At 68.9% G+C, this 57,671-nt stretch carries 37 protein-coding genes and 1 riboswitch (2 of these 38 running past the window's edge); of the genes, 13 read left to right on the top strand and 24 right to left on the bottom strand.

Going from position 1 to position 57,671, the window contains the following annotated elements; translation table 11 throughout:
* Together ABD017_RS05325 and ABD017_RS05330 are read left to right on the top strand one after the other, a co-directional pair.
* On the top strand, nt 1-547 hold the final stretch of the coding sequence (locus ABD017_RS05325; RefSeq protein WP_343880937.1) for a TonB-dependent receptor. 2,630 nt of this gene lie to the left of the window's left edge; the window shows 547 of its 3,177 coding nt (coding positions 2,631-3,177); its start codon lies off the left edge, out of view; the stop codon is at nt 545-547.
* A gap of 224 nt (nt 548-771) precedes the next feature.
* Nucleotides 772-1,128 carry a cysteine dioxygenase gene (locus ABD017_RS05330; RefSeq protein WP_343880939.1) on the top strand — a complete coding sequence of 119 codons (357 nt, stop codon included), beginning with the start codon at nt 772-774 and terminating at the stop codon, nt 1,126-1,128.
* A 397-nt stretch (nt 1,129-1,525) separates the two neighbouring features.
* On the opposite strand, the gene ABD017_RS05335 is transcribed toward ABD017_RS05330, so the two are convergent.
* From ABD017_RS05335 to ABD017_RS05385, 11 genes are all read right to left on the bottom strand, one after another.
* The gene (locus ABD017_RS05335; RefSeq protein WP_343880941.1) at nt 1,526-2,839 is read right to left on the bottom strand and encodes a gluconate:H+ symporter; all 1,314 of its coding nucleotides are present in this window, start codon (nt 2,837-2,839) and stop codon (nt 1,526-1,528) included.
* Nucleotides 2,840-2,938: 99 nt separating this feature from the next.
* Complete coding sequence (locus ABD017_RS05340) at nt 2,939-4,963, bottom strand: YjhG/YagF family D-xylonate dehydratase (protein WP_343880943.1); 2,025 nt, start codon at nt 4,961-4,963, stop codon at nt 2,939-2,941.
* Nucleotides 4,963-6,543 (bottom strand): aldehyde dehydrogenase family protein, encoded by a 1,581-nt coding sequence (locus ABD017_RS05345; RefSeq protein WP_425543668.1) that lies wholly within the window; start codon nt 6,541-6,543, stop codon nt 4,963-4,965. Before ABD017_RS05345 ends, ABD017_RS05340 begins: the two co-directional genes overlap by 1 nt.
* Before the next feature lie 14 nt (nt 6,544-6,557).
* On the bottom strand, nt 6,558-7,376 hold the full coding sequence (locus tag ABD017_RS05350; RefSeq protein WP_343880947.1) for a fumarylacetoacetate hydrolase family protein: 819 nt from the start codon (nt 7,374-7,376) through the stop codon (nt 6,558-6,560).
* A gap of 195 nt (nt 7,377-7,571) precedes the next feature.
* A complete protein-coding gene (locus ABD017_RS05355) occupies nt 7,572-9,020 on the bottom strand; it encodes a mannitol dehydrogenase family protein (protein WP_343880949.1) in 1,449 nt (482 codons plus the stop codon).
* Nucleotides 9,020-10,066 (bottom strand): PfkB family carbohydrate kinase, encoded by a 1,047-nt coding sequence (locus ABD017_RS05360; RefSeq protein ID WP_343880951.1) that lies wholly within the window; start codon nt 10,064-10,066, stop codon nt 9,020-9,022. The genes ABD017_RS05355 and ABD017_RS05360 overlap by 1 nt, the downstream gene beginning before the upstream one ends.
* Before the next feature lie 12 nt (nt 10,067-10,078).
* Nucleotides 10,079-12,724 carry a glycoside hydrolase family 3 C-terminal domain-containing protein gene (locus ABD017_RS05365; protein WP_343882172.1) on the bottom strand — a complete coding sequence of 882 codons (2,646 nt, stop codon included), beginning with the start codon at nt 12,722-12,724 and terminating at the stop codon, nt 10,079-10,081.
* Nucleotides 12,725-12,807: 83 nt separating this feature from the next.
* Nucleotides 12,808-14,481, bottom strand: a complete 1,674-nt coding sequence (locus ABD017_RS05370; protein WP_343880953.1) for a glycoside hydrolase family 43 protein — start codon at nt 14,479-14,481, stop codon at nt 12,808-12,810.
* A 5-nt stretch (nt 14,482-14,486) separates the two neighbouring features.
* Nucleotides 14,487-15,737 (bottom strand): D-mannonate dehydratase ManD, encoded by a 1,251-nt coding sequence (manD, locus tag ABD017_RS05375; protein ID WP_343880955.1) that lies wholly within the window; start codon nt 15,735-15,737, stop codon nt 14,487-14,489.
* A gap of 22 nt (nt 15,738-15,759) precedes the next feature.
* Complete coding sequence (locus ABD017_RS05380; RefSeq protein ID WP_343880957.1) at nt 15,760-17,721, bottom strand: sialate O-acetylesterase; 1,962 nt, start codon at nt 17,719-17,721, stop codon at nt 15,760-15,762.
* 53 nt (nt 17,722-17,774) lie between these two features.
* The gene (locus tag ABD017_RS05385; protein WP_343882174.1) at nt 17,775-19,898 is read right to left on the bottom strand and encodes an alpha-glucuronidase family glycosyl hydrolase; all 2,124 of its coding nucleotides are present in this window, start codon (nt 19,896-19,898) and stop codon (nt 17,775-17,777) included.
* Nucleotides 19,899-20,116: 218 nt separating this feature from the next.
* On the opposite strand from ABD017_RS05385, the gene ABD017_RS05390 reads away from it, so the two are divergent.
* Entirely contained in the window at nt 20,117-21,193 is a 1,077-nt protein-coding gene (locus ABD017_RS05390) for a LacI family DNA-binding transcriptional regulator (RefSeq protein WP_343880959.1), read from the top strand.
* A gap of 281 nt (nt 21,194-21,474) precedes the next feature.
* Here the strand turns inward: ABD017_RS05390 and xylA are convergent, their stop codons facing one another.
* Complete coding sequence (xylA, locus tag ABD017_RS05395) at nt 21,475-22,815, bottom strand: xylose isomerase (protein ID WP_343880962.1); 1,341 nt, start codon at nt 22,813-22,815, stop codon at nt 21,475-21,477.
* A 51-nt stretch (nt 22,816-22,866) separates the two neighbouring features.
* The gene (gene xylB / locus ABD017_RS05400) at nt 22,867-24,381 is read right to left on the bottom strand and encodes a xylulokinase (RefSeq protein WP_343880964.1); all 1,515 of its coding nucleotides are present in this window, start codon (nt 24,379-24,381) and stop codon (nt 22,867-22,869) included.
* 823 nt (nt 24,382-25,204) lie between these two features.
* Between xylB and ABD017_RS05405 the strand changes: the two genes are divergently transcribed.
* Entirely contained in the window at nt 25,205-25,402 is a 198-nt protein-coding gene (locus ABD017_RS05405; protein WP_343880966.1) for a CsbD family protein, read from the top strand.
* Nucleotides 25,403-25,480: 78 nt separating this feature from the next.
* Here ABD017_RS05405 and ABD017_RS05410 read toward each other — a convergent pair whose 3' ends face one another.
* The gene (locus ABD017_RS05410; protein WP_343880968.1) at nt 25,481-26,353 is read right to left on the bottom strand and encodes an alpha/beta hydrolase; all 873 of its coding nucleotides are present in this window, start codon (nt 26,351-26,353) and stop codon (nt 25,481-25,483) included.
* A gap of 135 nt (nt 26,354-26,488) precedes the next feature.
* Between ABD017_RS05410 and ABD017_RS05415 the strand changes: the two genes are divergently transcribed.
* Both ABD017_RS05415 and ABD017_RS05420 read left to right on the top strand, forming a co-directional pair.
* Nucleotides 26,489-31,246 carry a DEAD/DEAH box helicase gene (locus tag ABD017_RS05415; protein WP_425543669.1) on the top strand — a complete coding sequence of 1,586 codons (4,758 nt, stop codon included), beginning with the start codon at nt 26,489-26,491 and terminating at the stop codon, nt 31,244-31,246.
* Between the two features lies 1 nt (nt 31,247).
* Nucleotides 31,248-31,406: a hypothetical protein gene (locus ABD017_RS05420; protein ID WP_343880970.1), complete on the top strand. Its 159-nt coding sequence runs from the start codon at nt 31,248-31,250 to the stop codon at nt 31,404-31,406.
* A 28-nt stretch (nt 31,407-31,434) separates the two neighbouring features.
* On the opposite strand, the gene ABD017_RS05425 is transcribed toward ABD017_RS05420, so the two are convergent.
* The 4 genes from ABD017_RS05425 to glk all read right to left on the bottom strand — a co-directional run bounded on the left by ABD017_RS05425 (nt 31,435) and on the right by glk (nt 38,929).
* A complete protein-coding gene (locus ABD017_RS05425) occupies nt 31,435-32,499 on the bottom strand; it encodes an acyltransferase family protein (protein WP_343880972.1) in 1,065 nt (354 codons plus the stop codon).
* 67 nt (nt 32,500-32,566) lie between these two features.
* The gene (locus tag ABD017_RS05430) at nt 32,567-34,885 is read right to left on the bottom strand and encodes a beta-N-acetylhexosaminidase (protein ID WP_343880974.1); all 2,319 of its coding nucleotides are present in this window, start codon (nt 34,883-34,885) and stop codon (nt 32,567-32,569) included.
* A 131-nt stretch (nt 34,886-35,016) separates the two neighbouring features.
* The gene (locus ABD017_RS05435) at nt 35,017-37,758 is read right to left on the bottom strand and encodes a TonB-dependent receptor (RefSeq protein WP_343880976.1); all 2,742 of its coding nucleotides are present in this window, start codon (nt 37,756-37,758) and stop codon (nt 35,017-35,019) included.
* 112 nt (nt 37,759-37,870) lie between these two features.
* A complete protein-coding gene (glk, locus tag ABD017_RS05440; RefSeq protein WP_425543670.1) occupies nt 37,871-38,929 on the bottom strand; it encodes a glucokinase in 1,059 nt (352 codons plus the stop codon).
* A gap of 450 nt (nt 38,930-39,379) precedes the next feature.
* Here glk and ABD017_RS05445 point away from each other — a divergent pair, with 450 nt between their 5' ends.
* Nucleotides 39,380-40,657: a sugar MFS transporter gene (locus ABD017_RS05445; protein WP_343880978.1), complete on the top strand. Its 1,278-nt coding sequence runs from the start codon at nt 39,380-39,382 to the stop codon at nt 40,655-40,657.
* Nucleotides 40,658-40,754: 97 nt separating this feature from the next.
* Nucleotides 40,755-41,807 carry a LacI family DNA-binding transcriptional regulator gene (locus tag ABD017_RS05450; RefSeq protein WP_343882178.1) on the top strand — a complete coding sequence of 351 codons (1,053 nt, stop codon included), beginning with the start codon at nt 40,755-40,757 and terminating at the stop codon, nt 41,805-41,807.
* Between the two features lie 139 nt (nt 41,808-41,946).
* Here ABD017_RS05450 and ABD017_RS05455 read toward each other — a convergent pair whose 3' ends face one another.
* From ABD017_RS05455 to zwf, 6 genes are all read right to left on the bottom strand, one after another.
* Nucleotides 41,947-42,900, bottom strand: a complete 954-nt coding sequence (locus ABD017_RS05455; protein WP_343880980.1) for a ribokinase — start codon at nt 42,898-42,900, stop codon at nt 41,947-41,949.
* Nucleotides 42,901-42,957: 57 nt separating this feature from the next.
* Entirely contained in the window at nt 42,958-43,824 is an 867-nt protein-coding gene (locus ABD017_RS05460) for an EamA/RhaT family transporter (protein WP_343880982.1), read from the bottom strand.
* 49 nt (nt 43,825-43,873) lie between these two features.
* Nucleotides 43,874-44,518 (bottom strand): bifunctional 4-hydroxy-2-oxoglutarate aldolase/2-dehydro-3-deoxy-phosphogluconate aldolase, encoded by a 645-nt coding sequence (gene eda / locus ABD017_RS05465; RefSeq protein WP_343880984.1) that lies wholly within the window; start codon nt 44,516-44,518, stop codon nt 43,874-43,876.
* Nucleotides 44,519-44,571: 53 nt separating this feature from the next.
* A complete protein-coding gene (edd, locus tag ABD017_RS05470; protein ID WP_343880986.1) occupies nt 44,572-46,416 on the bottom strand; it encodes a phosphogluconate dehydratase in 1,845 nt (614 codons plus the stop codon).
* 85 nt (nt 46,417-46,501) lie between these two features.
* A complete protein-coding gene (pgl, locus tag ABD017_RS05475) occupies nt 46,502-47,215 on the bottom strand; it encodes a 6-phosphogluconolactonase (protein ID WP_343880988.1) in 714 nt (237 codons plus the stop codon).
* A 65-nt stretch (nt 47,216-47,280) separates the two neighbouring features.
* Nucleotides 47,281-48,750 carry a glucose-6-phosphate dehydrogenase gene (gene zwf / locus ABD017_RS05480; protein ID WP_425543672.1) on the bottom strand — a complete coding sequence of 490 codons (1,470 nt, stop codon included), beginning with the start codon at nt 48,748-48,750 and terminating at the stop codon, nt 47,281-47,283.
* Nucleotides 48,751-48,991: 241 nt separating this feature from the next.
* Here zwf and ABD017_RS05485 point away from each other — a divergent pair, with 241 nt between their 5' ends.
* The 5 genes from ABD017_RS05485 to ABD017_RS05505 form a co-directional block, all read left to right on the top strand.
* A complete protein-coding gene (locus ABD017_RS05485; RefSeq protein ID WP_343880990.1) occupies nt 48,992-49,744 on the top strand; it encodes a GntR family transcriptional regulator in 753 nt (250 codons plus the stop codon).
* A gap of 27 nt (nt 49,745-49,771) precedes the next feature.
* Nucleotides 49,772-50,803 carry an SIS domain-containing protein gene (locus tag ABD017_RS05490; RefSeq protein ID WP_343880992.1) on the top strand — a complete coding sequence of 344 codons (1,032 nt, stop codon included), beginning with the start codon at nt 49,772-49,774 and terminating at the stop codon, nt 50,801-50,803.
* Nucleotides 50,804-50,982: 179 nt separating this feature from the next.
* The gene (nagA, locus tag ABD017_RS05495) at nt 50,983-52,125 is read left to right on the top strand and encodes an N-acetylglucosamine-6-phosphate deacetylase (protein ID WP_343880994.1); all 1,143 of its coding nucleotides are present in this window, start codon (nt 50,983-50,985) and stop codon (nt 52,123-52,125) included.
* A 305-nt stretch (nt 52,126-52,430) separates the two neighbouring features.
* Nucleotides 52,431-52,657: riboswitch (cobalamin riboswitch) on the top strand.
* Between the two features lie 140 nt (nt 52,658-52,797).
* Nucleotides 52,798-54,660, top strand: a complete 1,863-nt coding sequence (locus ABD017_RS05500; protein WP_343880996.1) for a TonB-dependent receptor domain-containing protein — start codon at nt 52,798-52,800, stop codon at nt 54,658-54,660.
* Nucleotides 54,661-55,820: 1,160 nt separating this feature from the next.
* Nucleotides 55,821-57,671: the 5' portion of an efflux RND transporter permease subunit gene (locus tag ABD017_RS05505; protein ID WP_343880998.1), read on the top strand. The gene runs 1,308 nt beyond the window's last position; 1,851 of the gene's 3,159 nt are visible here — the first part of the coding sequence; it begins with the start codon at nt 55,821-55,823; the stop codon falls past the right edge of the window.

Here is a 57,671-nt window from a genome sequence, read left to right on the forward strand (position 1 = left end):
CTTCCTGCCCGGCGCCTGGAGCGGCCTGGGCGTGCAGGCGAACTACACCTACCTGAAGAGCTCACGCATCGCCGGCACCACGTCCTGCGACCCGAACCACAACAACGGCGGCTGCGATGCGGAGTTCATCGTCAGCAACCGGCCGCTGCCGATGCAGGGCTTGTCGCCGAAGAGCTACAACTTCACGGCGATGTACGAGCATGGCCCGTGGTCGGCACGCCTGGCCTGGTCGTGGCGTGATCGCTACCTGCTGGCCGAGCAGGACTCGGGCGACACCTACGTGCCGGTGTGGAGCGACCGCTTCGGCCAGCTGGACGGCTCGGTGTTCTTCAGCTTCAACAAGAACGTCAAGGTCGGCCTGCTGCTCAACAACCTGACCAACACCAAGACCCGGGTGCTGATGGGGCCGTCGACGTACGCCGACAGCGACGCCCGCATCAACAACCCCACGCTGGCGCCGTCCGGTTTCGTGGACCAGAACCTCTACCTGCGCAGCACGTTCGTCAACGACCGGCGTGCCGAAGTGGTGGTACGCGCCACGTTCTGACCACGCTGGCCCGATGATCCGCGCCGCCCGCGGCGCGGATCATACCCCTCCCGGCAGCGCACCCCGTGCGCTGCTTTTGTTTTTGCGAATCCCGAACCCCGAATCCCGTCCGGATTCCCGGTTCACCGTGGTGGGAGGGATGCCCCACGTCGGACGACGCGTCTTTTGGCGACGCCGACCGTCGTTTTCGGCGCGTCTCGCTGCGCGATGCCAACGATTGATCCGTGTTGTTGATCGCGTGGCCGCCCGGCCACGTGACACCCATCCATGACCATGACGGCTTGTGGGGCATCGAGCTGGTACTGGACGGCGTGTTGCAGGTCGAATCCTTCACGATGACGGTGACGCCGGCCCTGCATCTGGCGCCGCGTGACATCACCCTGCTGGGCGTCGGCGATCACACCACCTTTACCGAAGAGGATTACGCGCACCGCTGCCGCAACCTCTCCGCGCAACGGCCCGCACTGTCGCTGCACGTCTACGGTGGCGTGCTGGAGCGCTATCGCGCCTACGATCGCGATACCGAGGGACGCTGGGACAGCGCCCCGCAGCGCGCCGAGCTGGAACTCACGAACGACTGAGAGGTTGTGATTTTTTCAACCTCTCAGCCCAGCCATGGCGAGGGCATGGACGGCCCGAGTTGAGGCAACGCAGGAGCGGTTGCCCGATGGCCGGACGCGGATCGGTCACGCAAGTGATTGATTCGCGTGAGCGCGTCCGGGCATGTACCGGACGCGCGATAGAAGAAAACCACAGGAAGTGGTTTTCTTCACAGGCTCTGAGCCCAGCCGCGGGACAGGCCGGCGAGCCATCCGTGATGAACCGCCGGCAAGGCGTCCCCGCAACGCGGGAGCTTATAGGGCTGACATCGCAATCAGCGGGATGCGCCGCGCCCGCAGCGCCAAGCCATGATGGTGACGCTGGACCAGGTTTTCGCTTCCCCCGCTGCGCGGGGGAAGCGAAAACCATGCTTCGCGCTCAGCCCACCACCGTGCCCAGCAGCAGCACGCCGGCCAGGCCGATCAGCGAGATCGTCGTTTCCATCACCGTCCACGACAGGAAGGTCTGCTTCATGGAGAGGTTGAAGAACTCCTTGAACATCCAGAACGCCGAGTCGTTGACGTGCGAGCCGAACACGCTGCCGCAGCCCACCGCCAGCACCATCAGCTCCGGCGACGCGCCGGTGGTGGCGATCAGCGGGCCGACCACGCCGGCAGCGGTGAGCACGGCCACGGTGGACGAACCGATCATCACCCGCAGCAGCGCGGTGGCGATCCAGGCGAACAGCAGCGGCGTCATGTGCCAGGTGCGGCTGAGCGCGGCGATGGTGGCGCCCACGCCGCTGTCCACCAGCACCTGCTTGAACACGCCGCCGGCGGTGATGATCAGCAGGATCACCGAGATGCCGCTGATCGCGGCATTGAGCCAGCCGGTCTGGGTTTCCAGCGCGGCGCCGCGGCGATAGCCCAGCCAGTAGAACGCGGCCACCGTGGCCAGCAGCAGCGCGATGGTGGGGTTACCCAGGAACATCAGGGTTTCGCGCAGCACGCCCTTGGGCAACACGCCGTCGGCCAGCACCGAGAGGCCGATCAGCCAGATCGGCGACAGCGCGATCAAGAACGAGCTCCACGCGCCCGGCGGCGACTGGTGGCTGGTGGTCGGGCCGGCAAACAGCTCCAGCATCGGCGGATCGATCGCCTTCATCCGCCGCGCCAGCCACGGGCCGGCGATCACCACCGCGGGTATCGCCAGCAACGTGCCGTACATCAGGGTGTGGCCCATGTCGGCGCCGAACGCATTGACCAGGAACACTGGCCCCGGATGCGGCGGCAGGAAGCAGTGGGTGGTGCTGAGCGAGGCCACGGTGGGAATGGCCAGCTGCAGGATCGGCAGGCCGGTGCGCCGCGCCAGCGAGAAGATCAGCGGGATCAGGATGATGAAGCCGGCGTTGAAGTAGAGCGGGATGCCGACCATGAAGCCGGTCAGCAGCAGGGCCCACTGGATGTTGCGCAGGCCCAGTTTGGCGACCAGGGTGGTGGCGATCTTCTCGGCCGCGCCGCTCTCCTCCAGCACCTTGCCAAGCACCGCGCCCAGGATGATCACCAGCGCCAGCCCGGCCAGCGTGCTGCCCACGCCGTGGTCGATGGTCTTCAAGAGCTCCTGCGGCGACATGCCCAGCAGCAGGCCCATCGGGATCGCGGTCAGCAGCAGCGACAGGAACGGGCTGACCTTGCGTGCGGTGAGAAAGATCTGCACGGCAATCGCCGCGGCAATGATGAGAAACGTGACCATCCAGTACTCCCCTGGTGCGAACAGCGTCATGCATGGCCGCGACGGCCTGGGCCGGCGCTGCGTGTTGGTGCGCCGGCGCTGGGGCGCCGGCGTGCTCGATCAACCGGTGCCTTGCTCCGCGCGTTGCCGCGCCAGCGCCTCGCGTCCGGCGCGCAGTGTTTCCACGATGGCGTCCACGTCGTACACGCAGCCGCCCCAGGTGCCGCCGCTGGCTTCCTGCAGCGCGGCCCACAGGCGCGTGTCGTTGGGCAGCTTCGGGTGCGGCGCGATCGCCGGGTGGGTTTCGCGCGAGGCCAGCAACGCGGTCGCTTCGTCAGGCGACAGCGGTTGTGACGGATCGGTACCGATGAAATCGATCCGGCCCTGCAAGCTGTTGCGGTCGATCTCGATGCGCACCTGGTCGCCGTCGCGCAGCCGTCCGATCGGTCCGCCGGCCAGTGCCTCCGGCCCCACATGGCCGATGCAGGCGCCGGTGGAGACGCCGGAGAAACGCGCGTCGGTGAGCACCGGCACATGCTTGCCCCAGGGCAGGTACTTCAGCGCGGAGGTGAGCTGGTAGGTCTCCTCCATGCCGGTGCCGGCGGGGCCGCAGCCGGCCAGCACCACCACGTCGCCGGCCACCACCGCGCCCTCGCCCTTGCGCTTGATCGCGGCGATCGCCTCGTGCTCGCTGGCGAACACGCGCGCCGGGCCGGTGTGGCGGTAGACGTTGTCGTCGTCGACCACGGTCGGGTCGATCGAGGTGGCCTTGATCACCGAGCCGGCGGGGGCAAGGTTGCCGACCGGGAACACCAGCGCCGAGGTGAGCCCCGCAGCGCGCGCCGCGTCCGGACCCATGATCACGTTGGCCGGATCGATGCCGTCCAGTGCTTGCAGGCGTTCGCGGGCGATGCGGCGCGCGGCGCTGTGTTCCCACCAGTCCAGATTCTCGCCGAGGGTGCGGCCGCTGACGGTGGGCGCGTCCAGGTGCAGCAGGCCCATCTCGCGCAGGTGCAGCATCACCTCCGGCACGCCGCCGGCCATGAACACCTGCACCGTGGGATGGTGGCGCGGACCGTTGGGCAACGCGTCGACCAGGCGCGGCGTGGCGCGGTTGGCGGCGGTCCAGTCGGCCACGGTGGGTGGCGCCAGGCCGGCTGCGTGGGCGATGGCCGGCACGTGCAGCATCAGGTTGGTGGAGCCGCCGAACGCGGCGTGCACCACCAGTGCATTCTCCAGCGCCTGGCGGGTGAGGATGGCCGACATCGGCGTGCCCGCCTTGACCAGGCGCACCAGCGCCAGCGCCGAGCGTCGCGCCATGTCCAGCCACACCGGCTCGCCGGACGGCGCCAGCGCGGTGTGCGGCAGGGCGATGCCCAGCGCCTCGGCGATCACCTGCGAGGTGGCCGCGGTGCCCAAGAACTGGCAGCCGCCGCCGGGCGAACCGCAGGCGCGGCAGCCCATCGCGGCGGCGTGCTGCAGGTCGATCAATCCGTGCGCGTAGCGGGCGCCGATGGTCTGCACCTTGGCGGTGTCCTCGGCGCCGCGCGCGGGCAGCGTCACGCCGCCGGGCACGATCACGCCGGGCAGCTCGCGGCTGCCGGCCAGCGCCATCATCATCGCCGGCAGGCCCTTGTCGCAGGTGGCGATGCCGAGCAGGCCGCGGCGGTTGGGCAGGGAGCGCACCAGCCGGCGCATCGTCATCGCCGCGTCGTTGCGGTACGGCAGGCTGTCGAACATGCCGGTGGTGCCCTGGGTGCGCCCGTCGCAGGGGTCCGAGCACATCACCGAGAACGGCAAGCCGCCCTGTTCGGCCAGCGTCTCGGCCGCCGCGCGCACCAGCTTGTCGATCTCCCAGTGGCCGGTGTGCAGGCCCAGCGCCACCGGGCTGCCGTCGGCGGCGCGCAGGCCGCCCTGGGTGCTGAGGATCAGGTAGGGATCGCGCCCGATCTCGCTGGCGCGCCAGCCCATGCCGGCGTTCTGGGTCATGCCGAACAGGTGGCCGCTGGGCGCCTGGCGCAAGGTGGCATCGTCGACCGGCAGGCTGCCGGCCGGGCCTTCGCCACAGGTGCGGGTGGTGGTCAGCGCGGTGCCGTCACCCAGGATGGCATCGAGCAGGGCGTCGTCCCGTGGCTCGCCGGCCATCACAGGTCGGCCGTGGTCAGCTGCCCGTCGACCAGGCGTACCAGCGAGCCGGTGGGATTGGCGTCGCGCAGCGACGGCGGCAGCCGGTGCTGGCGCACGTGGTCATAGCTGTGCAGTGCGGCGAAGCGCAGCAGCGAGGCCGGGATGCCCACGGCGGTGAAGCCGGGATGGCCGGTGGACGGATACGGGCCGCCGTGGTTCTGCGCCGGCGACACCGCCACGCCGGTGGGCATGCGGTCGTTGATCAGGCGGCCGACCCGGTGGCGCAACGCGGGCTCCAGCGCGTCGTACTCGGCGTCGTCGGCGCCGCCGGTGTCGCTGTAGATGGTGCCGGTGAGGTTGCCTTCCAGCGCCTGCGCGATCTGCAGCAGTTGCGCTTGCGACTCGGCCAGCACCAGCAGGCTGACCTGGCCAAACGCTTCGTTCTGCAGTGCACGCGGGGCTTCGATGAAGCGGCTGCCGGAAACCTTCAGCAAGGTCGGCTGGAACGCATAACCCGCCGTGTCGGCAATCTCGCCGCCGGCCAGCAGCTCGGCGCCGGCAGCGCGCAGCGCGTTCACCGCATCGGCCACCAGTTGCGGGCTGCGCGGGGTCAGCAGCACGCCCGGCGGCGTGGCCGCGGTGAGGCGCTGCATTTCCTGCACGAAGGCGTCGGTGTCGGCGCCCGGCGGCAATACCGTCACGCCCGGGCGGGTGCAGAACTGGCCGGCGCCCATCGCGCACGAGGCCGCCAGCTCGGCGGCGATCGCCGCACCGCGCTCGCGCAGCGCACCGCCCAGCACGAACACCGGATTGACGCTGGACATCTCCAGGTACGCCGGCGTGCCGGCCGCGTCGGCGGCGGCCTTGATCGCCATGCCGGCCGGACGGCTGCCGGTGAACGCCACCGCGGCGGTGCGCGGATCGGTCACCACGCGCAGCCCCAGCTCGTTGCTGGTGTGGAAGAACATCTGCACCGCGCCGGACGGCAGCCCGCTGGACTGCAGCGCCTCCAGCGCGGCCTCGGCCAGCAGCTGCGAGGTGTGCGGATGGGCCGGGTGCGCCTTGGCGATCACCGGGTTGCCGGCGGCGAAGGCCGCAGCGAAATCACCGCCGGAAACGCCGTTGAAGGCGAACGGGAAATTGTTCGGCCCCAGCACCAGCACCGGGCCACCCAAGGGCCCCAGCACGGAGCGCAAGTCGGCGGCGGTGTCGATCGTGGGTCGCGCCCAGCTGCCGTCGCGCGCGGCCTTGGCGGCCTGACGCAACTGGCCGGTGGTGCGCGGCAACTCGCCGTTGCGCAGGCGCCCTTCCAGCGGCAGGCCGGTCTCGCGATGCGCGGTCTCGACCAGCGCGTCGGCGCGCGCCTCGATCGCGGCGGCGTAGGCATCCAGGAAGGCGCCGATGCGCTCGCCCGGCAGCTGCGCCATCTCGGCGGCGGCGCGCTGGCCGGCGTCGAGCATGGCATCGAGATCGGCCCAGCCGGAGATCGGGTAGTCGCGTTCGCCCAGCTCCTGCCCCTGCGAGGGGTTGAACGCATGGAAGCTGCCTTCCGGCGCCTGCGCCTGGACCCAGCGGCCGTCGAGGAGGATGGGTTGCATGGAAGTGGGGTTGCTCATGATACGGGGTTCTCCAGAACCAGGCCGCCGATGTCGATGCTCACCACATCGCCGGACTGCAGGGTGAAAGTCTCGTCCGGCACGATGCCGGTACCGGTGAACAGGAAGGCGCCGTGGGGGAACGCCAGCTCGCGGAACAGGTAGCTGGCCAGTTCCTCCAGTGCGCGCTTGATCTGCGAGGTGCGGGTTTCCCCGGCGAATACAACCGCGCCACCGCGGCGGATGGTGAGCGCGATGGCCAGGTCGCGCAGGTCATCGGCGGCGCACAGGCGGATGCCCGGGCCGATCGCGCAGGCGCCGTCGTAGACCTTGGCCTGCGGCAGGTACAAGGGGTTTTCGCCCTCGATGCTGCGCGAGGAAACGTCGTTGCCCACGGCGTAGCCGCGGATGGCGCCGCGGGTGTCCAGCACCAGCACCAGCTCGGGCTCCGGCACGTTCCAGGCGCTGTCCGCGCGTACCCGGATGCCCTGGCCGTGACCGCTGGTGCGCCAGCCGCAGGCCTTGAAGAACAGCTCCGGCCGCGCCGCCGCATACACCTTCTGGTACACGTCGGCGCTCTGCGACTCGGCCTCGCGCGCCATGCGGCTGCTGAGGTAGGTGACGCCGCTGGCCCAGGCTTCCTGCACGTCCTCGATCGGCGCCAGCAGGGCACCATCGGCCGGCGTGCCGCGGGCGGCCGAAGCCAGCTGCGCCTGCGCGGCATCGGCGGGCAGCGCCAGCCACGCGGACAGGCTGAAATCGGCGGGAAGGTAATGGCCGTCCAAGGCCCAGCGCGGGCCATCGGCGGTGGTGTGGCGGGTCAGGTTGGGATTCATACGGTAGTCCTGGAAAGCGGGATAGAAAAAAGTCGGCTCAGCGTTAGGGATGCTCTGATCAAGCCTTGCTCGTCATTCCAGCGAGGCGCTTTTCAACGGCCGAAGGGCCGGTCAAGCAGGAATCCAGTGTCTTCAGCAGTTGCAGAGGCTCTGGATCCCAGCTTTCGCTGGGATGACGAGTTGTTCAGAGCTTCCTTAGACATCGGTCAGCTCGCGCCGCACCGCGTCGGGTGTCGCCGGTGCCAGCGCTGCATGGGCGTCGCGCAGCACGGCAACGAAGCGGTCATCTTCGGCCAGCGCGCCGAACACGCCGTCCAGCCCCAGGAAGGCATCGATGTCACCGGTCGCCCCGATACGCGCCAGCGTCTCGGCCAGCGGATCGACGATGGCCACGCCGTTGCGGGCCTGGCGCGTCACGAAGTGCAGCCAGCCCGCCACCGGCAGGCACAGGCGCTCGATCGGGCGGCCCGCGGCCAGCGCCTCGGCGATCGTGCCCAGCAGCCGCACCGGGATCTTCTGCGAGCCGTCCCAGGCAATCTGCGCCAGCAGGTGGCGGATGGCCGGGTTGCGGAAACGGGCCAGGATCGCGCCGACATAGGCTTGCGGATCGAAACCCGCCAGCGCCGGCAGCGAAGGCACGATGTCCTCACGCATCAGCCGCTCGATGAAACCGGCCAGCAGCGGCTCCATCATCGCCGCAGACACGGTCTCCAGCGCCATCAGCGAACCGAGATAGGCCAGCGTGGAATGCGGGCCGTTCAGCAGGCGCAGCTTGGCGCGGTCGTAGCCGGCGATGTCGTGGCTGAGGGTGGCGCCGGCGCGCTCGAACGGCGGGCGCTCGTTGCAGAAGCGGTCCTCGATCACCCACTGCGTATACGCCTCGCGCTGGATCGGCCAGGCATCGACGCAACCCAGCGCATCGGCCACGCGGTCGCGCAGCGCGTCGTCGGTGGCGGGGGTGATGGAATCCACCATGGAACAGGGGAACGCCACCTCGGCCTCGATCCACGCCGCCAGTTCCGCGTCGATCCGCGCCGCATACTGCAACGCGGCGCGGCGCAGGCGATGGCCGTTGCCGGCGAGGTTGTCGCAGCTGAGCACGGTGTACGGCGCGATACCGCGCGCATGCCGTTCGCGCAGGCCGGCGACGACGTAGCCGATGGCGCTGCGCGGCGCCTGCGGCGCGGCGAGGTCGTGAGCGATGTCGGGGTGGGCGAGATCCAGATCCTCACCGGCCAGGCAGTAGCCTTTCTCGGTGATGGTCAGCGTGACCAGCTTCACCGCCGGTTCGCTCAGCCGCGCCAGCACGGCGGTCTGGTCCTCGCTGGCCACCAGCAGCTCACGGATCGCGCCGATCACCCGCAGCGAAGTCTGCTCGCCCAGCAAGGCCAGCGTGTACAGGCCGTCCTGCGGGCGCAGCGCATCGCGCACGCCGGCGCTGTGCAGGGAAACGCCGCAGATGCCCCAGTCGGGATGCTCGGCGAGCAGGTCGTCCACATTCACCGCCTGGTGCGCGCGGTGGAACGCGCCGGGGCCGATGTGCACGATGCCGATGCGCACGGCGGCCGGGTCGTAGTTGGGGCGGATCACCGTCGCCGGCAAGGCGGGCAAGGTGGCGGCGGACAAGCGTGCGGCCGGCGCCATCAACGCCGCACCTCGAAACCGTCCTGCGCATGAAACGCCAGCATGTCCGGCTCGCGCAGCAGGTTCACGTCGCCCGGCACCGAATGCTTGAGGCAGCCGGCCGCGATGGCGAAATCCAGCGCGTCCTGTTCGGCCATGCCACGCAGCAGGCCGTGCAGCAAGCCCGCAGCAAAGGCATCGCCGCCGCCGATGCGGTCCACGATGCGGGCCAGGCGATGCGTGCGGGTGGTCAGCAGCTGATCGCGCGTGGCCAGCAGGCCGCCCAGGTCATGCGTGTCCACGTCCAGGTGGCGGCGGTCGGTGGCGGCCATCAGGCGCAGGCGCGGGAAGGTGGCGAAGGCCCGCTCGGCCGCCGCGCGGAAACGCTGTTGCGCATCCTCCTGGGCGAATGCCTCACCCAGGATCAGGGCGATGTCGCGCTCGTTGCCGAATACCAGCTCGGCCTCGGCCAGCACCTCGCGCAGCAGCGCCGGTGCCTGCGCCGCCCGCGCGCCCCACAGCTTGCTGCGGTAATTGCAGTCGAACGAAACGCTGACGCCGGCCGCGCTTGCCGCCTGCACGGCCGCCAGGGCCGATTGCGCGCTGGCCTCGCCCAGGGCCAGGTTGATGCCGGACAGGTGCAGCCAGCGGGCGCCGTCCAACAGGCGTGGCCAGTCGTGCGCGGTGGCCCCGGTGCACGCGAACACCGAACCGGCGCGGTCATAGACCACCTCGGTGGGCCGCTGCATGGCGCCGGGCGCGATGAAATAGACGCCCATACGGCCATCGGCAAAACGGATGCCCGAGGTGTCCACGCCATGGCGTCGCAGTTCGGCGGCGCAGGCGTGGCCGATGGCGTTGTCCGGCAGCGCGCTCACCATGGCGCTGGCGTGGCCGAGGATCGCCAGCGAGGCGGCCACGTTCGCCTCGGCGCCGCCGAAGCGCGCATCGAGATGCGGGGATTGCAGCAGCAGCTCCTGTCCCGGCGGCGACAGCCGCAGCAACAGTTCGCCGAAACAGACGACGCGGCTTTCGCCGCGCGCCTGCCGTGGTACGTTGGACATCATCGACCCGCGACTTCAGTTGACGGTGAAGGATTGCGTGGCACGAATGTCCGCGCTGGAGGCGCCGATCTGCACTTCGTAACGCCCGGCGTCGACGGCGTAGGCCGCCTTTTGGGTGTCGTAGTAGCGCAGGTCGGTGGCCGGGGTGACGTCGAACGACACTTCACGCGTCTGCCCCGGTTGCAGGCTGATGCGCTCGATGCCGCGAAGATCCTTGTTCGATCGCTGGTGCGGCGTGCCGACGCCACGCAGGTAGAGCTGCACCACCTCGTCGCCCGCGCGCTTGCCGGCATTGCTCACCTTCACCGTGACGTGCAGCTTGCCGTCCTTGCCGACCTTGTTTTGGTCGAGCTTCAGGTCCGCATAGGTGAACTTCGTGTACGACAGACCGTAGCCGAACGGGTACAGCGGCTCGCCCTTGAAGTAGCGGTAGGTGCGCCCGTCCATGCGGTAGTCGTCGAACGCGGGCAGCTTTTCGCTGGCCTTGTAGAACGTCACCGGCAGGCGGCCGGCCGGATCGGCGTTGCCGAACAGCACGTCGGCCACGGCATTGCCGCCGCGCTGGCCGGGATACCACGCCAGCAGCACGGCCGGCAGGTGCTGGTTGGCCCAGTCCACCGCCAGCGCGGAGCCGCTGGTGAGCACCATCACGACCGGCTTTCCGGTCGCCTGCAGGGCTTCCAGCAGCTTGCGCTGGGTGGCGGGCAGGCGCAGGTCGGTGCGATCGCCGCCGGCGAAGCCGGGATAGTTCACGCGCATCTCCTCGCCCTCCACGTCGCTGGTGAGGCCGCCGGCGAAGACCACCACGTCGGCGTCTTTCGCCGCATCCAGCGCGGCCTGGAACGGCGGCTTGGCGCCGGGCATGCGCCAGGCCAGGCGCACGCCGGCATCGCGTTCCAGCTCCTTGTATTCCACCCGGATGTCGTAGGCGTGGCCGCCTTCCAGCTTCAGCCTGGCCTGGCTGGCGGTGAGGTTGTCGGCCCGTTCCCAGCGGTCGATCACCGGCTTGCCGTCCAGGTACACGCGCACGCCGTCGTTGGCGGCCGCTTCCAGCACGTACTCGCCACTCACCGGCGGCAGCAACTGGCCGCTCCAGCGGATGGAGAAGTTGTCGCTCGGCACGGCCTGGTCGGGCTGGGCCTCGCCGCGGGCCAGCAGGTTGTCGGTGGGCGAGCCGCGGTCCCAGTTGAAGCCGATCACCGGGTCCACCCGCACCAGCGCCGGTTTGCCGGACAGCTCGGTGTTGCGGAAATACTCGCCGCGCAGGCCACGCTCGGCATCACCGGCGGACGGACGCAGGTATTGCGCCTCCACCAGCGGCATGCCGGTGGGGTCGCTGCGGCCCTCGACCAGGTCGACGCCACGCGCGTACACCACCTTCGCCTGCGGCGCCGCCTCGCGGATGCCGCGCAGGATCGTCACCGGATCGGCCGGGGTGCCGTGGTAGTTGCCCAGCAGGGCCATGGTGTCGTCGGCGGTGGGGCCGATCACGGCGATGTGCTTGATGTCGCGCGACAGCGGCAGGATGCCGTCGTTCTTCAGCAGCACCATCGATTCGACGGCGGCGCGGCGCGCCAGCGCATCGTGCTGCGGCGACTGGTTCACCGAATACGGCACGTCGGACCAGGGCACCCGGCTTGCCGGATCGAACATGCCCAGGCGCATGCGTGCCTGCATCAGGCGCGTGAGCGCGGTGTCGATCTCGCTCTCCTTGATCAGGCCGTCGTGCACGGCTTTCACCAGCGCCGCGTACTCGGTGCCGCAGTCCAGGTCCACGCCGTTCTTCACCGCCAGCGCGCTGGCCGCCTCGACGGTGTCGACCACCTTGTGGTGTTTGTAGATGTCCTCCACCGCGCCGCAGTCGGAGACCACGTAGCCCTTGAAGCCCCAGTCCTTGCGCAGGATCTGCTCCAGCAGGCGCGGGCTGCCGGTGGCCGGCTCGCCGTTGACGCGGTTGTAGGCGCTCATCACCGCATCGACGTCGGCCTCCTGCACCAGGGTCTGGAACGCCGGCAGGTAGGTCTCGTACAGGTCGCGCTCGCTGGGATGCACGTCGAAATGGTGGCGGTCGGCTTCCGGCCCGCTGTGCACGGCGTAGTGCTTGGCGGTGGCATCCAGCTTGCGGTATTTCGGGTCATTGCCCTGCAGGCCGGTGACGAAGGCCACGCCCATGCGCTCGGTGAGGTACGGGTCCTCGCCGTAGGTTTCCTGGCCGCGGCCCCAGCGCGGGTCGCGGAAGATGTTGATGTTGGGCGACCAGTAGGTGAGGCCCTCGTAGCGGCCGTGGCTGTCCTTGCGCTGGAATTCGTTGTACTTGGCGCGCGCCTCGTCGCTGATGGCGGTGGCGACTTCATGCATCAGCGGCACGTCGAACGTGGCCGCCAGGCCGATCGCCTGCGGGAACACGGTGGCCTGGCCCGCGCGCGCCACGCCGTGCAGGCCCTCGTTCCACCAGTCGTACGCGGCCACGCCCAGGCGCGGGATGGCCGGCGCGGTGTTCTGCATCTGCGCGGCCTTTTCCTCCAGCGTCATGTGCGCGACCAGGTCGGCGGCGCGATCGTGGAAGCTGCGGCTGAGGTCGCGATAGACCGGCTGGGACGACGACGCCGCGTCGGCGTGGCCCTCCGCATGGGAGGGGAAGGCGGGCGAAACCAGGGCCATGCCCAGAGCCACCGCCATTGTCGTGCGGAACATGCCGCGCCACGCCTGTCGCTTCGCCATAGTCATCGTTCCCTTTGCGTTGCTTATTGGTTGTCGAGTCGGCGCGCATACGGACCTACCGTCGCGCCGATGAATCCGCCTGCCACGTCGGTACTGAGCAGGGTGCCGTCCGCGTGGCGTTCGAGCCATTTCCAGCCCGACCCGTCATCGTAGGCGAAACCGTAGGCCTTGCCATCGCCGCTGATCTTCAATCTCAGTTCGCCCACACTGGCTGGCAACGCGACGCTGCCCACGACGGCCTTGTGGTCGCCGCGATGCACGCGCAGCGACAGCCGCAGATGATCGCCCTCGTGCCTGACGCCGAACGCGTACCAGTAGTGCTCGTTCTGGAAGGCTGCGATGCCCGCTTCCACGCCGGCTGCGGGCACCGCCAGCGCGGTGCTGGCCTCGAACGCCAGGTGTTGCTGGCGGCGGGCGAGGTAGGAGGGATTCTCCAGCGTGTCCAGATCCTGCGCCAGCGGATGGATCGCCAGCTTGCCGGGATGCGAGGCCAGATCCGCCCACGGCTGTTTCGGCGTGCGCGCGAACAGCCACTCGCTGCCCAGCGTGGTGCGGTCGAAATCATCGCGCGCGTCGAAGTTGCCGCTGAGCGGCGCCTGCGAGGCATCGCGCTGCATGAATGCCGGGCCCTTCAGCACCTGCGGGATCACCTGGCCATGCGGCAGGATGACCGGCCAGCCGTCTTTCCACTCCACCGGCAACAGATAGGTTTCGCGGCCGGTGTTGTAGTGCGTGCCGTCGTAGGCGCGGCTGGCCAGGAACACCGCCCACCAGCTGCCGTCGGCGGCCTCGACCAGATCGGCGTGGCCGGCGTTGGTGATCGCATTGGGGCGATCGGCGGGCAGGTCACGCTGGGTCAGGATCGGGTTGTTCTCGTACGGTACATACGGCCCCCACACCGAGCGGCTGCGAAACACCACCTCGGTATGCTGCGGCCCGGTGCCGTCCTGGGCGCACATCAGGTAATACCAGCCGTTGCGCTGGTAGATGTGCGGGCCTTCGATCCAGATCGGCTTTTTCGCCAGGTCGGTGCCGCCGTTGATGATCACCTTGCGCGGGCCCACCGGCTTCAGCGCCAACGGATCGAACTGCTGCAACCAGATCGCCCGATGGCCCTCGTACAAGGGCTTGCCCTCGGGCTCGTCGTTGTTGAGCAGGTAGGCCTTGCCGTCCTTGTCGAAGAACAGCGACGGATCGATGCCGCCAATGCCTTTCAACCACACCGGATCGGACCAGGGGCCGGCTGCGCTCTTCGCGGTGCTGACGAAATTGCCGCCGCTGTCCACCGCGGTGTTGACCACATAGAACGTGCCGTCGTGATGGGTGATGTCCGGCGCGAACACGCCGCGCGACATGTTCAGGCCGTCGAAATCCAGTGTCGTCGGCTTGTCGATCACGTGGCCGATGGGCTTCCAGTGCACCAGGTCCTTGCTCTCGAACACGGGAATGCCCGGGTAATACGCAAAGCTGGAATTGACCAGGTAGAAGGTGTCATCCACCCGCACCACGCTGGGGTCCGGATAGAAACCGGCCAGCACCGGGTTGCGGAAATGGCCCGGCGGCAGCGGCTGTTCGAACGCGCGGTCGTGCCCCTGGTAGTCGAACCAGTCGAACAGCACCGGCTCGGCCGCCTGCGCGGCCATGCCGCAGGTGGCCAGCAGGCACAGCAGCAACGCCTTGAGCGATCGGGTCGGCATCGTCGTCACCAGTTCCACATCGCGCCGTCCTCGAGGCGCGCGATCGGCAGTTGCTTGGGCTGGTACGGGTATTTCGCGGCCAGCTTCTCGTCGATGGTGACGCCGTGTCCGGGCGTGTCGCCCACGTGCAGACGGCCGTTGCGCAGCACGTAGTCGTGCGGGAACACCGCGTCGGTCTCGTCGGTGTGGAACATGTATTCCTGGATGCCGAAGTTCGGCACCCAGGTGTCGAAGTGCAGCGCCGCGCCCATCGTCACCGGCGACAGGTCGGTGGCGCCGTGGAAGCCGGTGCGCACGCCGTGCAGCGCGGCGAAGTCGGCCAGCCGGCGCAGGTGGGTGATGCCGCCGCCGTGCACGATGGTGGTGCGGATGTAGTCGATCAGCTGATTCTCGATCAGGTGCTTGCAGTCCCAGATGGAGTTGAACACCTCGCCCACCGCCAGCGCCGTCACCGAATGCTTGCGGATCAGCTCGAACGCCTTCTGGTCTTCGGCCGGGGTGGCGTCCTCCAGCCAGAACAGGCGGTACGACTCCAGCGATTTGGCCAGCCGCGCCGCCTCGATCGGGGTGAGGCGGTGGTGCGCGTCGTGCAGCAGTTCCACGTCGGCGCCGTGGTCGGCACGCAACTGCTCGAACAGTTTCGGCACCACGCCCAGGTAGCGCGGCGTGTTCCAGGTGGTTTCCAGCGGCAGCTCGCTCTCGGCCGGCTCGTAGCCCCTGGCGTTGGAGACGCCGTAGGCCTTCTTGATGCCCGGCACGCCGCATTGCGCGCGCACCGCCAGGAAACCCTGCTCGATGAAGCGGCCCACGGCGTCCGAGGCCTCGGCGATGTCGCGGCCGTTGGCATGGCCGTAGACCAGCGCGCCTTCGCGCGAGCGGCCGCCCAGCAGCTGGTAGATCGGCATGCCCGCCATCTTGCCCAGGATGTCCCACAGCGCCACGTCCACCGCGGCGATCGCGCTCATCGTCACCGGGCCGCGGCGCCAGTAGGCACCGCGGTAGAGGAACTGCCAGATGTCCTCGATCTGGCCGGCGTCGCGGCCGATCAGGTTGGGCACCACGTGATCGGTCAGGTACGACGCCACCGCCAGCTCGCGGCCGTTGAGGGTGGCATCGCCCAGGCCTTCCACGCCCGAGCGGGTGACGATCTTCAGAGTGACGAAGTTGCGCCCCGGGCAGGTGACGATGACTTTCGCCTCGACGATCTCGCGATCGCGCGACGAGCCGCGGGTGGGGGTTTCGTGTGTGGTGCTCACGGGGATTTCCTTCGGATCAGGTTCAGTGCGTGGAAGAGGTGATGTCGAGCTGGAACGGCACCGCGGGCAGGCCCGCTTCGTCGTACAGCGTGCAGAACGGGCTGTCGGCCCAGCAGTAGCGCACGCGGGTGATCGCGCCGGCGGCCGGCGTATCGAGGTGCAGCAGCACCTTGCCGTCGCGCAGGTCGGCATTGGCGTAGTTGCAGCTGTCGGGCTTCGCACCGCACAGCTCGAAGCCGATCGGATGGTTGGAGCTGTAGGCGACCAGCTTGCCGGTGACGTCACGGAAGCTCACCGCCACCGCGTCGCCCTCGCGCGTGGCCGTCACCGGCAGCGGGCCGGACGGCGCCAGCGCTTCGCCGTAGACCACATGCCGCGCGGCGCGGGCCAGGCGGCGGCCCAGCTCCTGCTTGTTGGCCGGGTGGATGTCGTAGCGCTCGCCGATGTCCACGCTCACGGCCAGGCCCGAGAGCTTGTCCTCGGCGGCCACCAACCGCTCGGCCTCGCGCACGCCCGCCCAGCCACTTTCGGCCGGATGCGTGGGCGCCGGGCCGTAGCTCGACAGCTGCACGATCAGCAGCGGCAGGTTGGCGCCAAACTGCGCGCGCAGATCATCGCGGTAGGCTTCCAGCAGGCGGCGATACTGGTCGGCCTCGCCGGTGTTGGATTCGCCCTGGTACCACAGCGCGCCGCGGAACGCGTAGTGGCCGAGCGGCGCAATCATGCCGTTGTAGAGCGTGGTCTTGCCCGAAACCGTCAGCCACGGCGCCAGCGGTGGCGTGCCGATGCCCTTGGGAACCTCGCGGTATTGCCAACCGTTGGTGTCGAGCGGCACCGAGCTTCCGTCGGCAAATTTGAGCGCGCGCGTGTCGGTGGGGCCCATCACGCCGCCGGCCTGATAGGTGTTGAGATCGTTGATCACGATGACGTTCTCGCCGGCGTGCAACAGGCCGTGCGGCAGTCGGTAGATCCGTGGGGCACCGCCGTAACTGCTGCTGCCCACGCCGCGGCCATTCACCCAGGTCTGGTCCATCTCGTCGACGTTGCCGATCGCCAGCGTGGCGTCCTGCGCCGCCTGTTGTTTGGTCAGCGTCACCGTGGTCCGGTACCACAGCATGCCGGTGTAGCTGGCAAGCTCGGGCACGCCCCAGCTCTGGTAGTCGCCCAGGGTTTTCGGCGCCGCTTTCCAGCCGGCGTCGGACGTGCCCTTCCACGGTTCGTCACCGGCCCTCACCTGTGGCTGGCTGCGCCACCACTTCGCCCAGATGTTGCCCCACCGGGCGGCGGCGGCCTGCGGATCGCTGGCATGCAAGGCCAGCGTGTCGAGCGCTTCGTCGTAACCGCCGACCTTGCGCAGCGCGCGGGCGCTCAGCCATGGCTCGATGCGCGAGCCGCCCAGCGAGGCGTTGACCAGGCCCATCGGCACGTCGACGGTCTTCTGCAGTTCGCGCGCGAAGTAGTAGCAGGTGGCGGAAAAGTCCGGCACGTTCGCGGGCGTGGTCGGTTTCCACTGCACCGGCGCGGCGAAACCATCCTGCGGCGCGGACGCCCCGGTCTGCGGCACGGTGAGCATGCGGATGCGGTCGTTGTCGGCGCCCATGATCTCGCTGCGGGAGTTCAGCGTGCGGTGCACCTGCAGCTCCATGTTCGACTGGCCACTGCAGAGCCACACGTCGCCGACCAGGATGTCCTTTGCCGTCTGGCTGCGGCCGTCAGCGGCGGTCACCGTCAAGGTGTAGGGCCCGCCTGCCGGCAGGGGCGGCAGTTTCGCCTGCCAGTGCCCGTCGGCATCGGCGTGGCTGGTTACTGTCTTGCCATCGAACCCGATCTTCAGCGACTCGTTCGGTTTGGCCTGGCCCCACACCGGCACGGCCGTGTCGCGCTGCACGACGGCATGATCCTGGAACAGCGCATCGAGCAAGGGCGGACTTGCGTCGCCGGCGTGGGCAGCAGCGGCAAACAACGCGCAGGGCGCCAGCAACATGCAGGCGAGTCGAAGTGCCGGTTTCCCCGTGGATGAATGCGCTTTGGCCATGCTCAGTGTCCCGGTGCGTATGGAAAGGAAAGGCTCTTGTAGTAGTCCAGCGTGTGCGCGGGCGGCGCGTAGCCGGCCGGCAGCGGCAGGTGGTTGAGGCTTTGCCAGTAGGCGATGCTGGCGTCGCGCCACCATTGCGCCTCGTTCTGCTGGATGGCCAGGAACGCCGCGGTCTGCGCATGGCGCTGCGGATCGATGCGGCCGTCCAGTGACTTCCAGGTGCCGCGCATCTGCTTCACCTCGTCCACGCCGTGGCTGTAGTGCCTCACCAGCTCATCCCACAGCGTGCGGCCGGAGCGCATGCGGTAGTCCCACGGCAGGTGGTGGAACCACAGCAGGTAGGCGTCGGGCGTGGTCTTCAGGTCGTTGAACTTCGCGGCCACGGGTGGCGCGTACTGATCCACCGCATCGCTGCCCTTGCGGGTGCGGTCGAAGCCGATGCCGTTGGCGTCGGCGCGGTGGTAGTAGACCGGGTTCCAGTCCGCGCGCGGCAGGCTGTCGTCCCACGGCGCGGGGCCGTAGTGGTGACCGGCGCCCATCAGGTGCGCCAGGCCCAGCGGTGTCATGTAGTCCACGGCCGCTTCGCGCGAGGTCATCATCATGTCCACGATGGGTTTTGCCACCGCGTCGTCGGGGGCGAAGGTCATGCGCGCCCAGTCGTCGGCGATCGCGCGGGCGGACTGGGTCGGGTCCCACGCCAGGCGGCCGAACGCGTACCAGTTGGCCTGGTCGAACACCGAGCCGCTCCAGTCGCGGTCGGTGCCGATGTTGGCGACGCCGGCGATGCCGCTCAGCGCATGGCCGTCCAATCGGCCCTCGACCACCTTGGCCACGGTGGAGCCCTTGCCCTTGGCGCAGGTGTCCGCGCGCAGGACTTCCTCCCACATCGGGCCGAGGTAGACCAGGTGGGTGGCGAAGCCCAGGTATTCCTTGGTGACCTGGAATTCCATCATCAAAGGTGTCTTCGGCATCGCGCCGAACAGCGGGCTGAACGGCTCGCGCGGCTGGAAATCCAGCGGGCCGTTCTTCACCTGCAGCAGCACGTTGTCGTCGAACTGGCCGTCCAGCGGCTTGAACTCGTTGTAGGCCTGCTTGGTGCGGTCGTCGAGGTCGTGCTCGGAGTAGACGAAGGCGCGCCACATCACGATGCCGCCATGCGGCGCCAGCGCCTCGGCCAGCATGTTGGCGCCGTCGGCGTGGCTGCGGTGGTAGTCCTGCGGGCCGGGCTGGCCTTCGGAGTTGGCCTTGACCAGGAAGCCGCCGAAGTCGGGGATCACGCGATAGATCTCGTCAGCCTTGGCGCGCCACCACTGGCGCACGGCCGGGTCGAGCGGGTCGGCCGTCTTCAGGCCGCCGATCTCGATCGGCGCACTGAAACGCGCGCTGAGATACACGCGAATGCCCCAGGGCCGGAACACGCCGGCCAGCGCGGCCACCTTCTTCAGGTAGGCCGGGGTCAGCACCAGCGGATCGGCATTGACGTTGTTGAGCACGGTGCCGTTGATGCCGATGGAGGCGTTGGCGCGGGCGTAGTCGGTGTAGCGCGGGTCGAGGTAGTCGGGCAGCTTCCACCAGTCCCAGATCGAGGCGCCGGCGTAGCCGCGCTCCACGCTGCCGTCGAGGTTGTCCCAATGGTCGAGCACGCGCAGCTTCACCTGCGGCCGGTCGCGCAGGTCCAGACCGGTAACCGGATGCCCCGTCTGCAGCAGGCGCAGGAAGCGGAAGGCACCGTACAGCACGCCGATGTCGTCGTTGCCGACGATGGCCGTGGCGGGGTGGCCGTTCACCACCACGCTCTTGATGAGGTAGCCCTCGCGCCCCAGGTCGCCGGTGTCCAGATGCAGGCTGGCCAGCGCGGGCGACGAGGCCGGCGTGCCCACGATCAGCGCACCGTCGCGGCTCACCGCGTCGGCCCGTTGCGGCGGCTTGCCGAGCAGGCCGCCCAGGCCGCGCACGAGTTCGTCGCGCGCCGCCTTCGCGGTGGGCGAAGCCTCGCCCGCGACCAATTGCAGGGCTTGGCTGCGATCGATGCCGGCCGGCACGGTCGCCAGCGCGCGGTAGCGCAGCCACAGATCGTAACCGTCCTCGGCATGGACGGGCGCCATGCCGAGGCCGGCCACCAGCATCGCCAGGCCCGCCAGCCACAGGCGCCGGCCCAGGCCCGATTGGACGGGGCGGCGAGGGGATGTTTGCGGCCGCCGGCGGCCGCCGCCATCACAACGAAATGTTATCGCTAACATGTGCAAACATGTGCGCATGGCTGACCCTCGTGGGGATGGGGAGCCGATAACCTGGCCATGGGGCCGCACGGCGCGCCACCGCGCACTGCTGAAAGGAAACGGCATTGAAAAAGGTAGGCAAGAAATCGGCCCGTCGCAAAGGTGGCGCCGTCACCATCGACGCGGTTGCGGCCCTGGCCGAAGTATCGCCAATGACGGTGTCGCGGGTGGTCAACGGCCACGCCAAGGTGCGCGAATCGACCCGCGAAAAAGTGATGCAGGCCGTACGCGAACTGGGCTACGTGCCGAACCAGGCCGCCAGTTCCCTGGCCGCCGCGCAGGACGTGCGCATCGCGCTGATCTACACCAACCCCAGCGGCGCCTACCTGCGCGAGCTGCTGCTGGGTGCGCTCAACGGCGCCGAGCGCACCGCCGCGCAACTGGTCATCTCCAGCTGGGAAGAGCTGGATGCCGGCGGCGAACGCAAGGCCGCACGGGCGCTGGCCAAGAGCGTGGGCGGCGTGATCCTGCCGCCGCCGCTGTGCGAATCCAAGGCGGTGATCGAGGAACTGACCAAGGCCGGCGTGCCGGTGGTGGCGGTGGCCTCGGGCCACTTCATCCACGACATTTCCAGCGTGCGCATCGACGACTTCCTGGCCAGCAAGGAGATCGTCGAACACCTCATCAAGGCCGGTCACACGCGCATCGCCTGCGTCAAGGGCCATCCCAACCAGATGGCCAGCCAGCGGCGTTTCGAGGGTTACCTGGCCGCGCTGAAGGAGGCGGGCATCGCGCGCGAGGCCGAGCTGGTGCAGCAGGGTTACTTCACCTACCGCTCGGGGCTGGAGGCGGTCGAGAAACTGCTCTCGCTGCGCAAGCCGCCGACGGCGATCTTCGCCAGCAACGACGACATGGCCGCGGCGGCCATTTCGGTGGCGCACCGGCGCGGCCTGCGGGTGCCGCAGGACCTGTCCATCGTGGGTTTCGACGATACCTCGGCCGCCACGACCGTCTGGCCGGAACTGACCACCGTGCGCCAGCCGATTTCCAGCATGGCCGATTCGGCGATCGACATCCTGCTGCGCGCGATCCGCCGCAACGGCAACGAGACCCGCGTGGTGGTCGACCAGGTGGTGGCGCACCAGCTGGTGGTGCGTGGCTCGGTGGCACCGGCCAAACCGGCCGCCAAAGCGCGCAGCTGACGCGGGCACGAAGGCCGGGCCGGGGACGCGGCGCCGCGGGCCGCAAGCCACGCGGACGAGGGCATCGACCGGGCCGGGCGGGCGTCCGGAAGCGATCCGTCCACCGACCGGTGTCGCCGGTCCTGCATCTGCCCGTGGCGAACGAAAAAAGCCGCCGGGCATGGCGCACTTGCCGCCATGAGTCTCCACTGCCATGTCCCGGCCCCTCGGTCCGTACCGCCCCGGATCGCCCGTGGTTTTCACGCCGTGCCGCCCCCTTGGGCGGCACGGGTGGCTTGGGTTCAGCGCATCAGGTACTGGTTGATCAGGTTCTCGTAGCGCTCCTGCTTGCCGCTGCGCTGCGTCGGTTCGCCCTGGGCCACCGCCAGATCGCGCAGCGCGGCCAGGTCGAGCTTGCCCTCGGCGAATTCCTTGCCCTTGCCCGCGTCGAAGCTGGCATAGCGCTCGGCGCGCCACTTTTCCCACGGCGACTTGTTGAGCAGCGCATGCGCCACTTCCAGGCCGCGCGCGAAGCTGTCCATGCCGCCGACGTGGGCGATGAACAAGTCATCCGGATCGGTGGACTCGCGGCGCACCTTGGCGTCGAAGTTCAGGCCGCCCGGGGCCAGGCCACCCTGGCGCAGCACCACCATCATCGCGCCCACGGTGTCGTACAGGTCGGTGGGGAACTGGTCGGTGTCCCAGCCGTTCTGCGCGTTGCCGCGGTTGGCGTCGATGCTGCCCAGCATGCCGTGGTTGGAGGCGATCTGCAGGTCGTGCTCGAAGGTGTGGCCCGACAGCGTGGCGTGGTTGGCCTCGATGTTGAGCGAGAAATCCTTGTCCAGGCCGTGCTGCTTCAGGAAACCAACCACGGTGGCAGAGTCGAAGTCGTACTGGTGGTTCATCGGTTCCATCGGCTTGGGCTCGATCAGGTACTTGCCCTGGAAGCCGATGCTGCGGCCGTAGTCACGCGCGGCGGTGAGGAACTTGGCGAAGTTGTTGAGCTCGCGCTTGGTGTCGGTGTTGTGCAGCGAGGCATAGCCTTCGCGGCCGCCCCAGAACACGTAGTTCTCGCCGCCCAGCTCCACGGTGGCTTCCAGCGCCGCCTTGATCTGCGCGGCCGCGCGCGCCACCACGGCGAAATCCGGGTTGGTGCCGGCGCCATTCATGTAGCGCGGATGGCTGAACAGGTTGGCCGTACCCCACAGCAGCTTCATGCCGGTAGCCTGCTGGCGCTCCTTGGCCAGCGCCACCATGTGCTTGAGGTTTTTCTCGTACTCGCCGATGTCGTCGGCATCCGGCGACATGTCGATGTCGTGGAAGCAGTAGTACGGCACGCCCAGCTTGGTGAAGAACTCGAACGCGGCGTCGATCTTGTCCTCGGCGCGGCCCAGCGCGGTGCTGGCGTGCTTGTCCCACGGATACACGCGGGTGCCGGGGCCGAACGGATCGTGGCCGGCGTTGCAGAAGCTGTGCCAGTAGCACGCGGCAAAACGCAGGTGCTCGGCCATGGTTTTGTCGCCGACCTTCTTGCTGGCGTCGTAATGCTTGAACGCCAGCGGGTTGTCCGACCCGACGCCCTCGTAGGGGATGCGGCCGATGCCGGGGAAATACTCGCGTTTGCCGATGAAGGGGGTGCTCATGATGGGTGTCCTGATGGAAAGGTGAAGACGGGTGTCCGGTTTCGAAAAGCTTCAGCCGTGGTCCGTGACGTTGCCGCTGGCGTGCTCCGCCACGGCGGCTTCCAGATGGCGCGAGAAGAGGCCGTAGTGACTGCGGTAGGCGGCCGCCGCAGCCGGGTCCGGCCGCGTCGACAGCGCCGGATCGAGATGAACATGTTCGGTGGCCAGGGCCGCGATATCCGCCTGGCCGCCCGAGGCGTGGTCCAGCGCCCACAAGGCCTGCAGTGCGGCACCGAAGGCCGCGCCTTCGGCCTGCGTGGGCACGTCCACCGGCAATTCGAACACGTCGGCCACCATTTGTCGCCAGGCCGCGCTGTGGCTGCCGCCGCCGGTGAGGCGGATCGCGTCGAAGTGCAGGCCCGCGGCGCACAGCGCGTCGTAGCCGTGGCGCAGCGCGTAGGTGGCCCCTTCCATCGCGGCGCGATAGAGGTTGGCGCGGTTGAGGTTGGCCGTGTCCATGCCGTGCAGGCTGGCGCGGGCGTGCGGCAGGTCGGGGGTGCGCTCGCCGTTGAAGAACGGCAGCATCACCAGGCCGTCGGCGCCCGGCGTCGTGCCGGCCAGCACCGCGTCGCCGTCCCTGCTGGAGAAGCCGAACGCGCGCGCCACGTTTTCCGTGGCCACGGTGCAGTTCATGGTGCAGATCAGCGGCAGCCAGCCGCCGGTGGACGAGCAGAACGCGGCCCAGCGGCCGTCATCGTCCACCACCGGATGGTCGGCGTGGGCGAACAGCGTGCCCGAGGTGCCCAGGCTCATGCTCAGCACGCCGGAGGCCACGTTGCCGGTGCCGATCGCGGCCATCATGTTGTCGCCGCCACCCGCCGAGACGCGCACGCCGTGCGGCAGGCCCAGCTCGTCGGCGATAGTGGCGGAAATGGGGAAGCTGGCGTCCGCCTCGACCAGCGGCGGCAGGCAGGCGGCCAGATCGCGCTGGGCATCGGTGGCGGCCAGCAACGCGGGCGACCACTGCCGCGTGCGCACATCCAGCCAGCCCGTACCGGACGCGTCGCCGTATTCCATCCAGCGCTCGCCAGTCAGCCAGAAATTCACGTAGTCGTGCGGCAGCATGATGCTCGCCAGCTGCCGGTACACCTCGGGCCGATGCTTGCGCGTCCAGGGCAGTTTCGACGCGGTATAGCCGGCCAGGATCGGGTTGCCCGCCAGCGCCACGGCGCGCAACGGGCCGCCCACCGCGTCCATGATCTCGTCGCACTCGGCCTGGGTGCTGGTGTCGTTCCACAGCTTGGCCGGCGCCAGCACCTGACCGGCGGCGTCCACCGGCACGAAACCATGCTGCTGGCCGGACACGCCCACGGCCACTACGCGCGCACGCAGGGCCGGGTCCAGCCTGGCGAAACAGCTGCGGATGGCGTCGATCCACCAGTGCGCCTCCTGCTCGCGGCTGCCGTCATCGTGCGCCACCAGTTCCAGCGCGTGGCCGTAGGTGGCCACGACCTCGCGCGCCACGGCATCGTACGCAACGAGCTTGACGCTCTGGGTGCCTACATCAAGTCCTACGACCAAGCTCATTGCGGGTTCTCGCGATGGGTGTGTTAGCGCTAACATTCATCTAAACAAAAAAATGCCCGTCTGGCAATATGCCCCCTGATTCAACGCCCGCAGGCGGAAATGGACGCAACCACGGACTTTACCCCACCCGGCGCGAATTGCATGCCGCAACGCAAAATCACGCCCTGTTTTCCGCGCCTCCACCGCGTCGCGCCGTGGTGATTCCCCCAGGCTGAGCTATCATGGCCGGACGGGCCTGTAGCTCAATGGTTAGAGCAGGGGACTCATCGAAAGGGTGCCGCCACGGCGTAATCCGTGGACGGGATCGGGATGAATTCAGGGAAACCTCAGCGGCGCGCAACGCGGCCGGTGGCAACCCTGAGCCAAGCCGCCGGTACACCGGCGGAAGGTGCAGAGACTACCTGAGGGCTAGAGCGCCCTTGATCACAGGCTCGAGCGTCCCGCACCCCACCTGCCCTGCCCCGCGCATCGGCAGAGGGTGAAGAGATAGTCCGCTCCGGAGGGAAACCCCCGGCACAAGCGAATCCCTTGGTTCCAGGTTCGAGTCCTGGCGGGCCCACCAGATATTCGCTTGCCACGTTCGCCGGTGTCTCTCTCCAAGTCGCGGGTAACCATGCTGCAGCGCCGGTGCGCCATTGGGGCAACGTCGCGAGCTGAAGCGGACCGCCAGACGCTCGTCCATCCCACTGCGTCACTGGCTGAACGCCCGCCCGGGTCCTCCACGCCGCCACCACCTCGCCCTAACGCCGCCCTGCGGACAGTGGTTCGCGACGGAGTGCGACGGCACGCCTGTCATCCCTGTCAGCAAATGGAGTGACATCACATGAACGACGACCGTATCCAGGGCAACTGGAAACAGCTCACCGGCAAGATCAAGGCCAAGTGGGGAGACCTGACCGACGATGACCTGACCCAAGCCGAGGGCAATACGGAATACCTGGTCGGCAAGGTGCAGGAGCGTTACGGCATCGCGCGCGACGAGGCGCGGAAGCAGGTACGCGATTTCGAAGCCACGCTGTAGGCCGCCCGGGCTCACACAGCAGCCGCCGACGGCGGCCGGGCGGGCGCGGGAAAACCCGCGCCCGCTTGTCCCATGCCGTCAGTCGGTCAGGCGATCGAGCCAGTCGGCCAATTGCAGCAGCACCTGGCTGCGGCCCGGTTCGGCCTCGTTGAAAAGCTCGTGGTACAGCATCGAGAAGATGCGCGTGGTGAGCTGGCCGGCGGGGGCGGCGGCGCGGGAGAAATCGCTGCTGCCGGAGGGGTCCACCAGGGCGTCGCTGCCGGCCACCAGCAGCAGGGTGGGAACGCGCAGCCGCGCGGCGTCGGCGATGCTGGAGGCGCCGGCGCGAAAGATGAAGTCGGCCAGGCGCGGGGTGATCCAGCCGTGGCGCAGGGGATCGGCGCGATACGCGGCGACCCGCGCGCGATCGTGCGAGACGCGGCTGAAGCTCAGGCCGCTGCGCAGCGGCAGGTTCGGCATCACCCGCGTCAGCACGCGGGCCAGCGCGCGGCGCCAGCGCGGCTCCCAGCTGCGCAGCGCGGGCGAGCTGAGGATCACGCCGCCGGGCGCGATGCGGCCGTCCAGCACGCTGCGCGTCACCACCACGCCACCCATGCTGTGGCCCAGCACCAGTGGCACGTGGCCGAGCGCGCGGGCGTGGTCGCGATGGATGGCGGCGAGGTCATCCAGCAGGTCGTCGGCATGGCGCAGCGCACCGCGGCGGCCGGGCGTGCGGCCGTGGCCGCGCTGGTCGTAGCTGCGCACGGCATAGCCCCGGGCGCGCAGCCACTGCGCCAGTTCCCCGTAGCGCCCGCTGTGCTCGCTGAGACCGTGCACGATCAGCACGGCGCCGCGCGCCGCCGCCAGGGGCCAGTCGCGCACGAAAATCCGCTGGCCGTCGGCCATCGTCAGCCACGATTCCACGGCTTGCGCAGCAAGCTCGCGCGCCGCCGCCTGCAGCGGTTGCTTCACGCCATCCTCCCGTGTTGAGCTTCCACCGCAAGCCAGCGCCCGCGGCGGCGAAACCCCGATAGTGACATGGCGCGCCGCGCGCGATTCGATTGAGCGACCCGGCGCCGCCCCCATATGTGACGGATGAACTCCCCCGTGCCCACGCCACCGCTGCCGCCGAGCCTTTCCGCGCTGGAGGATTTCCATCCGGCGGTGGCGGCCTGGTTTCGCCGCACGTTTGCGGCGCCCACCGCGGCGCAGGCGGCGGCGTGGCCGTCGATCCGCGCCGGCAGCCACACCCTGGTGGCGGCGCCCACCGGCTCGGGCAAGACGCTGACCGCCTTCCTCGCCGCCATCGACGAGCTGGTGCGCGAGGGCGTGGCCCACCGCGGCGCGCTGGCCGATGCCACCCGCGTGCTCTACGTGTCGCCGCTGAAGGCGTTGTCCAACGACATCCACATCAACCTGGACGCACCGCTGGAAGGCATCCGCGCCGAGCTGGAAAAACTGGGCCTGCCCGACGTGGCGATCCGCACCGCGGTGCGCACCGGCGACACGCCGCAGGCCGAGCGCAACGCGCTGCGCAGGCAGCCACCACACATCCTGGTGACCACGCCCGAATCGCTGTACGTGCTGCTGGGTTCGGCCTCGGGCCGGGCCATGCTGGCGGGCGTGCGCAGCGTGATCGTGGACGAGATCCACGCCATTGCCGGCAGCAAGCGCGGCTCGCACCTGGCGTTGTCGCTGGAGCGGCTGCAGGCGCTGTGCCAGCGGCCGTTGCTGCGGATCGGGTTGTCGGCGACGCAGAAGCCCATCGAAGTGGTCGCCGACTTTTTGGTTGGCGGCATCCCTCCCTCTCCCCTGCGGGGAGAGGGTCGGGGTGAGGGGACGGGGTTGCGGGGAAGCAACAACGAAGCGGCTGTCGAAAGCAGCGTCCGCGCAAGCACCCGCCCCTCTCCTCAATCCTCTCCCCAAAGGGGAGAGGAAGCGAACGCGAGAAGCGGCGTCACCATCATAAATACGGGTCACACCCGCCCTCGCGACCTCGCCATCGAGGTGCCGCCGGTGCCGCTGGAAGCGGTGATGTCCAACGACAGCTGGGGCCTGGTCTACAACCGCCTGGCGCAGCTGGTGCAGGCGCATCGCACCACGCTGGTCTTCGTCAACACGCGTCGGATGGCCGAGCGCGCGGCGCGGCATTTGTCCGAGCGATTGGGCAAGGACGTGGTCGCCGCGCATCACGGCAGCCTGGCGAAGGAGCAGCGGCTGGATGCAGAGCAGCGGCTGAAGCGCGGCGAGTTGTCGGTGCTGGTGGCCACCGCGTCGCTGGAGCTGGGCATCGACATCGGCGAGGTGGACCTGGTCTGCCAGCTCGGCTCGCCGCGCTCGATCGCCGCCTTCCTGCAGCGCGCCGGCCGCTCCGGCCACAGCATCGACGGCACGCCGAAGGCACGGCTGTTTCCGGCCACCCGCGACGACCTGGTCGAATGCACGGCCCTGCTCGATTGCGTGCGCCGCGGCGAGCTCGACGCGCTGATCATGCCGCCGCAGCCCATCGACGTGCTGGCGCAGCAGATCGTGGCCGAGGTGGCCTGCCAGGAATGGAGCGAGGACGCGCTGTACGCGCTGGTGCGCCGCGCGTACCCGTACCGCGATCTTGCGCGCGCCGATTTCGATGCCGTGGTGCGCATGCTGGCCGAGGGTTTCACCACCCGCCAGGGTCCGCGCGCGGCCTACATCCACCGCGACGCGGTGCACGGCCAGCTGCGCGCGCGGCGCAGCGCGCGGCTGACCGCGCTCACCTCCGGCGGCACCATCCCCGACACCGCCGACTACAAGGTGGTGCTGGAGCCGCAGGCGATCATCGTGGGCACGGTGAATGAGGATTTCGCGGTCGAGAGCATGGCCGGCGACATCTTCCAGTTGGGCAACACCAGCTACCGCATCCAGCGTGTGGAGCGCGACCGGCTGCGGGTGGAAGACGCGCACGGCGCGCCGCCCAGCATCCCGTTCTGGCTGGGCGAGGCGCCCGGGCGCAGCGATGAACTGTCGCTGGGCGTGTCGCGCCTGCGCGAGGAAATCGCCGCTCGGCTTGAGCCCCTCTCCCGCTTGCGGGAGAGGGGTTGGGGAGAGGGTGCGGTGCTTGCCGAACATCCCGGCGCCGTCGAACCCTCTCCCCCGGCCCCTCTCCCGCAAGCGGGAGAGGGGAGCAAGGCGCTCGCGCTCGCGTGGTTGCGCGATGAACTCGGCCTTGCCGACGCCGCCGCGCAGCAACTGGTGGACTACCTCGCCGGCGCCAAAACCGCGCTGGGCGTGCTGCCCAGCCAGCGCACCCTGGTGCTGGAACGCTTCTTCGACGAATCGGGCGCCACCCAGCTGGTGATCCACACGCCCTGGGGCAGCCGCATCAACCGCGCCTGGGGGCTGGCGCTGCGCAAGCGTTTCTGCCGCCAGTTCAACTTCGAATTGCAGGCGGCGGCGACCGAGGATGCGATCGTGCTGTCGCTGTCCACCAGCCACAGTTTTCCGCTGGAGGAGGTGGCGCATTACCTGCACTCCAACACCGCCGAACACGTGCTGGTGCAGGCGCTGCTGGACGCGCCGCTGTTTCCCGCCCGCTGGCGCTGGAATGCGGTGACCGCGCTGGCGCTGCCGCGCTTCACCGGGGGCAAGCGCACGCCGCCGCCGTTGCAGCGCATGAAAAGCGAGGACCTGCTGGCCGCCGTGTTCCCCGACCAGGTGGCCTGCCTGGAAAACATCGTGGGCGAGCGCGAGGTGCCCGATCACCCGCTGGTCAACCAGACCCTGCACGACTGCCTGCGCGAGGCGATGGACGTGGATGGCCTGCTGCGCATCCTGCGCTCGCTGGAAGCAGGCGAGATCGCCGTCGTGGCGCGCGACCTCACCGGCCCCAGCCCGCTGGCGGCCGAGGTGTTGAACGCGGCGCCGTATGCCTTTCTCGACGATGCGCCGCTGGAGGAACGCCGCACCCATGCGGTGCAGACGCGGCGCTGGAGCGCCGACGATGGCGACGACCTGGGCCGGCTCGATCCGGCCGCGATTGCCGCCGTGCGCGACGAGGCCTGGCCGCAGGTGCGCGACGCCGACGAGATGCACGAGGCGCTGACCTTGCTGGGCTTTGTCACCGAGGCGGAAGTGGACGCCAACGCCGGCTGGCACGAACGATTGCAGGCCTTGGCGCGGTCCGGCCGCGCCACACGCCTCCCTGTAGGAGCGCACCCTGTGCGCGAGCTTTCTGTCTCAGAGCCAGAAGCATCGCGCACAGGGTGCGCTCCTACAGCGGCCGCTGCGGTCTGGACATCCGCCGAGCAGTTGCCCCTGTGGCAGGCGCTTCATCCCGGTGCGGCGATGCAGCCGCCGATCGATGCCCCCGCCGAGTACGCCGCGCAGCCCTGGACGCGCGAGGATGCGCTGCTGGAACTGGTGCGCCGCCGCCTGGGCGGTCTCGGCCCGGTCACCGTGGCCACGCTGGCCGGATCGATGGCGGTGGAACCGGCCGAGGTCGAGCACGCGCTGCTGCGCCTGCAGACCGAAGGCTTCGTGATGCAGGGTCGCTTCACCGCCGACGCCAGCGCCACGGAATGGTGCGAACGCCACCTGCTGGCGCGCATCCACCGCTACACCATCGGCCGCCTGCGGCGCGAGATCGAACCGGTCAGCCAGCGTGACCTGATGCGTTTCCTGTTCGACTGGCAGCATGTATCGGCCGCCACCCGGCGCGACGGCCCGGAGGCGCTGGCGGCCACGCTGGACCAGCTGGAAGGTTACGAGGCGGCAGCCAGCGCCTGGGAGTCGGAGATCCTGCCCGCGCGCGTGGCCGACTATTCGATCGGCTGGCTGGATGACCTGTGCCGCGCCGGGCGCATCGGCTGGACACGACTGCGCGGCGGTGGCGGCAGTGGCGGGCCGGTGCGCAGCACCCCGATCGTCTTGCTTCCGCGTCGCGAAATGGCCGTCTGGACGTCCATCGCGGAGCGGGAGTCGACCGACGCCGCGCTGTCGTCGCGCGCCCAGGCTGTGGCGGACGCGTTGCGTGATCGCGGCGCGCTTTTCTTCGACGAATTGATGGATGCCACGCACCTGCTGCGCACCGAGCTGGAAAACGCGCTGGGCGAGCTGGTGGCGGCGGGTCAGGTGCGTGCCGACAGTTTTGCGGGCTTGCGCGCATTGCTGCTGCCGGCGGCCAAACGCGATGGCGGACGGCATCGGCGGGTAAGGCGGCATCAGCTGAGCGGTATCGAGGATGCGGGGCGGTGGTCGCTGGTGCGGGGCGTTGCAAGGACGGATGAGGGGCGTGGGCTTGGGGAAACCTCCGGGGATGGTTTGTCGCAAGAGCAGCCCCTCTCCTCAATCCTCTCCCCAACGGGGAGAGGAGGCGAACGTGGCGCTGCGCGCCGATTTGATTCAGATGAAGCAGAGCACGCGGCGCGTGCTCTGCTTCGCCGCTACGGCGTGGTGTTCTGGAAACTGCTGGAGCGCGAGGCGCCGTGGCTGCCGCCGTGGCGCGAATTGCTGCGCGTCTATCACCGGCTGGAGGCGCGTGGCGAGATTCGCGGCGGGCGCTTCGTGGAGGGGCTGGTAGGCGAGCAGTTCGCGTTGCCCGAGGCCATCGCGCCGTTGCGTGCGGTGCGCAGGCGTGCGGACGATGGCGAATGGGTCTCGGTCAGTGGCTGCGATCCGCTGAATCTGGTCGGCACTGTGCTGGTAGGTGACAAGGTCGCGGCGGTGACCGGCTCGCGGGTGCTGTATCGCGATGGCGCGCCGATCGCGGCGCTGGTCGGCGGCAAGGTCAACGCATTGGTGGCATTGTCCGAGGTCGATCAGCAACGCGCGAAGCACGCGCTGCTGCGCTATCCGCCGTCGCAACCGGAAGCACCGGCGGTGCCGCGCTGAGATGGGTTGTCTGCCGATATTGCTGCTGTTTCCCACGGGGTTCGGTATCGGTTACCTGATCGCCGGCGACCTTGGCGCGTTGTGGGGCGCCGGTGTCGGCCTGCTGCTGGGTGTGTTGCTGATGATCGTGTTCATCAAGGCGTTGCGCGGCCGGCGCTGAACCGCGAGGCCTGCTCCCACAGGCATACCTACAGTTTCAGGTAGATCCGCCGCCGATCCATCGCCCACACGATCAGCCACCACACCGTGACAAACGCGATGGCGAACGCCAGCGAAGGCACGTACGGGCCGAAGCGCGGCGTCATCCAGTCGGCGAACAGGTGCTGGTAGATCGGCTGGTTCCAGCCCAGCCCGGACAGCAGGATCTGCATCAGCTCGGAGCCGGCGTAGGCGGCAATCGCGTTGACGCCGAAACGGCGACCCCAGGCCGGCCAGCGGTGCCGATCGATCAGCCAGTGGAAAGCCAGCAGCGCCAGCGTGGCCCAACCGGCCGTCCACAGCACGAACGACGACGTCCACAGGTTCTTGTTGAGCGGCAGCCACAGCGACCACAGCGCGCCGAGCAGCAGCAACAGCACACCGGCGGTCAGCAATCGGCGGATCTCCCCATGGCGCAACCAGCAGCCGACGCGCAGGCCCAGCAGGGTGGTGGCGAGCGAAGGCAGGGTGGCGAGCAGGCCCTCCGGATCGTGCCCGCGGCCGGTGGCCGGATCGATCAGGTAGACGAAGCGGCCAAACACGGCGCTGTCGGTGCGGCTGACGATATTCACCCACGGCTCCAGCGAACCGCCCGCCAACAGCAATCCCCAATAACCCAGCAGGATGCCGCCGATGGTGATCCATTGCGTGCGTGATCGGGTATAAACCGCAAACAGCGCCATCGCGGCGAAGCAGATGCCGATCCGCTGCAGCACGCCCGGAAAACGCAGGTGCGCATACGGCAACAGCCACGCCGCCAACAGGTTGATCGCCACGCCCAGCGCAAGAATGCGCAACGCGCGCCACAGCGCGGCCTTCACCAGAGCGCCGGGCACCACACCCTGTTCCAGCCGCGGCAGCAGGGCCAGCGCGGTCGACACGCCGACCACGAACAGGAAGAACGGAAATACCAGATCGGTCGGCGTGCAGCCGTGCCACGGCGCGTGTTCCAGCGGCGCGTAGATATGCCCCCAATCGCCGGGGTCGTTGACCAGCAGCATCCCCGCGACCGTGCAGCCACGCAAGGCGTCGAGGGAAGGGAGACGTTTGCTCATGAGACCGCGCTTCGTCCCTCCCCCTGCGCGCAGGGGGAAGGAGCAAGGCATACGCGCGGCGCGCCGTTCATGGCGTCAGCGACACCTGGCCGATCGCATACAGCGCGCCTTCGATCGGCGCCGTGTAGATCAGGCACAGCGCGTGTTCGCCCTGTTGCGCCGGCAGCGCGCCGTCCAGGCTGAAGTTGCGCGCGCTGCGGGCGGGGTCGGGCAGCGGTAGGCTGGCCAGCACCGGGCCGTCGCAGCGGTCGGCATGCACCACCAGTTCGCCGAACGCCGTGGCGTGCGGGCGCGAGACCACCAGCTTCTGCTCATGCGCCAACGCGAAATTGCGCGGCAGGCGCACCGCGTCGACGTGAATCCGGGTGACGCCATCCATCCACGTGGGGGCAAGCTCCTGGCAGGTGTCGAACACGTTCACCAAGTACACCGGCTGCGCGCTTTTCGCGTCGGGCAGGGGCTGCAGGCGCAGGCGGAAATCCGCGCCACGGCAGTTCTGCAGCAGGTCGCCGGAAACGTTGAGCAGCGCGGCGCGATCGAGCACGCGCTCGCGCGGCGCGGCCAGCGCTGTGCCGTCGGCGGCGAAGCTGGCGGCGCGCACGGTGGTCGGCAGCGTCACGTTGAACGGCGCGTCGTAGCGCGGCGAGGTCGGCGTGGGCGTGGCGCCGTCCAGCGTGTAGTGGATGGCCTCCTGGCCGACCTGGTTGGACAGCGTGACCGTGGTCTTGCCGGTGGCCAGTGCCAGGTTGCGGTCGGCGCCGATGGCGACCGCGTAGGCACTGTCGGCCACGTTGATGTGCTGCGCGCGGTAACGGCCGAACTGCACCGGCAGGCGTGCCAGGAAGCCCTGCCAGTTGCGGGCGGCCGGCGGCGACCAGGCCATCTCGCTGAGCGCATCCAGCCGCGGAAAAGCCGCGTGTTCCACGTGCGCGAAGGTGGGGATGTGCTCGGTCCAGATATTGGCCTGCACGCCCAGCACATGCCTGGCCTGCTCCGCGCTGAGCACGGCGGGCACGGGCTGGAAGGCGTAGACGTCCTGCAGCGATTTCACGCCGAGGCGGCCGGCGTATTCGTCGGGAAGATCGCTTTGCACGTGGTCGAAATACAGATCCGGCGCCGGCGACAGCACCACGTCGTGGCCCAGCAGCGCGGCCTTGATTGCGCCGTCGAGGCCACGCCACGACATCACCGTGGCGTCGGCCGGCAGGTTGTCGCCTTCAAGGATCTCGTCCCAGCCGATCAGCTTGCGGCCGTGCTTGTCGAGGTACTGGCCGATGCGGCCGATGAACCATCCCTGCAGCGCGTTCTCGCTGGTGATGCCCAGCTCGCGCATCTTCGCCTGCACCGCGGGCGATGCCTCCCACTGATCCTTGATCGCCTCGTCGCCGCCGACATGGATGTAGGTGGACGGGAACAGCGCCATCACCTCGTCGAGCACGTTGTCGATGAAGGTGAACGTGGCATCGTCCACGTTGTAGAGCCAGGGGTTCACGCCCCAGTCGATGGAAACCTCCGGCCGCTTGCCGGTGACGCCCAGCTGCGGGTAGGCGGCCACCGCGGCCTGCGCGTGGCCGGGCATGTCGATCTCCGGCACGATGGTGATGTGGCGCGCCGCGGCGTAGGCCACCACCTGGCGGATCTCGTCCCGGGTGTAGAAGCCGCCATAGCGTTTCGGCTCGCCGTTGCGACCGGCATCCGGCGGTGTGCGCCAGGCGCCGATGCGGGTGAGTTCGGGGTAGCGCTTGATCTGGATGCGCCAGCCCTGGTCGTCGGTGAGATGCCAGTGCAGCGTGTTCATCTTGTGCTGCGCCATCTGGTCGATCAGCGTCTCCACCTCGGCCACGCTCTGGAAATGGCGCGCGGAATCCAGCATCAGGCCGCGCCAGGCGAAACGCGGCTGGTCGCGGATCTGCATGGCCGCCAGCGTCACCGGGCCGTGCTGCGCGTCGGGCGTCAGCAGCTGCCACAGCGTGACCGCGCCATGGAACAGGCCTGTGTCGTCGCGCGCGCTGACGCGTATGCCCTCGGGCGTGACGTCCAGCGCGTAGCCCTCGGCCTGCGCCACCGCGGCCTGCGGATCGCGCTGCAGGACGATGGCATGCGCGGGTGCCGGGCCATGCTGCACGCGCAAGCGCAAGCCGCGCGTGCGCGCCAGGAGGTCGGCCAGATAGGCGGCCGTGCGGGCGGTCGCCTTGTCGCCATCGGCGACCACGAGCGGCGTATCCGCGCCCACGGTAAAGCGCCCCTCGCCGGGCGTGACCTGGGCCGGTTGCGGTATCACCGCGATCACCCCGTCGCGGGCCTGGGCGGCCGCGGGCAGGGCCGCCGTCACGCCGGCGCAGAGGCAGGCGAAGGCAAGCACAAAGGTGGGCAGACGACGCGTCATGGTCCATCTCCATCGTGGGTCGCCGGAACCGCGCGACACGCTTTAAAAAAAGGGCCCGTACAGTGTGCCTGACGGGCCCGGAAAGGGGGTTGGTGGTGGGCCATCCATGGCCCGGGAGGTACGGTGGCAGGTCAGAACTTGAAGTGCAGGCTGGCCATGTAGCGACGGCCGGTGGTGTACTTCGCGTTCGGCAGGTTCGGCGTATCGGTGTACTGGAAGTACTTCTGGTTGGTCAGGTTCAGCGCATCCAGCGACAACGAGAAGTTCGGGTTGAAGGTCCAGCCCACGCTGGCGCTGACGTCGGTGTAGTCGTCCGTGGTCGCCGCCGGCGCGCCGGCCACGTAGCCCACGCCCTGGTACTTGCTGCGCCAGTTGTAGTTGACGCGGCCGCTGAACGCGCCGTTCTCGTAGTACGGGCTGACGCTGACCGAGTTGCGCGACAGGTACGGCATCGACGTACCGGCGTTGGTCTTGCCGGTGGCGAAGGTGTAGTTGGCGATCAGGCCGAAGCCGGTCTCGCCGAACGCCTGCTGGTAGTTCAGCGTGAAGCCCTTCACCCGCGCGCCGCCGCCGTTGTGCGGACGCGACACGCTGTAGTCGCAGAAGCCGTCGGCCGTGCAACCGTGCGAACCGACGAGGGCGCTCCAGGTGGTGGGATCGGTGTCGCGGATCGAGTTGTACTGCACCTCGGTTCCGGGCGTGATCAGGATGTAGTTGAGCACGTGCTTGAAGAACACCGACCCTGCCAGCACCGACTGCGGCGCGAAGTACCACTCGGCCGACACGTTGAAGTTGTACGACTTGTACGGGTCGATCGACGGGCTGCCGCCGCTGCCGGTGAGCACGGTGTCGTTGAGGAAGGTCTGGTTGACCATCAGGTTGTACGGCGCCCAGGCCATGACCTTGGAGGCCGCCGCACGCAGCACCACGTCGCCACCGTTGTCGTACACCAGGTTCACCGACGGCAGGAAGTTGTTCTTCGTGTTCGTGGTGGTGCCCCACCAGCTGGCCGGCGCCGGCAGTACCGGTGCGGCGTCGTTCGGCTTGGTGTAGGCCGTGCTCGCCGTCTTGGTGTGCACCCAGCGCACGCCCACGTTGCCGCGCAGGTTGTCGGTGGAGAAGTTCAGCTGCGCATAGGCGGCGGTGTTCTTCTGCTCCAGCTGCCAGGTGTTGTTGATGGTGGAGCCCGGATCGGGGTTGCTGAAGTCGAGCGAGCTGTTGTTGATCCAGTTCTGGATGTTGCCGGCGCCGACCTGGATGTGCTTGCCGGTGTTGTCGTAGATGCCCGGCAAGGCGTCCAGGATGTCGGTGTCGCCGATGGTGCCCACGTCGGCCAGCGTGCCGGGCGTGACGCCGCCATAGACGTGCAGCGCATAGTCCTCGTTGTGCTTGTTGTAGCGCACGCCGAGCAGCAGCTGGTTGATCACGCTGTCGAAGTTCTTGCTGAAGTCGAGCTGCGCGTACTGGTCCTTGGCGTGCGACGCGAACTTGCCGTTGTTGCCCAGCCAGCCGCCGCCCCAGTTGGCCGGATCGTGCACGGCGGCCTGGTCGTCGGCCTGGAAGCCCTTGTTGATGTTCCAGCTATAGCTGCCCTGATAGGTCGGCTCGAGCAGGTACTGGTTGATGTTCGGGTTGTCCGACTTGCTCATGCCGATCTGGCCGCCCAGCGACCAGCTGTCGGTGGTGTAGTCGGCGCGCAGGTCGACGCCCTTGGTGGTCACTTCGGACTGGCGCAGCTGGTTGTCGTAGATCAGGCCGGTGCCGCTGCCCGGGTTGGCGTTGGTGTGACCGCCGGAAACCACGCCATTGGTCGTCGGCGTGAACGAATCGACCGCCTGCATCGACGAGGTGTTCTGCGTCATGAAGTTGTACATCGACTGGTTGTAGCTGTCGAAGTTCTCCTTGATGTACAGGCCGCTCAGGTCGGCCGAGAACTGGTCGTTCGGCTTGAACTGCAGGTTGAACAGCGCGCTGTCGCGCTTGCGGGTCTGCTGGAAGTACGCCGCGTTGACTTCCTGCGGCACCATGTCGTTCGGACGCAGCTCGCCGGCGGCCACCTGCGCGGCGATGTTCGGGTTCACCGCGGCGAAGGCGGACACCGGGGAGTAACCGAAGATCTCCAGGCCCTGGCGGTCGATGCGCTCCTCGAAGTGCTGCGCGGCGATGTCGAAGCCGAAGGTGCTGTCGGTGTTCTTCCAGCTGTACAGCGCCGAGACGTTCGGCTTGCCGCCTTCGGCCTGGTCGTTGTAGCTGTAGCCCACCGTGCCGCTGATGGTGTTGGCGTCCAGGTCCAGCGGCTTGCGCGAGTGCATCAGCACCGTGCCGCCCAGGCTGCCCTCGGGCAGGCGCGCTTCGGACGACTTGATCACTTCCAGGCGACCGAGGATTTCCGGCGCCATCATGGTGTAGTCGAAACCGCGGTTCGGCGACTCGCCGTACAGCCAGATCGCCTGCGCCACCGGGTGGCCGTCGAGGAAGCTGAGGTTGAGGCTGGGATCGGTGCCGTCGATGCTGACGCGCTCACCCTGGCCGAAACGGCGGTCGATGGTGACGCCCGGCATCAGCGACATCGCCTCGGCGACGTTGGTGTTGGGGAACTTGCCGATGTCCTCGGCGGTGATCGAATCGGAAATGGTGTCGAGGTTGCGCTTGGTGTCCAGCGACTTCTGCAGGCTGGCGCGGATGCCGACGACGGTGACGCCGACCAGCTGCGTCGCATCCTTCTCCTGGGCGGCCTTGGCACGCTGAGCCGCGGTCTGGGTCGTGGTGGTGGCCGAATCGGCGCTCTGCGCGCTGTCCTGGGCAAATACCGCACCGGACAGGCACAAGCCGGTGATGATGCTCGCGGCGAGCAAGGTCTTACGGTAATTCATGGTGTCTCCTCCCCTCAGAGGTGGCTGGTTTGTTGACCGAACAGCGGGATGCCGACGGCCGCGCTCTTTCGTGAATCAAGCCTGGTGACTGGATGCCTGGTGTCGCTGCGTGTCATGCGTCCTCCCGTTGTTCGAGAAACCAGCCCGCGGCACCCATGACGCCGAGCTGGCCGTGCTCAATCAGTCGAACCGGCACCTGCTCCAGGTAGGCGCGCATCACGCCCTTGTTGAAGTAGCGCGCGGCGAAGGTGCTCGATGCCAGGAAGGCATGGATCTGCGGCAGGATGCCGCCGGCCAGGTACACGCCGCCGCGCGCGCCGTACAGCATCACCAGGTCGCCGACGAAGCTGCCCAGGAGGCCGCAGAACATCTCCAGCGCCTCGAGCGCGTTGGCGTCGCTGTGCGCCAGCGCCGCGGCGGTGACGTCGGCCGGGGCCGCCAGCGTGGGCGACGCATGGTTCAGCGCGCACAGCGCGCGATAGAGGTTCAGCAGGCCGGGGCCCGACAAGGCGTTCTCGTACGAGACGTAGTCGCGCTCGGCCGCCATCAGCCGCAGCACTTGCCGCTCGCGCTCGGTGCCCGGCGCCAGCGAGATCTGGCCCGCCTCGGTGGCCAGCACGCGGGCGCGCGGCTCGCCGGGCATCAGTACGGCCGAACCCAGGCCGGTGCCGGGGCCGGCCACCAGCACGGGCCCTTGCGCCGGCGGGCGCCGGGTGTCGATCACCGCACGCGTATCGGCCGGGGCGATGAACTGCGTGGCGTAGGCCACCGCCTCGAAGTCGTTGATCACCGCCAGCCGCTTGATGCCCAGGGTATGGCGGATGTCGCCGATGGACACCGCCCATGGCAGGTTTTCGTTGACGATGGCGTCGCCCAGCACGTAGCCGGCGCAGGCCACCGCGCAGGCAACGGGAGTCTGTGACGACGTGGGCACCACGTCGGGCAGCTGCGCCACGAAATCGCGCAGCACGTCGGTAAGGCTGGGCCAGGCCGCGCACTGGTAGCGCTGGTAATGCAGCACCTGTACGGGATGCCGGCGATCGCCCGTGGCCGCGACCAGTCCGATGCGCGCGTGGGTTCCGCCGACATCGGCCGCCAGGAACGGCGGCATCGCAAGGGACGCCGTCACCGACGGCGGCGCGACATGACGCTGGTTGACCACTTCCCCCACCCCGTTTCTCCCTTGCGGCCCGATCGCGGCGTCCGGCGCATGGCGCCGCGGACGCGGTGCGGGCGTTGATCGTGGGGCGGAGCATGGGATGGAAATGACAACGTTGTCAATCTTTTCCTTCCAAAAATTTCACGGGCGCATGATGCGCGGCAACATTTTCGGATCACCACCGCAGGCGAGGTAAGGTTACATCGTAAAAATGGCCTTTTTTAAGGCAGTTCCGCACTCGACCGCATGGATGCCGCGGTGCGGCACGCCTGGGCGGAAGGCGGCGCGGCGATGGCCGTCTTTGCGGCCACAAGGCTTGTCTCGATCGGACAGAAGTTGACAACGTTGCACTTTCTGTCCAATTGCGAGACATTCCGTCCGCCGGGTCGCAGCCGGCGTCAGCGCCGCCGCCAGGGGCGATCATCAACGCCATCGTCGATGGCGGCATCGGGGAACATACGCATGGCAACCACGTTGGACGCGACGGCGTCGGCACGCTCGAACATCGGACCGATCATCATCATCGGTGTCCTGTTCTTCATCTTCGGTTTCGTGACCTGGCTCAACGGGCCGCTCATCACCTTCGTCAAGCTGGCGTTCGACCTCAACGACGTGAACGCCTTCCTGGTGCCGATGGCCTTCTATCTGTCGTACTTCTTCCTGTCGCTGCCGGCCTCGGCGATCCTCAAGCTCACCGGCATGAAGCGCGGCATGGCGCTGGGCCTGTTCGTGATGGCGATCGGCGCGGTGCTGTTCGGCCAGTTCGCCACGATGCGGATCTTTCCCGGCGCGCTGTTCGGCCTGTTCGTGATCGGCGCGGGGCTGTCGCTGCTGCAGACCGCCTCCAACCCGTACATCAGCATCCTGGGCCCGATCGAGAGCGCGGCGCAGCGCATCGCGGTGATGGGCATCTGCAACAAGTGCGCGGGCATCCTGGCGCCGCTGCTGATCGGCGCGCTGGTGCTGCACGGCATCGGCGACATCGACCAGCAGGTGAAGGCCGCCGACCCGGCCACGCGCGAGGTGCTGCTCAACACCTTCGCCGCGAAGATCCACACGCCGTACATGGTGATGGCCGGCGTGCTGGTGCTGCTGGCGATCTGGGTGGTGCGCTCGTCGCTGCCGGAGGTGCAGGCCTCGACCGCCAACAGCGCCGGCGGCGGTGCGTCGCGACACAGCATCCTGGCCTATCCGCACCTGTGGCTGGGCGTGCTGTGCCTGTTCCTGTACGTGGGCGTGGAGGTGATGGCGGGCGACGCCATCGGCACCTACGGTGCGGGTTTCGGCCTGCCGCTGGACGAGACGAAATTCTTCACCGCGTTCACCCTGGGCGCGATGCTGCTGGGCTACATCGCCGGCCTGCTGCTGATCCCGCGAGTGATGTCGCAACAGCGCTACCTGGCGGTATCGGCGGTGCTGGGCGTGCTGTTCACCCTGGGCGCGTTCCTCACCCACGGCTATGTATCGGTGGGTTTCGTGGCGGCGCTGGGGTTTGCCAACGCGATGATGTGGCCGGCCATTTTCCCGCTGGCGATCAAGGGGCTGGGCCGCTTTACCGAGTTCGCCTCGGCGCTGCTGATCATGGGCATCGCCGGCGGCGCGATCGTGCCGCAGCTGTTCGTGCACCTGAAGCAGCACATCGACTTCCAGCTGGCGTTCCTGCTGTTGATGGTGCCTTGCTACCTGTACATCCTGTATTTCGGGCTGGCCGGGCACCGCGTGGGCCAGGACGCGGCGTGATGCGTTTGGCCGTCCGGGCGCAAGCCTCGCTAGAATGCAGGTCCAGGCGCGCGCTGGCGTCGCCCACGTGCCGCCCGATCGCCTGAAGGATCCGTCATTGCGCAACGCCACCATCAAGCATGTAGCCGAACTGGCGGGCGTGTCGCTGAAAACGGTTTCGCGGGTGATCAACCACGAGGCGTCGGTGCACGAGCGCACGCGCGAGAAGGTGCAGCGCGCGATCGACACGCTGGGCTATCGTCCCGACCCTTCCGCGCGCAGCCTGCGCAGCACGCGGGCACACCTGCTGGGCCTGGTCTACGACAACCCCAACGCGCACTACATCATCAGCATGCAGCGCGGCGTGCTGTCGGTCTGCCGCGAGAGCGGCTACGGCCTGCAGATCCATCCCTGCGACTCCTCCTCGCCGAAGCTGGCCGAGGAGCTGTGCGCTCTGGTGCAGCATTCGCGCCTGGCCGGGCTGGTGCTGGCGCCGCCGATGTCCGAGCAGCCCGAGCTGATCAGGACGCTGGCCGACGCCGGCATCGCGTTCATGCGCATCATCTCCGCGCGCAGCGATCCGCAGGACGGCTACCCCTGCGTCTACGTGGATGATCGCGACGCGGCGTATGCGATCACCGAGCACCTGATCCAGTTGGGCCACCAGCGCATCGGTTTCCTGTGGGGCGGGCGCGAGCACCGCTCCAGCGGCGAGCGCTACCAGGGTTACGAGGACGCGCTGAAGGATTACGGCATCGCGCTGGACCGCAAGCTGATCGTGGCCGGCGATTATTCGTTCGATGACGGTTTCCGCGGCGCGCGCAAGCTGCTGGCGCTGAAGGACCGCCCCACCGCCATCTTCGGCTCCAACGACGAGATCGCCGCCGGCGTGCTGGCCGCGGCGCATTCGGGCGGCATCAGCGTGCCGTGGGAATTGTCGATCACCGGCTTCGAGGACAGTCCGTTCTCCAAGCAGTCATGGCCTGCGTTGACCACCGCGCGCCAGGCCACCGAGGAAATCGGCCGCCACGCCGCGCAGCGGTTGATTGCCGGCATCGAGGGCGACGCCCACGGCAAACCGGCGGACCTCGTCAATCAGGGTTTCAGCCCGGAGCTGGTGGTGCGCGGCTCCACCGGACCGCTGCGCAGCGCGCCCAAGCGCAAGCGCTGAGGTTGACCACAAAGCCCCCCTCCCCAGCCCTCCCCTGCTGTTGAGGGGAGGGAGCAACGCCGACCGGCCCGCGCTTTCGCTCCTCCCCCTGCCTGCAGGGGGAGGTCGGGAGGGGGTCGCACGCCGCGGGGAAGGCAGATCAAGCTCGCTCGAAATAATCCGCCAGCGCCGTGTACGCGGCGGCCTGGCCGGCATCGTGCCGGCCCAGGAACGCCTCCACCTCCGCGGCGGCGGGAATGCTCGCCTGCGCGCCCAGGCGGGTGCAGGCCAGCGCGGCGGCGGCGCTGGCGCGGCGCAGGGCCAACGGCCACGGCAGGTTCTGCGCCAGCGCGGCGGCCAGCACGCCGCAGAAGGTATCGCCCGCAGCCGTGGTATCGACCGTATCGACGGCAAACGCCGGCTGCAGCAGCAACTCGCCGTCGACGCGCGCCACGCAACCGCGCGCGCCCAGGGTCACCACCACGCAAGGCACCGTGATCGCGTCCAGCGAGCGGCGCAGGTCGCCGGCATGGCCGCCCAGCGCGACCAGCTCGCCCTCGTTGACCACCAGCACATCCACCAGCGCCAGCAGTTCGTCGGGCAGCGCGCGGGCGGGCGCGGCATTCAGGATCACGCGACAGCCGGCGCCGCGCGCCGCGCGGGCGCCATCGAGCACGGTGTCGAGCGGAATCTCCAGTTGCAGCAGCAGCGCGTCGATGTCGTCCAGTGCGGGCAAGGCATCGGCGCGCAACAGGCCGTTGGCGCCGGCCGCGACGGTGATGGCGTTCTCGCCATCGTCCGCCACGCAGATGAACGCCATGCCGGTGGGCTCACCGGGCATGCGCACCACCTGCGGCTGCACGCCGGCCGCCTGCAGCGAGGCCTCGATCGGCGCCGCGTTGGCGTCGTCACCCAGCGCCAGCAGCATGCGCGTCGACGCGCCGCCGGCACGGGCACTGGCCACCGCCTGGTTGGCGCCCTTGCCACCGGGAAACGCACGCGCGTCGCGACCCAGCACGGTTTCGCCCGGCGCCGGCACGTGCGCCACGCGGATCACGAAATCCAGATTGGCCGAACCCACGACCAGGACGGTGTTGCGGACAGGATCGCTCATGGAAATCACACGCATCGGCAGAGCGCATCATGCCACGCCGATCCCCAGCCCCACGGGTCATGGCAGGGCGATGCAGCCGATCGCCAGCGCGGCGAGCAGCACGCCGGCAAGGTTGAGGCGGCTCAGGCGTTCGCGGAACAGCGCCATGCCGACCAGCGCGCCCAGCGCCACCACGCCGATGTTCATGCTGGCGAAGACCACCGCCGGGTGTTGCGGCATGGCGCGATGGCCGCGCAGGTAGAACAGGATATTGCCGAAGTTGAACAGCCCCAGCAGCACGCCGCCGAGCAGGCTGCGCGCGGTGAAGCGGGCGCCGCCCTGCCGGCGCCGCCACAGCGCCAGCGCGAACGCCACCGGCAACGCCAGCGCGAACATCGCCTGCAACGAGGTGGCCAGCGGCACACCGGCTTGCGCCACGCGCTTGAACAGGATGTCGATGATGCCGAAGCCGGCCAGCACCAGCAGCGGGTAGAGCCAGCGCGCGGCGTCGGTCGGCGCCGGCCTGGACGACGGTGAGGCAGGCCGCCACAGCATCGCCGCCAGCGCCAGCAAACCCAGCACGATGCCGACCGCGGCAGCCGGGCGCAGCGATTCGCCGAAAAGCACGAACGCCGCCGGCAACGAAAGCAGCAGCGACAGCCGCTGCGCCGCATCGCTGCGCACGATGCCGGCGTGGCGTACCGAAGCGCCCAGGGCCAGGAAGATGGTCGGCAGCAGCAGGCCCAGACCGACCAGCGCCAGCCACGGCACCTCACCATGGCGCAGGGCGGCGGCGTCCGGTTGCAGCACCAGCGCCACCAGCACGCTGGCGACCGCGTAGTTCCACGCGATGGCCTGGCCCACATCCACCGCAAAGCGGCGGGCGAGCTTGAGCAGCGCCGATACCAGCACGCTGCATGCGATGGCGAGGAAGACGTCGATCAAGGGCATGTCCCGACGGCACGAAAGCCTATGTCGGTTCCTGCAATACGGCTTACTTCAGCGCCGCCGCCTCGCGCGCCAGCTGCTCGATGCCGGCCCAGTCGCCGCGCGCCATCTTGTCCGCCGGGGTCAGCCAGGAGCCGCCCACGCAGACGACGTTGGTGAGCTTCAGGAAGTCGATCGCGTTGGCGAGGTTGACGCCGCCGGTGGGGCAGAAGTGGATCTGCGGCAGCGGGCTGGCCCAGGCGGCCAGCAGCTTGGCGCCGCCGACCGGCACGGCGGGAAACAGCTTCAGGTGTTCGTAGCCGCGCTCGAGCAGGGCCATCGCCTCGCTGGCGGTGGCCACGCCGGGCAGCAGCGGCAGTTCGTTGTCGTCGGCCGCGTCGAGCAGGCGCGGCGAGGTGCCCGGGGAGACGGCGAAGTGCGCGCCGGCGAGGCGCGCGGTTTCCAGCTGGCCGCCGCGCAGCACCGTGCCCACGCCCACCACCGCCTCCTTCACCTCGGCGGCGATGGCGCGGACCGCATCCATCGCGGCCGGCGTGCGCAAGGTGATCTCGATGGTGCGGATGCCGCCGGCCACCAGCGCGCGCGCCATCGGCACCGCGTGGCTGACGTCGTCGATGATCACCACCGGCACCACCGGGGCGAGCTTGAGAATCGTGGCCAGTTTCTGTTGTCGCGTTTCCTGCAATGTCATGGTCAATGGCATCCGTTGGTATCGATGGCGCCGGCAGCGTGCCGGCGCGGGGTTCAGAGATCGGCGGCGTGGTGACGGTCGCGGGTGCCGAACACGGTGACGCCGGTATCGGCGCCACCGACCGCGTTGCGCATCATCGCGAACAGTTCGCGGCCCATGCCGCTGTGGTGGGCGCTGAGATCGGCCACGGCCTGCGGGCGGGCAGCCCACTCGGCCGGGTCCACTTTCGCCTCCAGCGTACCAGCGACGGCATCGAGCCGGACCACGTCGCCATCGCGCAGCTTGCCCAGCGGGCCGGCGTCGATCGCTTCGGGCGTCACGTGGATCGCCGCCGGGATCTTGCCGGAGGCGCCGGACATGCGTCCGTCGGTGACCAGCGCCACGTGGAAACCGCGCGACTGCAGCACGCCCAGCGGCGGAGTGAGCTTGTGCAGCTCGGGCATGCCGATCGCCTTGGGGCCCTGGAAACGCACCACGGCCACCAGGTCGCGCTCCAGCTCGCCGCGGTTGAACGCGGCCAGCATTTCCTCCTGGTCGTTGAAGATCACCGCGGGCGCCTCGACCACCATGCAGTCGGCGGGCACCGAGGACACCTTGATCACCGACAGGCCCAGGTTGCCCTTGAGCACGCGCAGGCCGCCGTCGGCGCGGAACGGCTCGGCGGCCGGACGCAGCACGTCCAGGTTGCTGCTGGCGGTGACCTCGTTCCAGACCAGCTTGCCGTCGGCGTCCAGCGCGGGCATGCGGCGATACGGCGCCATGCCTTCGCCCCACACCGTACGCACGTCGCCGTGCAGCAGGCCGGCGTCGAGCAGCGAGCCGATCAGGAACGGCATGCCGCCGGACTGGTGGAAGTGGTTCACGTCGGCGCTGCCGTTGGGGTAGACCCGCGCCAGCAGCGGCACCACCGCCGAGAGCGCGTCGAAATCCTCCAGCGTGAGGATGATGCCCGCCGCGCGCGCCACCGCCACCAGGTGCAGCAGGTGGTTGGTGGAGCCGCCGGTGGCGTGCAGGCCGATCACGCCGTTGACGATGGTGCGCTCGTCGACCAGATGGCCGATCGGCGTGTATTCCTGGCCCAGCGCGGTGATCGCCACCGCGCGGTACACCGCCGCGCGGGTCAGCGCGTCGCGCAGCAGCGTGTTGGGGGTGACGAAGCTGGCGCCGGGCAGGTGCAGGCCCATGATCTCCATCAGCATCTGGTTGGAGTTGGCGGTGCCGTAGAAGGTGCAGGTGCCCGGCGCGTGGTAGGCGGCCGACTCGGCTTCCAGCAGTTCCTCGCGCGTGGCCTTGCCCTCGGCGTAGGCCTGGCGCACCTTGGATTTCTTGTCGTTCGACAGGCCGCTGACCATCGGGCCGGCGGGCACGAAGATGGTGGGCAGGTGGCCGAACGAGAGCGCCGCAGTGAGCAGGCCGGGCACGATCTTGTCGCAGATGCCCAGCATCAGCACGGCGTCGTAGGTGTCGTGCGACAGCGCCACCGCGGTGGCCATCGCGATCACCTCGCGCGAGAACAGCGACAGCTCCATGCCGGCGCGGCCCTGGGTGACGCCGTCGCACATCGCCGGCACACCGCCGGCCACCTGGGCCACGGCGCCGACCAGGCGCGCGGCCTGGCGGATCTGCTCGGGGTAGGGCTCATACGGCTGGTGCGCCGAGAGCATGTCGTTGTACGAGGTGACGATGCCCACGTTCGGCGTCACGGTGCCGCGCAACGCCACCTTGTCGCTGCCGCTGGCGGCAAAGGCGTGCGCCAGGTTGCTGCAGCCCAGGCGATGGCGGTACACGCCCTTGCCGCAGGCCTCGTCGATGCGTGCCAGGTACGCACTGCGCGTGGGGCGGCTGCGCTCGATGATGCGCTGGGTGACTTCGGCGATGACGGGGTGCAGCGTACTCATGGCAAAACTCCGTGGATGTCGGCCGGTTGCGGCGGCCATTCGCATGCGATTCGGGCGGTGGCGATCTCGTTGCGGCGCGCGGCCGTCACGGGCACCAGTAGACGGACAGCGGCGCGCGGGTCTGGCTCAGCACGCTGCGCACCGGATAATGCTGTGCCGCGCCCAGGCCCAGCCGGGCATCGGCCAGCACGTCACGCTTGGTGGCGCCGGTCACCAGCAGGTACAGCGCCCGGGTTTCGAGCAGGGCCGGCAGGCTCAGCGTGATGCGCGGCTCGCCGGCGCCGGGTGCGCGCATCGGCAACACCCGCGTCTGGCCGTCCAGATCGAGCGCTTCGGCCAGGTGGTCGCCGCCGGGGAAGAACGAGGCGGTATGCCCGTCATCGCCCATGCCCAGCACCACCGCATCGAACGGGCGCGGCAGCGCGTCGATCCGCGCGTTCGCCTCGGCCAGGCCGGCCTCGGGGCTTTCCGCGCCGGTATACAGCGGCACGAACTGCGCCGCGGCGGCCGCGTTCTGCAACAGCCGCGCCTTGACCAGGCGAGCGTTGGAGCGCTCGTCGGTGTCCGGCACCCAGCGCTCGTCGACCAGGGTGATGTGCACGCGGGACCAGTCCAGCGGCTCGCGCGACAAGCGATCGAAGAGCGCCTTCGGCGTGCTGCCGCCGGAAACGGCCAGTACGGCACTGCCGCGCTGGTCCAGCGCCTCGCGCAAACCGCCGGCGATGCGCTCGGCCAGCGCCGCGGCCTGCGCCTGGCAATCGGTGAAACTGTGGGTAGTGACGTTCAATAGGGGAGACATGGCATCAAGGGTGCGCCGCGCAACCGCGGCGCCAGGGAGGGAAACAGGGCGCGAACGCCCGCGGATCAGTCGTTGTCTTCGTGCCAGGTGCGGCCATCGCGCTCGATCAGCGCCACCGCCGCGCTGGGGCCCCAGCTGCCGGCCGCATACGGGCGCGGCGACTCGTTGCTGGCGGCCCACGCGGCCAGGATCGGATCGGCCCACCGCCATGCGGCCTCCACCTCGTCGCGACGCATGAACAGGGTGGGGTTGCCGCGCACCACGTCCAGCAGCAGGCGCTCGTACGCATCCGGCTGTTGTACGCCAAAAGCTTCGGCAAAGCTCATGTCCAGCGGCACGTGGCGCAGGCGCAGGCCGCCGGGGCCGGGGTGCTTGATGCTCAGCCACAGCTTCACGCCCTCGTCCGGCTGCAGCCGCAGCACCAGGCGGTTCTGCACCACCGGGCCGGCCGACGCGTCGAAGATGGAGTGCGGCACCGGCTTGAACGCCACCACGATTTCCGACACGCGATCGGGCAGCCGCTTGCCGGTGCGCAGGTAGAACGGCACGCCGGCCCAGCGCCAGTTGGCGATTTCCGCCTTCAGCGCCACGAAGGTTTCGGTGTTGGACTGGTGGTTTTCCAATTCGTCGAGATAGCCGGGCACGCTGGCGCCCTCGGCCACGCCGGCGCGGTACTGGCCGCGCACGGTGAGCTGGCTGGCGTTGCTCGCGTCGATCGGCTTGAGCGCGTTCAGCACCTTGAGCTTCTCGTTGCGCACCGCATCGGGCGACAGCGACGACGGCGGCTCCATCGCCACCATGCACAGCAATTGCAGGATGTGGTTCTGCACCATGTCGCGCAGCGCGCCGGCATGGTCGTAGTAGCCGGCGCGCCGGCCCAGGCCCAGGGTTTCGGCCACGGTGATCTGCACGTGGTCGATGTGGGCGGAGTTCCACAGCGGCTCGAACAGCACGTTGCCGAAGCGCAGCGCCAGCAGGTTCTGCACCGTCTCCTTGCCCAGGTAGTGATCGATGCGGTAGGTCTGCGATTCGGCGAACACGCGGCCCACGTCGTCGTTGATGCGGTTGGCGCTCTCCAGGCTGCGGCCGATGGGCTTTTCCAGCACCACGCGCGATTTGCCGTCATTGAGCCCGTACTGGCCCAGGCGGGCGCACAGGTCCACGAACAGTTCCGGCGAGGTGGAGAGATAGAACACCCGCACGTGGTCGGGCTGCTCGCCGATCAGCGCGGCGAAATCGTCCCAGCCGGCGTCCTTGCGCGCGTCCAGCGGGCGATAACCCACCTGCTGCAGGAACTGGTCGACCTTGGCCGGATCGCTGCCGGACAACGCATTCAGCGTCTTGCGCAGCGAGGCGCGGTAACCCTCGTCGTCGAGCCCTTCGCGGGCCACGCCGATGATGCGGCTCTGGGCCGGGATCTGGCCGTCCACGAAACGATGGAAAAGGGCCGGCAACAGCTTGCGCAGGGCAAGGTCGCCGGTACCGCCGAAAATGACCAGGTCGAACGGTTCGACCGGCAGGGAAATCACAGTCACGCTTTCACCTCAACGACAGCCAGCGGTTAGGGAATGGGCGAAACGGGGCCGCCCACGCGGTTCGGCGCCGATCATACCAGTGGAATACCACAACGCACCAGTTCCCCGTTGACGGGGTCGAACGGGCTGGACAAACCCCACCTTCTTCGGAAATCATGCCCACCCGCGCCATGCAGGCCCTCATTGCCTGTCGAGGCGCCGGAGTTGTCTAACTGGTTCGCTATTGGTATCTTTCGTAACCATGGAAAGCGCCCTGGCACTCGAATATCAGCGGATCTGCAACGATCCGGCTGTCTACCAACCGCTGGCCTACCTGCGCCTGCGCCGCGCGATCCGCAACATCGTGGAGCGCCGAGCGATCGAGCCGGGACAGACCCTCCCCAGCGAGCGCGACCTGGCCCAGACGCTGAAGCTGTCGCGCGTCACCGTGCGCAAGGCGATCGCCGGCCTGGTCGAGGATGGCCTGCTGCATCAACGCCACGGCGCCGGCACCTTCGTGGCCGAGCGCATCGTCAAACCGATGTCGCGGCTGACCAGTTTCACCGAGGACCTGCGCGAGCGCGGGTTGTCGCCGCGTTCGGAATTCTTCGAGCGCAGCGTGGGCGAGGTGACGCCGGAGGAATCGATGGCGCTGAACCTCTCGCCCGGCTCGCTGGTGGCGCGCCTGCACCGCGTGCGCTACGGCCAGGACGAACCGCTGGCGATCGAGCGCAGCGCGGTGCCGGCCAGCCTGCTGCCCGACCCGATGCTGGTCAGCGACTCGCTGTACGAGGCGCTGGAGCGCTTCAACGCCCGGCCGCGGCGCGCGCTGCAGCGCCTGCGCGCGGTGTCGCTGAACGCCAACCAGGCGCGCCTGCTGCACGTCTCCGCCGGCAGCGCCGGGCTCAACATCGAGCGGCGCAGTTTTCTGGACGACGGCCGCGTGGTCGAGTTCACCTGCTCCTGGTACCGCGGCGACATCTACGACTTCGTCGCCGAACTGCAAACCGACTGATTCATCACCCTGGGAAAAACCACCGACATGGCTGCCAGCGACACGTTGATGTACACCGAAGCGCACGAGACGGCCGACGTCGTGGCGCGCCAGTTTGCCGCCAACGAGGGCGTGATCGCCGCGCTGGCGCAATCGCTGCGCGAGCAGCCGCCGCGCTTCATCGTCACCTGCGCGCGCGGCAGCTCCGACCACGCGGCCGCGTACGCCAAGTACGTGTTCGAGACCCAGCTGGGCATCGCCACGGCGTCCGCATCGCCGTCGGTGACCTCGGTGTACGCAGCGCCGCAGCAGTGGCAGGGCGCGCTGTTCATCGCCATCTCGCAGTCGGGCAAGAGCCCCGACCTGGTGCGCAACGCGGAGGCGGCCAAGCTGGCCGGCGCCCGCGTGGTGGCGCTGGTGAACGTGGCCGATTCACCGCTGGCGCAGCTTGCCGACACGGTGATTCCGCTGCACGCCGGTCCGGAACGCAGCGTGGCCGCCACCAAGAGCTACATCGCCGCGCTGGCCGCCGTGCTGCACCTGTGCGCCCGCTGGAAAGAGGACCCGGCCCTGGCCGCCGCCTTGCAGACCTTGCCGGACGCGCTGCGCAGCAACTGGGATGCGGACTGGTCGTCGCTGAGCGAAGGCCTGGCCGGCGCCCACAACCTGTTCGTGGTGGGGCGCGGCTTCGGCCTGGGCATCGCGCTGGAGGCGGCGCTGAAGTTCAAGGAAACCTGCGGCCTGCATGCCGAGGCGTTCAGCTCGGCCGAGGTCAAGCACGGCCCGATGGCGCTGGTGGGCCCGGATTTCCCGGTGCTGTGCTTCGCCCAGGACGACGACACGCTGGACAGCACGCTGGCGGTGGCGCGCGAATTCCGCGGCCGCGGCGCGCAGGTGTTCGTGGCTGCGCCCGGCCTCGAGGGCGAAGGCACGCTGCCGGTGGCCACCGGCCTGCCGGCGCTGTGCACGCCGCTGCTGATCATCCAGAGCTTCTACCGCGCGGCCAGCGAACTGTCGCTGTTGCGCGGCTTCAACCCCGACGTGCCGCCGCATTTGAACAAGGTCACCGAAACGGTTTGATGGGCGGCACGCGCTGCCCTTCGACTCCGGCCTGCGGCCTACGCTCAGGGTGAACGGTTAAAGGCCTGGGCGGCATCGAAAAACACCGTTCGCACTGAGCGTAGCCCGCGTCAGCGGGCGAAGTCGAAGTGCCGGGACGAAGCCGGCATCCATCTTCTGTCCTTCATCGAGGCTCCACCATGACTCTCGCCCTCATCAACGGCCGCGTACTCACCCCCGAAGGTTGGGTCGACGACCATGCCGTATTGCTCGACGGCCCACGCATCGCCGCGGTGCTGCCGACATCCGACCCACGCGTGCGTGCTTCGCAGCAGCACGACCTGGCCGGCGCCACGCTGCTGCCCGGCTTCATCGACGTGCAGGTCAACGGCGGTGGCGGCGTGCTGTTCAACGACGCGCCCACGGTGGAGACCATCCGCCAGATCGGCGTCGGCCATCGCCGCTACGGCACCACCGGCTTCCTGCCCACGCTGATCAGCGACGATGCGGACGTGATGCGCGCGGCGCTGGATGCCGTGGAGCAGGCGCTGGCCGAAGGCGTGCCGGGCCTGCTCGGCATCCACCTGGAAGGCCCCTACCTGGCGCCCGCGCGCAAGGGCGTGCACGATCCGAAATTCTTCCGCGTGCCCGGTGCCGACGAGTTGGCGCTGCTGTGCGCTCCGCACCGCGGCGTGCGGCTGATCACCCTGGCGCCGGACCAGATGCCCACCGCCAGCATCCGCGCGCTGGCGGCCAGCGGCGTGATCGTCTGCGCCGGCCACACCGCCGCCGACTACGCCACCACGCGTGCCGCGCTGGACGCCGGCGTGCGCGGCTTCACCCATTTGTTCAACGCGATGACGCCGTTCGGCAGCCGCGAACCGGGCGTGGTCGGCGCCGCGCTGGACGATGCCGAAAGCTGGTGCGGCATCATCGCCGACGGCCACCACGTGCACCCGGCCAGCCTGCGCGTGGCGATTGCCGCCAAGGCGCGCGGCAAGATGGTGCTGGTCACCGATGCGATGCCGCCGGTGGGCGCCGACAGCCCGGAATACAAGCTCAACGGCGAAACCATCATCGTCAAGGACGGCATCTGCCAGACCGCCAGCGGCACCCTGGCCGGCTCCGCCCTGGACATGGCCGGCGCCGTGCGCAACGCGGTGGACATGCTGCACCTGCCGCTGGACGAAGCCGCCCGCATGGCCAGCACCTACCCCGCCGATTTCCTGGGCCTGGGCGCCAGCCACGGCCGCATCGCCGCGGGTTACCAGGCCGACCTGGTGGCGCTGGACGCCGACTACCGCGTGCGGCAGAGCTGGATCGCCGGCGTGGACAACGGCTGAGCGCCGTCGCGCCAAAAAGCCTGAAGAAACCCGCCCACCGAACCGCAAAGCCGGAACAGGCCGTAACCCCCTCTCCCCTCCGGGGAGAGGGCAGGGAGAGGGGGACACGCCGCGGGAAAGCCTCCAACGAAGCCACCCACGACGCAGGAAAGCTCGCCATCGATTTCCCCGCAAGCACCGGCCCCCTCTCCTCAATCCTCTCCCCGCAGGGGAGAGGAGGTATTACGGTGCCTTCGGGCCTCTACGGTTTCGGCGCGGCAAACTCACACAACGTCGAACCTCGTTGCCCAAACCACCCCGCAAGGCTAAAGTTACGCGGTTCAGGTGTCCCGATGGCTCCACGCCAGAGGGATGAAACGGGAAGCCGGTGCGCGGTGTCGATCACCGCAAGGCCGGCGCTGCCCCCGCAACGGTAAGCGAGACAAGCGATCAGCGAATGCCACTGTGCTTGCACGGGAAGGCGCTGCTCGCGGCACGGGTTTCTCCCGCGCCACTCGCGAGCCCGGAGACCGGCCTGCACGATTCCTGGTGGCTCGCGGTGGGCGAGGCCGAACAGTCGTGTCGGCACTCGCCTGCCCGTTGTTCCGTCCCCTCCCTTCTTCGCCACCGGCCCATTGACGCTGGAGCCGCGCGCGGGCGCGCGGCGGAGAAATGCTTGTGGAACACACGTACATGAAACGCACCCTGCTGGCCGCGGCGCTGCTGGCTGCATCGATGGCGGCGCAAGCCGACGCCGGCCGGCCCGATCCCGTGGGCGCGGAGGACCTGGATGCGGTGATCGTCACCGCCACGCGCACCGCGATCACGGTGGACGACTCGCTGGCCGCCGTTACGGTGATCAGCCGCGACGACATCGACCGACTGCAGCCGCTGACGGTCACCGACCTGCTGACCGGCCTGCCCGGCGTGAGCCTGGGCAATCTCGGCGGCCTGGGCCAGCAGACCTCGCTGTTCATGCGCGGCACCAATTCGGCGCACACCTTGTTGCTGGTCGACGGCGTGCGGGTGGGATCGGTCACCGCGGGACTGGCCGCGTTCGAGCAGATTCCGGTGGAGCAGATCGACCACATCGAAGTGGTGCGCGGGCCCCGCTCCAGCCTCTACGGCGCCGACGCGATCGGCGGCGTGATCCAGATCTTCACCCGCCACGGTCAGCCCGGCGGCGGCCTGCAGCCCTCGTTCAACCTCACCACCGGCAGCAACAACCTGTTGCGCGGGCAGGCCGGCCTGTCCGGCGGCGACGAGCACGCCTGGTACAACATCGGCGTGGGCGCACAGTACACCCGCGGCATCAACAGCTGCCGCATCGGCGCGGCCGAGGCCTTTACCGCCTGCTATATCGACGAACCCGACCGCGACGGCAACCGCAACAAGAACCTTGCCGCCAGCGGCGGCTATCGCTGGGACAACGGCGCCGAACTCTCCGGCACCTGGCTGCGCAACCTGGGCGAGGTCGAGTTCGACGGCAGCTACCAGAACCGCAGCCGCACCTTGCAGCAGGTGGCCGGCGCGCGTTTCAGCATCAACCCCACCGACGCCTGGAAAAGCACGCTGAGCGCGGGCCAGAACCTGGACCGCTACGACAGCTACGAGAACCGCGATTTCAGGGGCTACATCGGCTCGCGCCGCGACCAGGCCGGGTGGCAGAACGACATCACCGTGGCACCCAACCAGCTGCTGACCCTGGGCCTGGACTGGCAGGGCGAGCGCGTGGACAGCGACACCGGCTACCTCGACACCCGACGCAACAACACCGCCGGCTACGCGCAATACCAGGGCACGTTCGGCCGCCAGGAAATCCAGCTCTCGGCGCGGCGCGACCACAACGGCCAGTTCGGCAACCACAACACCGGCGCCGCCGCCTGGGGCTACCGCTTCGACCACGGCCTGCGGCTGTCGGCCAGCTATGGCACGGCGTTCCACGCGCCCACCTTCAACGATGTGTACTACCCCTACGGCAGCGGCAACCCCGACCTGAAACCGGAAAAATCGCGCAGCGCCGAACTCGGTCTCAACCAGCGCTTGAGCCACTGGAACTGGGGCATCAACGCCTACCAGACCCACATCGACCAGATGATCGCGCTGGACAGCAGCTACTTCCCCATGAACATCAGCAAGGCGCGCATCCGCGGCGTGGAAGGCAAGCTGGGCGTCGACCTCGCCGGCTGGCAAGTGCAGGGCTACCTGACCTGGCTGCAGCCGCGCAACGAGGATGGCGGCCCCAACGACGGCAAGCTGCTGATGCGCCGCCCGCAACGCACGGCACGGCTGGATGTCGACCGCAGCTTGGGCGCTTTCGGCCTGGGCGCCACCTTCAACGCCGCCAGCCACAGCTACGCCGACGCCGGCAACCTGCAACCCGTGCCCGGCTATACCACCACCGACCTGCGCGCCAGCTACCACGTCACGTCCGACTGGCAACTGGAAGCGCGACTGGCCAACGCCTTCGACCGCCATTACGAAACGGTCTGGTACTACAACCAGCCGGGGCGGAGTTTCTTTTTGACGGTGCGGTATAGCCCTGCGACGCGGTAGTGCCTTCGCCCAAGCCCGACTGTAGGAGCGACTTCAGTCGCGATGCTTTTTGTTGGTTGAGCAAAGGCAGGAGCAAGAGCTTTCGATCGCCTACGGCGCTCGAGTTACTTTTCTCTTGCGTGGCCAAGAGAAAAGTAACCAAAAGAGAAGGCCACCCCGCTTGGCGCTTGCCGCCCATCCATGGGCGGCAAGTCCGTGAGTCGGGATCGGGCTTTTCGAGCGGGCTCCTGCCCGCGCGAAAAGGCGTTGCCATCCCTGGCAACGCCCGCTGCGCGGCCTGTCGACCCCGCCTCACCGCCGCAGAGGGGCCCCGGGTAGAGCAGCGGGCCATCCTGGCCCGCACTCGGGATGGAGCCAGGGCAAAAGCAGAAGCAAAAGCAAAGCCACCTATCTCAGCCGTTCTCCCTGAGCGTAGGCCGAAGGCCGAAGTCGAAGGGCACCCGCAAGCCCCACCCTTCGACTTCGCCGCTGCGCGGCTACGCTCAGGGCGATCGGAGTTCCGAGGGAGATCCCACGTCGCGACGCTCTCGCCGCGGCAACGCCGCGGCGTACCGAGTCCGCGCCACGATGGCGCGGTGCTCTCCCGGGGCCCCTCTGCAGCGGCGGGTGGGCGAAGGATCAGCCCGCAGGGTGGCCGGCAGGGATGCCGGCCAGTTTGGCGTCAGTCCATGGCGAAGGCATGGATGCCCGAGTTGAGGCAACGCAGGAGCAGTTGCCCGATGGACTGTCGACAAACCCCGCAGCCCGACCGCGTACCTTGCGGGCAGGATGCCCGCGAGGCGCGAAAGCGCGGTGGCCTTTCTCTTTGGTTACTTTCTCTTTACTCCGGGCATCCTGCCCTACGCCCTTCGGGCCAGCTTCGCTGTTCGCACGCGCTTCCTGCGCGTGCGTGGCCACGCAAAGAGAAAGTAACTCGAGCGCCATAGGCGATCGAAAGCTCTTGCTCTAAACCCACATCAAAACCAAAAAGCGTCGCGACTGAAGTCGCTCCTACAAACAGCAAGAGCATCGCGCATGACCGAAGGAAGTCCCTTGTGAACAGGGTGCGCTCCTGCAAATAGAGCTGGGCTGGGCGGGGCCCATGCCATCCGGCAGGGCCGACTTCAGGCACATCGCGGCGGTTCGGGGCAGCGGTTATCCTTGCCCGCCACGGAGAGCCCATGAACATTTTCGCGCCCATGATCCGCCGCCCGATCGGCACCTCGCTGTTGGCGATCGGGTTGATATTGGCGGGGAGCTGGGCGTACCAGCTGCTGGGCGTGGCGGCGTTGCCGTCGATGGATCTGCCGGTGGTGATGGTGTCGGCCAACATGCAGGGCGCCAGCGCGCAGACCATGGCCGCCACGGTGGCGGCGCCGCTGGAGCGGCACCTGGGGCGCATTCCCGGGGTCAAGGAGATGTACTCCAACAGCACCGAGGGGCGCACCTTCGTGCGGTTGCAGTTGTACATGGGGCGCAATGCGGACAAGGCCGCCAGCGACGTGCAGGCGGCGATCAATGCCGCGGCGGTCGACCTGCCCACGCACATGGACAACCCGCCGCAATACTTCAAGGCGGACACCACCCAGGTGCCGGTGATCCTGGTGTCGCTGACGTCCACCGGGCTGCCGCCGGACAAGCTGTACGACCTCACCAATACCTTGCTCAGCCCGGCGGTGGCGCAGATCCCCGGCGTGGCCCAGGTGCAGGTTTTCGGCGGTACCGCGCATGCGGTGCGGGTGACGCTGGACACCGGCGCGCTGGCGGCGAAGGGGCTCACCACCAACGACGTGGCCAATGCGCTGCGCGCGGCCAATGTCACCTCGCCGCAGGGCATCATCAGCGACGGCCACACGCAGATGACGGTGTCGGCCAACGACGCGCTGCAGGACCCGGCCGAGTTCGGCAACCTGCTGATCGCGATGAAGAACGGCATGCCGGTGCGGCTGTCCGACGTGGCCACGGTGGTGGCGGGGCCGGAGGACCAGTACCAGGCCGCCTGGTTCAACGGCCAGCGCGCGGTGATGATGGAGGTGACCAAGCGGCCGGAGGCGAACGCGGTGGCCACCGCCGCTGCGGTGCGCGACCAGTTGCCGACCTTCCGCGCGATGCTGCCGGCCGACGTCACCATCACGCCGATCCTCGACCTCACCCAGACCACCAAATCCGCGCTGCACGAGGTGCAGGCCACGCTGCTGATCAGCATCGTGATGGTGGCGCTGGTGATGCTGGTGTTCCTGCGCCGCATCGGCCCCACCCTGATCGCCCTGCTCAGCGTGCCGCTGTCGCTGGCCGGCGCGTTCGTGGCGATGTGGGCGTTCGGGTACACGCTGAACCTGCTGTCGCTGGTGGCGCTGGTGCTGTGCATCGGCTTCGTGGTGGACGACGCGATCGTGGTGATCGAGAACATCGTGCGCCACATGGAGAACGGCCAGGCGCCGCTGCCGGCCGCGCTGACCGGCGTGCGCGAGATCGGTTTCACCGTGCTGTCGATCACCTTGTCGCTGGTGGCGGTGTTCGCGCCGCTGCTGTTCGGCAACAACATGCTGGTGATGCTGCTGCGCGAGTTCTCGGTGACGCTGACCGCGGCGATCGTGATCTCGGCGCTGGTGTCGCTGACGCTGACGCCGGCGTTGTGTGGCCGCTTCCTCACCCTGGAGCATGGCGGCGCGCGGCCGCCCAACCGCATCCAGCGCGCGTTCGAGCGCTTCGACCGCGGGCTGCACCGTACCTACGAGCGCGCGCTGGACTGGGCCATGCATCACCGCCGGCTGATGCGCTGGCAACCGCTGCTGTTGCTGGTGGCCACCGTGGTGCTGAGCATGGCGGTGGTGAAGACCGCCGGCGGCACCTTCATGCCCGAGGAGGACACCGGCGCGCTCACCGGAAACATCAGCGCCGACGCCAACATCTCGCCGCAGCTGATGGCCGAGCGGGTGAAGCAGGCGGCGGCGATCGTGCAGGCGGACCCCGCCGTGCTGGACGTCTCGTCCATGCTGGGGCGCAACGGCGGCGCGGTGGGCAACAACGGC

The organism is Rhodanobacter caeni, assembly GCF_039523575.1.
Lineage (GTDB): Bacteria > Pseudomonadota > Gammaproteobacteria > Xanthomonadales > Rhodanobacteraceae > Rhodanobacter > Rhodanobacter caeni.

Excerpts from the sequence above, each read along its gene's own strand:
- ABD017_RS05365 (WP_343882172.1), bottom strand. The coding sequence starts at position 12,724 with ATGGCCCTGGTTTCGCCCGCCTTCCCCTCCCATGCGGAGGGCCACGCC.
- ABD017_RS05435 (WP_343880976.1), bottom strand. The coding sequence starts at position 37,758 with ATGAATTACCGTAAGACCTTGCTCGCCGCGAGCATCATCACCGGCTTG.
- xylA (WP_343880962.1), bottom strand. The coding sequence starts at position 22,815 with ATGAGCACCCCCTTCATCGGCAAACGCGAGTATTTCCCCGGCATCGGC.
- ABD017_RS05380 (WP_343880957.1), bottom strand. The coding sequence starts at position 17,721 with ATGTTGCTGGCGCCCTGCGCGTTGTTTGCCGCTGCTGCCCACGCCGGC.
- ABD017_RS05425 (WP_343880972.1), bottom strand. The coding sequence starts at position 32,499 with ATGAGCAAACGTCTCCCTTCCCTCGACGCCTTGCGTGGCTGCACGGTC.
- ABD017_RS05490 (WP_343880992.1), top strand. The coding sequence starts at position 49,772 with ATGGCTGCCAGCGACACGTTGATGTACACCGAAGCGCACGAGACGGCC.
- ABD017_RS05385 (WP_343882174.1), bottom strand. The coding sequence starts at position 19,898 with ATGCTGGTGGCCGGCCTCGGCATGGCGCCCGTCCATGCCGAGGACGGT.
- ABD017_RS05360 (WP_343880951.1), bottom strand. The coding sequence starts at position 10,066 with ATGATGTCCAACGTACCACGGCAGGCGCGCGGCGAAAGCCGCGTCGTC.
- ABD017_RS05355 (WP_343880949.1), bottom strand. The coding sequence starts at position 9,020 with ATGGCGCCGGCCGCACGCTTGTCCGCCGCCACCTTGCCCGCCTTGCCG.
- ABD017_RS05340 (WP_343880943.1), bottom strand. The coding sequence starts at position 4,963 with ATGGCCGGCGAGCCACGGGACGACGCCCTGCTCGATGCCATCCTGGGT.
- xylB (WP_343880964.1), bottom strand. The coding sequence starts at position 24,381 with ATGAGCTTGGTCGTAGGACTTGATGTAGGCACCCAGAGCGTCAAGCTC.
- edd (WP_343880986.1), bottom strand. The coding sequence starts at position 46,416 with ATGAGTACGCTGCACCCCGTCATCGCCGAAGTCACCCAGCGCATCATC.
- ABD017_RS05430 (WP_343880974.1), bottom strand. The coding sequence starts at position 34,885 with ATGACGCGTCGTCTGCCCACCTTTGTGCTTGCCTTCGCCTGCCTCTGC.
- ABD017_RS05500 (WP_343880996.1), top strand. The coding sequence starts at position 52,798 with ATGAAACGCACCCTGCTGGCCGCGGCGCTGCTGGCTGCATCGATGGCG.
- ABD017_RS05420 (WP_343880970.1), top strand. The coding sequence starts at position 31,248 with ATGGGTTGTCTGCCGATATTGCTGCTGTTTCCCACGGGGTTCGGTATC.
- ABD017_RS05335 (WP_343880941.1), bottom strand. The coding sequence starts at position 2,839 with ATGGTCACGTTTCTCATCATTGCCGCGGCGATTGCCGTGCAGATCTTT.
- ABD017_RS05405 (WP_343880966.1), top strand. The coding sequence starts at position 25,205 with ATGAACGACGACCGTATCCAGGGCAACTGGAAACAGCTCACCGGCAAG.
- pgl (WP_343880988.1), bottom strand. The coding sequence starts at position 47,215 with ATGTCTCCCCTATTGAACGTCACTACCCACAGTTTCACCGATTGCCAG.
- ABD017_RS05345 (WP_425543668.1), bottom strand. The coding sequence starts at position 6,543 with ATGCAACCCATCCTCCTCGACGGCCGCTGGGTCCAGGCGCAGGCGCCG.
- eda (WP_343880984.1), bottom strand. The coding sequence starts at position 44,518 with ATGACATTGCAGGAAACGCGACAACAGAAACTGGCCACGATTCTCAAG.
- ABD017_RS05350 (WP_343880947.1), bottom strand. The coding sequence starts at position 7,376 with ATGAATCCCAACCTGACCCGCCACACCACCGCCGATGGCCCGCGCTGG.
- ABD017_RS05455 (WP_343880980.1), bottom strand. The coding sequence starts at position 42,900 with ATGAGCGATCCTGTCCGCAACACCGTCCTGGTCGTGGGTTCGGCCAAT.
- ABD017_RS05445 (WP_343880978.1), top strand. The coding sequence starts at position 39,380 with ATGGCAACCACGTTGGACGCGACGGCGTCGGCACGCTCGAACATCGGA.
- ABD017_RS05485 (WP_343880990.1), top strand. The coding sequence starts at position 48,992 with ATGGAAAGCGCCCTGGCACTCGAATATCAGCGGATCTGCAACGATCCG.
- ABD017_RS05370 (WP_343880953.1), bottom strand. The coding sequence starts at position 14,481 with ATGCCGACCCGATCGCTCAAGGCGTTGCTGCTGTGCCTGCTGGCCACC.
- nagA (WP_343880994.1), top strand. The coding sequence starts at position 50,983 with ATGACTCTCGCCCTCATCAACGGCCGCGTACTCACCCCCGAAGGTTGG.